The 51801-nt window shown below is 60.7% G+C and carries 55 protein-coding genes and 4 tRNA genes (1 of these 59 cut by a window edge); 40 read left to right on the plus strand and 19 right to left on the minus strand.

Annotated features, from left to right (window positions below):
- The 3 genes from deoA to deoD form a co-directional block, all read left to right on the plus strand.
- Nucleotides 1-1267 carry the 3' portion of a thymidine phosphorylase gene (deoA, locus tag PG900_RS15815; RefSeq protein WP_011707412.1) on the plus strand. 65 nt of this gene lie to the left of the window's left edge, so 1267 of the gene's 1332 nt are visible here — the last part of the coding sequence; the start codon falls outside the window, past its left edge; the stop codon is at nucleotides 1265-1267.
- Between the two features lie 14 nt (nucleotides 1268-1281).
- Nucleotides 1282-2490 (plus strand): phosphopentomutase, encoded by a 1209-nt coding sequence (locus tag PG900_RS15820; protein WP_270797940.1) that lies wholly within the window; start codon nucleotides 1282-1284, stop codon nucleotides 2488-2490.
- 77 nt (nucleotides 2491-2567) lie between these two features.
- Nucleotides 2568-3284 carry a purine-nucleoside phosphorylase gene (deoD, locus tag PG900_RS15825; protein WP_011707410.1) on the plus strand — a complete coding sequence of 239 codons (717 nt, stop codon included), beginning with the start codon at nucleotides 2568-2570 and terminating at the stop codon, nucleotides 3282-3284.
- Nucleotides 3285-3353: 69 nt separating this feature from the next.
- On the opposite strand, the gene PG900_RS15830 is transcribed toward deoD, so the two are convergent.
- Entirely contained in the window at nucleotides 3354-5600 is a 2247-nt protein-coding gene (locus PG900_RS15830; protein ID WP_270831786.1) for a sensor domain-containing diguanylate cyclase, read from the minus strand.
- Nucleotides 5601-5653: 53 nt separating this feature from the next.
- Nucleotides 5654-6262 carry an AhpA/YtjB family protein gene (locus tag PG900_RS15835; RefSeq protein ID WP_017411238.1) on the minus strand — a complete coding sequence of 203 codons (609 nt, stop codon included), beginning with the start codon at nucleotides 6260-6262 and terminating at the stop codon, nucleotides 5654-5656.
- Nucleotides 6263-6382: 120 nt separating this feature from the next.
- Between PG900_RS15835 and serB the strand changes: the two genes are divergently transcribed.
- Nucleotides 6383-7393 (plus strand): phosphoserine phosphatase SerB, encoded by a 1011-nt coding sequence (serB, locus tag PG900_RS15840; protein WP_270831787.1) that lies wholly within the window; start codon nucleotides 6383-6385, stop codon nucleotides 7391-7393.
- A gap of 49 nt (nucleotides 7394-7442) precedes the next feature.
- The gene (locus PG900_RS15845) at nucleotides 7443-8348 is read left to right on the plus strand and encodes an alpha/beta fold hydrolase (RefSeq protein ID WP_045525489.1); all 906 of its coding nucleotides are present in this window, start codon (nucleotides 7443-7445) and stop codon (nucleotides 8346-8348) included.
- A gap of 126 nt (nucleotides 8349-8474) precedes the next feature.
- On the opposite strand, the gene PG900_RS15850 is transcribed toward PG900_RS15845, so the two are convergent.
- A complete protein-coding gene (locus PG900_RS15850; RefSeq protein ID WP_226032376.1) occupies nucleotides 8475-10853 on the minus strand; it encodes a PilZ domain-containing protein in 2379 nt (792 codons plus the stop codon).
- A 100-nt stretch (nucleotides 10854-10953) separates the two neighbouring features.
- Between PG900_RS15850 and radA the strand changes: the two genes are divergently transcribed.
- Nucleotides 10954-12318: a DNA repair protein RadA gene (radA, locus tag PG900_RS15855; RefSeq protein ID WP_029302178.1), complete on the plus strand. Its 1365-nt coding sequence runs from the start codon at nucleotides 10954-10956 to the stop codon at nucleotides 12316-12318.
- Nucleotides 12319-12389: 71 nt separating this feature from the next.
- Here the strand turns inward: radA and PG900_RS15860 are convergent, their stop codons facing one another.
- Together PG900_RS15860 and PG900_RS15865 are read right to left on the minus strand one after the other, a co-directional pair.
- Complete coding sequence (locus tag PG900_RS15860) at nucleotides 12390-12770, minus strand: PilZ domain-containing protein (RefSeq protein WP_011707404.1); 381 nt, start codon at nucleotides 12768-12770, stop codon at nucleotides 12390-12392.
- Between the two features lie 101 nt (nucleotides 12771-12871).
- Entirely contained in the window at nucleotides 12872-13354 is a 483-nt protein-coding gene (locus PG900_RS15865) for an Rsd/AlgQ family anti-sigma factor (RefSeq protein WP_011707403.1), read from the minus strand.
- Nucleotides 13355-13451: 97 nt separating this feature from the next.
- On the opposite strand from PG900_RS15865, the gene PG900_RS15870 reads away from it, so the two are divergent.
- The 3 genes from PG900_RS15870 (at nucleotide 13452) to PG900_RS15880 (ending at nucleotide 14495) form a co-directional block, all read left to right on the plus strand.
- Complete coding sequence (locus PG900_RS15870; protein WP_130631666.1) at nucleotides 13452-13637, plus strand: hypothetical protein; 186 nt, start codon at nucleotides 13452-13454, stop codon at nucleotides 13635-13637.
- Nucleotides 13638-13695: 58 nt separating this feature from the next.
- A complete protein-coding gene (hupA, locus tag PG900_RS15875; RefSeq protein WP_005305063.1) occupies nucleotides 13696-13968 on the plus strand; it encodes a nucleoid-associated protein HU-alpha in 273 nt (90 codons plus the stop codon).
- Nucleotides 13969-14069: 101 nt separating this feature from the next.
- Entirely contained in the window at nucleotides 14070-14495 is a 426-nt protein-coding gene (locus tag PG900_RS15880; protein ID WP_010636148.1) for a hypothetical protein, read from the plus strand.
- A 76-nt stretch (nucleotides 14496-14571) separates the two neighbouring features.
- On the opposite strand, the gene PG900_RS15885 is transcribed toward PG900_RS15880, so the two are convergent.
- Together PG900_RS15885 and dusA are read right to left on the minus strand one after the other, a co-directional pair.
- A complete protein-coding gene (locus tag PG900_RS15885; protein WP_011707400.1) occupies nucleotides 14572-14721 on the minus strand; it encodes a hypothetical protein in 150 nt (49 codons plus the stop codon).
- A 2-nt stretch (nucleotides 14722-14723) separates the two neighbouring features.
- The gene (gene dusA / locus PG900_RS15890) at nucleotides 14724-15710 is read right to left on the minus strand and encodes a tRNA dihydrouridine(20/20a) synthase DusA (protein ID WP_043127265.1); all 987 of its coding nucleotides are present in this window, start codon (nucleotides 15708-15710) and stop codon (nucleotides 14724-14726) included.
- Between the two features lie 138 nt (nucleotides 15711-15848).
- Here dusA and zur point away from each other — a divergent pair, with 138 nt between their 5' ends.
- From zur to PG900_RS15905, 3 genes are read left to right on the plus strand one after another with little or no spacing between them, the layout of a single operon-like run.
- Nucleotides 15849-16307, plus strand: a complete 459-nt coding sequence (gene zur / locus PG900_RS15895; RefSeq protein WP_011707398.1) for a zinc uptake transcriptional repressor Zur — start codon at nucleotides 15849-15851, stop codon at nucleotides 16305-16307.
- Nucleotides 16297-16758: a chemotaxis protein CheX gene (locus PG900_RS15900; RefSeq protein ID WP_016351979.1), complete on the plus strand. Its 462-nt coding sequence runs from the start codon at nucleotides 16297-16299 to the stop codon at nucleotides 16756-16758. The genes zur and PG900_RS15900 overlap by 11 nt, the downstream gene beginning before the upstream one ends.
- A gap of 4 nt (nucleotides 16759-16762) precedes the next feature.
- Nucleotides 16763-16993, plus strand: a complete 231-nt coding sequence (locus PG900_RS15905; protein WP_029302182.1) for a hypothetical protein — start codon at nucleotides 16763-16765, stop codon at nucleotides 16991-16993.
- Nucleotides 16994-17063: 70 nt separating this feature from the next.
- On the opposite strand, the gene brnQ (PG900_RS15910) is transcribed toward PG900_RS15905, so the two are convergent.
- From brnQ (PG900_RS15910) to PG900_RS15920, 3 genes are all read right to left on the minus strand, one after another.
- Complete coding sequence (brnQ, locus tag PG900_RS15910; protein WP_270798046.1) at nucleotides 17064-18341, minus strand: branched-chain amino acid transport system II carrier protein; 1278 nt, start codon at nucleotides 18339-18341, stop codon at nucleotides 17064-17066.
- A gap of 393 nt (nucleotides 18342-18734) precedes the next feature.
- Nucleotides 18735-20042, minus strand: a complete 1308-nt coding sequence (gene brnQ / locus PG900_RS15915; RefSeq protein ID WP_011707394.1) for a branched-chain amino acid transport system II carrier protein — start codon at nucleotides 20040-20042, stop codon at nucleotides 18735-18737.
- 191 nt (nucleotides 20043-20233) lie between these two features.
- On the minus strand, nucleotides 20234-20944 hold the full coding sequence (locus PG900_RS15920) for a tRNA1(Val) (adenine(37)-N6)-methyltransferase (RefSeq protein ID WP_270831789.1): 711 nt from the start codon (nucleotides 20942-20944) through the stop codon (nucleotides 20234-20236).
- Between the two features lie 128 nt (nucleotides 20945-21072).
- Between PG900_RS15920 and srmB the strand changes: the two genes are divergently transcribed.
- Nucleotides 21073-22296 carry an ATP-dependent RNA helicase SrmB gene (gene srmB / locus PG900_RS15925; protein WP_016351974.1) on the plus strand — a complete coding sequence of 408 codons (1224 nt, stop codon included), beginning with the start codon at nucleotides 21073-21075 and terminating at the stop codon, nucleotides 22294-22296.
- A 176-nt stretch (nucleotides 22297-22472) separates the two neighbouring features.
- Here the strand turns inward: srmB and yaaA are convergent, their stop codons facing one another.
- From yaaA to tapT, 3 genes are read right to left on the minus strand one after another with little or no spacing between them, the layout of a single operon-like run.
- A complete protein-coding gene (gene yaaA, locus PG900_RS15930; RefSeq protein WP_270797951.1) occupies nucleotides 22473-23246 on the minus strand; it encodes a peroxide stress protein YaaA in 774 nt (257 codons plus the stop codon).
- 31 nt (nucleotides 23247-23277) lie between these two features.
- A complete protein-coding gene (gene tapU / locus PG900_RS15935) occupies nucleotides 23278-24387 on the minus strand; it encodes a type IVa pilus ATPase TapU (protein WP_270831791.1) in 1110 nt (369 codons plus the stop codon).
- Between the two features lie 28 nt (nucleotides 24388-24415).
- The gene (tapT, locus tag PG900_RS15940; RefSeq protein ID WP_011707389.1) at nucleotides 24416-25450 is read right to left on the minus strand and encodes a type IVa pilus ATPase TapT; all 1035 of its coding nucleotides are present in this window, start codon (nucleotides 25448-25450) and stop codon (nucleotides 24416-24418) included.
- A 39-nt stretch (nucleotides 25451-25489) separates the two neighbouring features.
- Between tapT and PG900_RS15945 the strand changes: the two genes are divergently transcribed.
- The 5 genes from PG900_RS15945 to PG900_RS15965 are packed head-to-tail and all read left to right on the plus strand — an operon-like array spanning nucleotide 25490 to nucleotide 28403.
- Nucleotides 25490-26191 carry a YggS family pyridoxal phosphate-dependent enzyme gene (locus PG900_RS15945; RefSeq protein ID WP_187268865.1) on the plus strand — a complete coding sequence of 234 codons (702 nt, stop codon included), beginning with the start codon at nucleotides 25490-25492 and terminating at the stop codon, nucleotides 26189-26191.
- 58 nt (nucleotides 26192-26249) lie between these two features.
- A complete protein-coding gene (gene proC, locus PG900_RS15950) occupies nucleotides 26250-27074 on the plus strand; it encodes a pyrroline-5-carboxylate reductase (protein ID WP_268032151.1) in 825 nt (274 codons plus the stop codon).
- A gap of 40 nt (nucleotides 27075-27114) precedes the next feature.
- Nucleotides 27115-27666, plus strand: a complete 552-nt coding sequence (locus tag PG900_RS15955; protein WP_017411214.1) for a YggT family protein — start codon at nucleotides 27115-27117, stop codon at nucleotides 27664-27666.
- On the plus strand, nucleotides 27666-27965 hold the full coding sequence (gene yggU, locus PG900_RS15960; protein ID WP_270831794.1) for a DUF167 family protein YggU: 300 nt from the start codon (nucleotides 27666-27668) through the stop codon (nucleotides 27963-27965). The genes PG900_RS15955 and yggU overlap by 1 nt, the downstream gene beginning before the upstream one ends.
- Nucleotides 27966-27983: 18 nt before the next feature.
- Complete coding sequence (locus PG900_RS15965) at nucleotides 27984-28403, plus strand: DUF4426 domain-containing protein (protein ID WP_194759815.1); 420 nt, start codon at nucleotides 27984-27986, stop codon at nucleotides 28401-28403.
- Nucleotides 28404-28459: 56 nt separating this feature from the next.
- On the opposite strand, the gene PG900_RS15970 is transcribed toward PG900_RS15965, so the two are convergent.
- Both PG900_RS15970 and PG900_RS15975 read right to left on the minus strand, forming a co-directional pair.
- On the minus strand, nucleotides 28460-28771 hold the full coding sequence (locus tag PG900_RS15970; RefSeq protein WP_024945836.1) for a hypothetical protein: 312 nt from the start codon (nucleotides 28769-28771) through the stop codon (nucleotides 28460-28462).
- A gap of 112 nt (nucleotides 28772-28883) precedes the next feature.
- A complete protein-coding gene (locus PG900_RS15975; RefSeq protein ID WP_270831795.1) occupies nucleotides 28884-30488 on the minus strand; it encodes a peptide ABC transporter substrate-binding protein in 1605 nt (534 codons plus the stop codon).
- A 172-nt stretch (nucleotides 30489-30660) separates the two neighbouring features.
- Here PG900_RS15975 and PG900_RS15980 point away from each other — a divergent pair, with 172 nt between their 5' ends.
- The gene (locus PG900_RS15980) at nucleotides 30661-31368 is read left to right on the plus strand and encodes a ParB-like protein (protein WP_011707381.1); all 708 of its coding nucleotides are present in this window, start codon (nucleotides 30661-30663) and stop codon (nucleotides 31366-31368) included.
- Between the two features lie 51 nt (nucleotides 31369-31419).
- Here PG900_RS15980 and PG900_RS15985 read toward each other — a convergent pair whose 3' ends face one another.
- Nucleotides 31420-32085, minus strand: a complete 666-nt coding sequence (locus PG900_RS15985; RefSeq protein ID WP_270831796.1) for a CatB-related O-acetyltransferase — start codon at nucleotides 32083-32085, stop codon at nucleotides 31420-31422.
- A 290-nt stretch (nucleotides 32086-32375) separates the two neighbouring features.
- Between PG900_RS15985 and PG900_RS15990 the strand changes: the two genes are divergently transcribed.
- On the plus strand, nucleotides 32376-32804 hold the full coding sequence (locus PG900_RS15990) for a DUF2753 domain-containing protein (protein WP_011707379.1): 429 nt from the start codon (nucleotides 32376-32378) through the stop codon (nucleotides 32802-32804).
- A 3-nt stretch (nucleotides 32805-32807) separates the two neighbouring features.
- Here the strand turns inward: PG900_RS15990 and PG900_RS15995 are convergent, their stop codons facing one another.
- Entirely contained in the window at nucleotides 32808-33557 is a 750-nt protein-coding gene (locus PG900_RS15995) for an enoyl-CoA hydratase-related protein (RefSeq protein ID WP_065475681.1), read from the minus strand.
- A gap of 89 nt (nucleotides 33558-33646) precedes the next feature.
- On the opposite strand from PG900_RS15995, the gene PG900_RS16000 reads away from it, so the two are divergent.
- The 3 genes from PG900_RS16000 (at nucleotide 33647) to PG900_RS16010 (ending at nucleotide 35554) form a co-directional block, all read left to right on the plus strand.
- Nucleotides 33647-34087, plus strand: coding sequence for a copper chaperone PCu(A)C (locus PG900_RS16000; protein ID WP_016351963.1), 441 nt, complete (start codon nucleotides 33647-33649; stop codon nucleotides 34085-34087).
- Between the two features lie 95 nt (nucleotides 34088-34182).
- Nucleotides 34183-34812, plus strand: a complete 630-nt coding sequence (locus PG900_RS16005; RefSeq protein WP_270797962.1) for a TIGR04219 family outer membrane beta-barrel protein — start codon at nucleotides 34183-34185, stop codon at nucleotides 34810-34812.
- Between the two features lie 64 nt (nucleotides 34813-34876).
- Nucleotides 34877-35554, plus strand: a complete 678-nt coding sequence (locus tag PG900_RS16010; RefSeq protein ID WP_253628120.1) for an SDR family oxidoreductase — start codon at nucleotides 34877-34879, stop codon at nucleotides 35552-35554.
- Nucleotides 35555-35639: 85 nt separating this feature from the next.
- Here PG900_RS16010 and PG900_RS16015 read toward each other — a convergent pair whose 3' ends face one another.
- Both PG900_RS16015 and PG900_RS16020 read right to left on the minus strand, forming a co-directional pair.
- The gene (locus tag PG900_RS16015; protein ID WP_016351962.1) at nucleotides 35640-37364 is read right to left on the minus strand and encodes a proline--tRNA ligase; all 1725 of its coding nucleotides are present in this window, start codon (nucleotides 37362-37364) and stop codon (nucleotides 35640-35642) included.
- A 135-nt stretch (nucleotides 37365-37499) separates the two neighbouring features.
- Nucleotides 37500-39509 carry a methyl-accepting chemotaxis protein gene (locus PG900_RS16020; protein WP_270831797.1) on the minus strand — a complete coding sequence of 670 codons (2010 nt, stop codon included), beginning with the start codon at nucleotides 39507-39509 and terminating at the stop codon, nucleotides 37500-37502.
- Between the two features lie 238 nt (nucleotides 39510-39747).
- Between PG900_RS16020 and ruvA the strand changes: the two genes are divergently transcribed.
- The 17 genes from ruvA (at nucleotide 39748) to PG900_RS16105 (ending at nucleotide 51800) form a co-directional block, all read left to right on the plus strand.
- A complete protein-coding gene (ruvA, locus tag PG900_RS16025) occupies nucleotides 39748-40362 on the plus strand; it encodes a Holliday junction branch migration protein RuvA (RefSeq protein ID WP_016351960.1) in 615 nt (204 codons plus the stop codon).
- Nucleotides 40363-40370: 8 nt separating this feature from the next.
- Nucleotides 40371-41381, plus strand: a complete 1011-nt coding sequence (ruvB, locus tag PG900_RS16030; protein WP_011707371.1) for a Holliday junction branch migration DNA helicase RuvB — start codon at nucleotides 40371-40373, stop codon at nucleotides 41379-41381.
- 937 nt (nucleotides 41382-42318) lie between these two features.
- Complete coding sequence (gene cydA / locus PG900_RS16035; protein ID WP_065475691.1) at nucleotides 42319-43875, plus strand: cytochrome ubiquinol oxidase subunit I; 1557 nt, start codon at nucleotides 42319-42321, stop codon at nucleotides 43873-43875.
- A 12-nt stretch (nucleotides 43876-43887) separates the two neighbouring features.
- On the plus strand, nucleotides 43888-45024 hold the full coding sequence (gene cydB / locus PG900_RS16040; RefSeq protein WP_270797967.1) for a cytochrome d ubiquinol oxidase subunit II: 1137 nt from the start codon (nucleotides 43888-43890) through the stop codon (nucleotides 45022-45024).
- 14 nt (nucleotides 45025-45038) lie between these two features.
- Nucleotides 45039-45155: a cytochrome bd-I oxidase subunit CydX gene (gene cydX / locus PG900_RS16045; protein WP_005304933.1), complete on the plus strand. Its 117-nt coding sequence runs from the start codon at nucleotides 45039-45041 to the stop codon at nucleotides 45153-45155.
- A complete protein-coding gene (locus tag PG900_RS16050; protein ID WP_039213707.1) occupies nucleotides 45142-45453 on the plus strand; it encodes a cyd operon YbgE family protein in 312 nt (103 codons plus the stop codon). Before cydX ends, PG900_RS16050 begins: the two co-directional genes overlap by 14 nt.
- A gap of 105 nt (nucleotides 45454-45558) precedes the next feature.
- Nucleotides 45559-45966 (plus strand): tol-pal system-associated acyl-CoA thioesterase, encoded by a 408-nt coding sequence (gene ybgC / locus PG900_RS16055; protein WP_011707367.1) that lies wholly within the window; start codon nucleotides 45559-45561, stop codon nucleotides 45964-45966.
- On the plus strand, nucleotides 45956-46645 hold the full coding sequence (gene tolQ / locus PG900_RS16060) for a protein TolQ (RefSeq protein WP_011707366.1): 690 nt from the start codon (nucleotides 45956-45958) through the stop codon (nucleotides 46643-46645). The genes ybgC and tolQ overlap by 11 nt, the downstream gene beginning before the upstream one ends.
- Nucleotides 46645-47091, plus strand: coding sequence for a protein TolR (gene tolR / locus PG900_RS16065; RefSeq protein ID WP_011707365.1), 447 nt, complete (start codon nucleotides 46645-46647; stop codon nucleotides 47089-47091). Before tolQ ends, tolR begins: the two co-directional genes overlap by 1 nt.
- A 5-nt stretch (nucleotides 47092-47096) precedes the next feature.
- Entirely contained in the window at nucleotides 47097-48260 is a 1164-nt protein-coding gene (gene tolA, locus PG900_RS16070; protein ID WP_011707364.1) for a cell envelope integrity protein TolA, read from the plus strand.
- A gap of 94 nt (nucleotides 48261-48354) precedes the next feature.
- Nucleotides 48355-49680: a Tol-Pal system beta propeller repeat protein TolB gene (gene tolB, locus PG900_RS16075; RefSeq protein WP_011707363.1), complete on the plus strand. Its 1326-nt coding sequence runs from the start codon at nucleotides 48355-48357 to the stop codon at nucleotides 49678-49680.
- 49 nt (nucleotides 49681-49729) lie between these two features.
- Nucleotides 49730-50254: a peptidoglycan-associated lipoprotein Pal gene (gene pal, locus PG900_RS16080; protein WP_005304908.1), complete on the plus strand. Its 525-nt coding sequence runs from the start codon at nucleotides 49730-49732 to the stop codon at nucleotides 50252-50254.
- 158 nt (nucleotides 50255-50412) lie between these two features.
- Nucleotides 50413-51222 carry a tol-pal system protein YbgF gene (gene ybgF, locus PG900_RS16085; RefSeq protein WP_201904063.1) on the plus strand — a complete coding sequence of 270 codons (810 nt, stop codon included), beginning with the start codon at nucleotides 50413-50415 and terminating at the stop codon, nucleotides 51220-51222.
- Nucleotides 51223-51396: 174 nt separating this feature from the next.
- A tRNA-Lys gene (locus PG900_RS16090) sits at nucleotides 51397-51472 on the plus strand.
- Between the two features lie 31 nt (nucleotides 51473-51503).
- A tRNA-Val gene (locus PG900_RS16095) sits at nucleotides 51504-51579 on the plus strand.
- A gap of 48 nt (nucleotides 51580-51627) precedes the next feature.
- Nucleotides 51628-51703 (plus strand) — tRNA-Lys (locus tag PG900_RS16100).
- A gap of 21 nt (nucleotides 51704-51724) precedes the next feature.
- Nucleotides 51725-51800, plus strand: a tRNA-Val gene (locus PG900_RS16105).
- Nucleotide 51801 lies beyond the last annotated feature (1 nt).

Below are 51801 nucleotides of genomic sequence, written 5' to 3' on the forward strand. Positions count from 1 at the left end.
TCAATTCTTCGTTCAGGGCATTACCAACAACACCATCGGCGAGGGCCAGATTGCGGCGCTGGCGATGGCGGTCTACTTCAAAGACATGACCATGGATGAGCGGGTTGCCCTGACCTGCGCCATGCGCGACTCCGGCATGGTACTGACCTGGGATCACCTCAATCTGGGTGGCCCGATCGTCGACAAGCACTCCACCGGCGGTGTGGGTGACGTCGTCTCCCTGATGCTCGGCCCGATGGTCGCCGCCTGCGGTGGTTTCGTGCCGATGATCTCCGGCCGTGGCCTGGGCCACACCGGCGGTACCCTCGACAAGCTGGATGCCATTCCCGGCTACCAGACCTCGGTCGACAACGATCGTTTCCTGAAAGTGGTGAAAGAGGCGGGTGTCGCCATCATCGGCCAGACCGGCGATCTCGCCCCGGCCGACAAGCGTATCTATGCGGTACGGGACATCACTGCCACCGTCGAATCCATCGCCATGATCACAGGCTCCATCCTCTCCAAGAAGCTCGCCTCCGGGCTGGAAGCGCTGGTGATGGACGTCAAGGTGGGCTCCGGTGCCTTCATGCCGACCTTCGAAGCTTCCGAAGAGCTGGCCAAGAGCATCGTTGCCGTGGCCAACGGTGCCGGCTGCCGCACGTCAGCACTCTTGACCGACATGAACCAGGTGCTGGCTTCCAGCGCCGGCAACGCGGTGGAAGTGCGCGAAGCGGTGCGCTACCTGACCGGTGAATACCGCAACCCGCGCATCCACGCCGTGACCATGGCACTGTGTGCCGAGATGCTGATCTCCGCCGGCCTGGCCAGCGATGACGGCGAGGCCCGCCGCAAGCTGCAGGCGGTGCTGGACAACGGCAAGGCGGCCGAGATCTTCGGTCGCATGGTGACCGGTCTCGGTGGCCCGAGCGACTTCATGGAGCGCTACGATCACCACCTGCCGAAGGCCGCCATCGTGCGCCCTGTCTATGCTGCCAACAGCGGTTTCGTGACTGCCATGGACACCCGTGAACTGGGCCTGGCCGTGGTCGCCATGGGCGGTGGCCGTCGCGCTGCCGGTGACAAACTTGATTATGCGGTCGGTCTGACCGACTTTATCCGCCTGGGTCAAAGCGTCGAGGCAGACAAGCCGCTCGCCCTGATCCACGCTCAAACTGAAGAGCAATTCGCTCAGGCTGCCAGCATGGTGCAGGCCGCCGTCAAGATCGGTGACACCCGACCAGAGGCGCTGCCCGAGGTCTACCGTCGCATCGGTCTGGCTGATTTGTAACAAGGGGAAGTCCCATGAAACGTACCTTTATTCTGATGATGGACTCTTTCGGTATTGGCGCTGCAGCCGACGCCGACAAGTTCGGAGATGTGGGCGCCAATACCCTTGGCCATATCGCCAAGGCCTGCGCCGCCGGTGAGATCAAAGGCCGTGGCGCCCTCAATCTGCCGAACCTCAGCAAGCTGGGTCTGGGTCACGCAGGCGAACTCGCCAGCGGCACCTTCCCGGCCGGTCTGAACAAGGACATCGACGTGGTCGGCGCCTACGGCTTTGCCCAGGAGCTCTCCTCCGGCAAGGACACCCCGTCCGGTCACTGGGAGATCGCCGGTGTGCCCGTGCTGTTCGAGTGGGGTTACTTCCATGACCACCACAACAGCTTCCCGCAGGAGCTGCTGGACGCCATCGTCGAGAAGGCCGGTCTGCCGGGGTATCTGGGCAACTGCCACGCCTCCGGCACCCAGGTGCTGGATGATCTGGGCGAAGAGCACATGCGCACCGGCAAGCCGATCCTCTACACCTCTGCTGACTCCGTGTTCCAGATCGCCTGCCACGAAGAGACCTACGGCCTCGAGAAGCTCTATGAGCTGTGCCACATCGTGCGCGAGCTGCTGGAGCCCTACAACATCGGCCGCGTCATCGCGCGTCCGTTCGTGGGCAGCGGCAAGGGCAACTTCAAGCGCACCGGCAACCGCCACGACTACTCCGTGCTGCCGCCGGCACCGACCGTGCTGGACTACATGAAGGAAGTGGGCGGTCAGGTGGTCTCCATCGGCAAGATCGCCGACATCTATGCCCAGCAGGGCATCACCAAGCAGGTGAAGGGGACCGGTCTGACCGAGCTGTGGGACCGTACTCTGGAAGAGGTGAAAGCGGCCGGTGACCAGACCATCGTCTTCACCAACTTCGTCGACTTCGACTCCTCCTACGGTCACCGTCGCGATGTGAAGGGCTATGCCGATGCGCTGGAGTATTTCGACTCCCGCCTGCCGGAGCTGTTCGAGTTGCTGGAAGATGGTGACGTGGTGGTGCTGACTGCCGACCACGGCTGCGATCCGACCTGGGGTGGTACCGATCACACCCGCGAGTACATCCCGGTGCTGTTTTACGGCAAGCCGGTCAAGGCCGGCTCTGTCGGTCGTCGCGAGACCTTCGCCGACATCGGCCAGAGCATCGCGGCGTACCACGGCCTGCCCAAACTGGCATACGGTACCAGCTTCCTGTAATTTACCCGCCCGCCGCCTCGGCGGCGGGCAACCAATAAAGACAATAAAACTCAACCTAGTGTGAAGGAATCAAGAGAATGGCAACTCCTCATATCAATGCGAAAGATGGCGCCTTTGCTGATACCGTGCTGATGCCGGGCGACCCCCTGCGCGCCAAGTACATCGCCGAGACTTTCCTGGAGAACGTCGAGCAGGTGTGCGACGTGCGCAACATGTTCGGTTTCACCGGCACCTACAAGGGTCGTCGCATCTCCATCATGGGTCACGGCATGGGCATCCCGTCCTGCTCCATCTATGCAAAAGAGCTGATCACCGATTACGGCGTGAAGACCCTGATCCGCGTCGGTTCCTGCGGTGCCGTGCGTGAAGACGTGAAACTGCGTGACGTGGTGATCGGCATGGGTGCCTGCACCGACTCCAAGGTGAACCGTCTGCGCTTCAAGGATCACGACTTCGCCGCCATCGCCGACTTCGATCTGGTTGCCAATGCCGTACAGGCCGCCAAGAACAAGGGCGTCGCCGTGCGCGTGGGCAACATCTTCTCCGCCGACCTGTTCTACACCCCGGACCCCTCCATGTTCGACGTCATGGAAAAGTACGGCATCCTGGGTGTCGAGATGGAAGCCGCCGGCATCTACGGTGTGGCTGCAGAGTATGGTGCCAAGGCACTGACCATCTGCACCGTCTCCGACCATATCCGTACCGGTGAGCAGACTACCTCCGAAGAGCGTCAGCTGACCTTCAACGACATGATCGAAATCGCGCTGGATTCCGTCCTGCTGGGCGACAACTAATCCCCCTCGCGCATGAATAATGACAACGGCGGCCTTCGGGTCGCCGTTTTGCATTTCAAGGATGGCAGCTCAGAGGTCGAGGGCGAAGCGTCCCTTGCCGGCCTGCTTGGCTTGGTACATGGCACTGTCGGCCCGGTGCAGCAGATCGTCGATGTGGCAATACTGGCCCGAGTGGCAGAGCGCACCGCCGATGCTGCCGGCGAGGGGCAACAGGTGGCCGGCCACGTCGGCCGGCACCGCCATTGCCACCAGCAGCCGCTCGCACAGGGCGGGCAGCTCCAGCTCCGGCTGGCGCAGGGCCGGCAGTATGATGGTGAACTCGTCGCCAGCCAGGCGTGCCACCATGTCGCCGGGGCGCACCTCGGCACTCAGCACGCTGGCGAAGCGCTGCAACAGAGCGTCGCCGACGTGATGGCCGAGTTGATCGTTGATCCGCTTGAAGCCGTCGAGATCGAGGAACAGCAGGCCCAGGGTCTCGGCATTCTGGCGCACCCGCTCCAGCTCCCGGGAGAGGCGCAGGGTGAAGGCGCGCCGATTGGGCAGGCCGGTGAGGGGGTCGTGGGCCGCTTCGTGCTCCAGCTGGTTCTGCAGCGCCTTGAACTCGGTGATGTCGCTGCCGAGGATGTAGACCCCCGGCTCATCGCCCCGGCTCGGGATCATGGTGATCCTGAGATCGCGCGGGCCGATGGGCAGCTCGAAACGGTTCTCGAAGCTCACCTGCTCGCCGGCGAGGGCCCGCTCCAGATGGGCGATGGCCCGGCCGTAGGCCGCGTCGCCTATCACCTCCCGCACGCTCATCTCCCGCATCAGCTCGGCATCGAGCCCGAAGTCGCGGCAGTAGGCCTGGTTGGCGAACAGGTAGCGCCCCTCGGGCGAGACCATGCTGATGGTGACCGGCAGGCCGTCAGTGATGGCCCGCAGCCTGGCCCGCCCGCGCTCAATCTCGGCCAGCACCTGGCGGCGAGCCGTGATGTCGTGCAAAAACAGGGCGATGCGCACCTTGCCGTCGAACTGGTAGCGCTCGGCAATCACCTCCACCGGGATGCGCCGGCCGTCGTGGGTACCGATCTCGCACTCCAGGCGGCGCGCAGCACTCTGGGGATGGGTCAGCTGGGCCAGCAGGGGGTGAGCGCTACCGAGCAGGGCGGGCAGGGTACGCCCCAGCATCTCTTCGGGGTGCCAGCCCAGCAGAGTGGTGGAGGCCGGGTTCCAGCCGGTGATGACCAGCGCCTCGTCGAGTTCGAGGAAGGCGTTGCTGGTATGTTCCAGCATGTGCTGCAGGCGGCGCTGCTCCTGCCACAGGCGCTGCTGCATGGCGCCGCGCTCCTGCATCTCGCGATGCAGCTGCTCCACCGTGCTCGACAGCTCGCGGGTGCGCTCACGGACTTGCTGCTCGAGCCCCTGCTGCAGCTGCAGCAGCTCGGCTTCGGCCTGCTTGCGCTCGGTGAGGTCGGCGAACACGGCGATCAGGTGCGGCGCCATGGTGCGGCTATGGCACAGGGTCACGCTGAGCTGGACCCAGCACTGGCTGCCGTCGGCCCGGATCATCCGCTTCTCCAGCCGGTAGTCCTGCCGTTGCCCCGCGAGCAGGGCGTTGAACAGGGGCAGCTCGCGTGGCAGATCCTCGGGATGGGTCATGGCGTGCCAGGTGCGGCTCAGCATCGCCTGTTCGCTGTAGCCCAGCAGCCGCTCCAGCCCCGGGTTGGCCCGCAGCCACTTGCCTTCGAGGGAGGAGAGGGCCATGCCCACCGACGACTGGTTGAAGGTGAGGGTGAACAGGTGATCCTTGTCCTCCAGCACCTGATTGAGGCTGCGTACCTGATGGCGCCGCTCCAGATCGTGCAGGGTGTTCTCCACCAGGCGGCCGAAGTCGTCGAGATCGCGACAGGCCTCCTGGTCGAGGTGGCGCGGTGCATGATCCACCAGACAGAGGGTACCGAGCACCACGCCATCCAGCGCCCGCAGCGGCCGCCCGGCATAGAAGACCACGTGCGGCTCCTCGGTCACCAGCGGGTTGTCGGCAAACCGCGGGTCGAGCCTGGCATCCGGCACCTGCATGATGTCGGGACGCAAAATGGCGTGGCCGCAAAAGGAGTGCTCCCGGCTGATCTCGCACAGGGCGACGCCGGTGCGGGCAAGAAACCACTGCCGGTTCACGTCGGTCAGCGAGACCATGGCGATGGGCAGCGAGAAATGGCGGGTAATGAGCCGGGTCAGGCGATCCAGCTGATCGATGGGCTCGCGGTCAAGCAGGCCGAGGATGCGGAGTCGTTCCAGTCGACTCTCTTCATCCAGCGGCAGAGAGGGGGCAATCATACAGCGCTCCTGCTGGTGGCATTGCCAGTTTCGGGTCGGGGGATCGCGCCGCCTTATTGCGGCTCGACCGGTTTGCTTTTCTTCTTGTGCTTGCGCACCCGCATGTAGTTGCGACGGATCCCGTAGGAGATCAGCAACCCGGCCAGCAGGGCGACCAGCAGCATCAGCCGCTGCTTCTCCTGTACCACCTTGAGCCGGGTATCCTTGTCCGCCAGCATCTGCTGCTCTTCCAGCGTAATGCGCAGATACCCCAGGGTCTGCTCCCCATCCAGGATCTCCTGCACGAACTGGATGCGCCCCTTGCCCTGCTCCGGTATCGACTTGTTGCTGTCACCGATGGGCAGCAGGCTGTCCAGCGGCACCGCATTGTCCGACTGGGCGAGGGGGATGCCGCGGGCATCGTAGAGGGTGACGTCGAGGATCTCGGGCTCGGCGGCCAGATCCTGGGCCAGCCGCTCCAGCTCGCTGTTCTTGTCCTCCTTGAGCCAGCGCTTCATGTCGCGGGCAGCGTAGGCCACCAGCGCCTGGGCCCGGTTGCGAGCCTCGCTGTGCAGCGAAGCCTGGCTCTCACCCTGCATGTGGATGAGTACCGCGAGTACCCAGAGCCCGAGCAGGACGCCGGCACCGAGACTGAGCACACGTTTGATGGGGAGATGACGCAAGCGTTGAGCCTTTTGCTGACAAGGGGTGGCGGGATCTTGGCGCTTGCCTGTACAAAAAGCAATACGCTACTCTGGGCCAGCATTGTTAACCCCATGATCACCAAGGAAGGCGTTATCCCTATGTTGTTGTCCCAATTGCCCGCAGAGATTTCAGAGTGGCCCGAGTGCCTGTCCGGCGCCCCTTGGTGGGAAGCGACGCCGCAGGCGTTGCTGCCTGCCGCCAGTGCGCTGGATGGCGGCTGGCTGGTGCTGTTCGGTCGCGCACTGGCCGGTCATCATCTCGGGCGGCTGGCCGGGCTGCTGGCGCAGCACGAGTTGCAGGCCAGACTCTATCCGCCCGCCATGCCGGCCGGGGTGCCTCTGCTGCTGCTGGGTACGGATCGCTTCTCACCCGCTCTGGTACAGGCGCTCAAGGGGGAGGAGTGGGACATCGATCTGTGTCATCTGTCGGCCCTGCCCAGTCTGGCGGAGCCCGGTTTGCTGGTGATGGACATGGACTCCACCGCCATCCGCATCGAGTGCATCGACGAGATTGCCCGGTTGGCTGGGGTCGGCGAGCAGGTGGCGGCGGTCACGGCGGCCGCCATGCAGGGCCAGCTGGAGTTTGCCGACAGCCTGCGTGCCAGGGTCGCCCTGCTGGAAGGGGCGCCGGTCTCCCTACTCGACCAGGTGGCGGCCGACATGCCCTGGATGCCGGGCCTGCCGTTGATGGTCGATACCCTCCAGCAGGCGGGTTGGAAGGTGGCGATCGCCTCCGGTGGCTTCACCCGTTTTGCCGGCCAGTTGCAGCGGGAGCTGGGGCTGGACGCCATCTTTGCCAACGAGCTGGCGGTGGAAGGGCGGCAGCTGACCGGCAAGGTGAGCGGGCGCATCGTCGATGCCGCCGTCAAGGCCGAGGTCTTGCAGCTGCTGGCGCAGGAGTACGGCATCGCGGCTGGCCAGACCGTGGCTGTCGGCGATGGCGCCAACGATCTCAAGATGATGGGGGTAGCCGGGCTTGGCATCGCCATCCACGCCAAGCCGCTGGTGCGGGCGCAGGCGGCGGCCACCCTCAATCACCACGATCTGGAAGGGGTGATCTGCCTGCTCAGTGCGCTGGCCTGCCGCCAGCAGCGCTGGGATCGCCGCTAGTCCCGGCGCCTCGGCAAGACCCTCACGTCACGGAGGACGTTGTCTCAAAATGGAACTGTTACAGCAATCCCTGTTTATGCCCTGCGGCGAACATCGGCTGCACGTGCGCCACATTCAGCCGCGGGTCGCGGTACATGGCGAGCCGATCCTGATGGTGCACGGCGCCATCGAGAACGGCCGCATCTTCTACACCGAATCGGGCAAGGGGCTGGCCTGCTTTCTGGCCCGCCACGGCTATCAGGTCTATGTGGCCGACCTGCGGGGTCGGGGGCTGAGCACGCCGGCCATCGCCGAGCAGGCCGAACATGGCCAGCATGAGCTCATCACCGAGGATCTGCCGGCCCTGCACCGCTGGATTGCCGCCCGCCATGACGGCTTCAAGCTGCACTGGATGGCCCATTCCTGGGGTGGGGTCATCATGGCGTCGACCCTGGTGCGCTTCCCCGAGTTGGCGGAGCAGGTGGCCAGCCTGGTGTTCTTTGGCACCAAGCGCGGCGTGTCGGTACAAAATCCGGAGCGCTGGCTCAAGGTGGATCTGATCTGGAACCGGCTGGCCCCTTGGCTGGCCAGGCGCAACGGCTTTCTGGCCGCGCGCAGCCTGAAGATCGGGGCGGATGACGAGCCGCTGCGTTACCTGCAGGAGACCATCCCCTGGGTCAAATGCGGCCCCTGGCAGGATCCCAGCGACGGGTTCGCCTATGACGAGGCGGCGGCCAGGGTCAACTGGCCGCCGCTCTGGATGATCTCGGCCAAGGCGGACAAGGTGCTGGGTCACCCGACCGACGTGCGTCGTTTCAGCGCCGAGATGGGCTCGGCTGCGCGCCATACCCGCCTCGGCCGGGACAACGGCAACCGGCTCGATTACGACCACATCAACATGTTGACCGCCCCGCAGGCGCAGGAAGATCACTTCCCGCAGATCCTGGAATGGCTGCTCAACCCGCAGGCGGCCTGACAAAGAGCGGTTGGCGGAGCGGGTTGCTATCCGGTGTACTGATGAATGAACCATGGCGGGCCAGAGGCCCGCCATGGTTTTATTGCTCGCCCGCCGGGTTGAGGGCCGTGGTTTGCAGGGGCCTGCTCAATTGACGGGCGCCGTGATGCCGAGCCGGAACAGGGTCGCCTGGCTGGTATCGGTCAGCTCACCCACCCCGACTACGCTCCACAGCTCCTCTTCCAGCTTCTTGGCCTTGTGAATGGCGAACTTGGCGATGTAGTCCAGCTCGTTGGCGATGAAGTTGGTGTCGGGGCGGCCGGTGCGGGAGATGCCCACCAGCACTGAGTAGAACTCCCCCTGGCGCAGCGCCTGTTCGATGAAGCTGCGCTTCTCCGCCACATTCTTGAAGCTGCTGGCGAGCCGGCTGGTGAAGATGGGCAGGCCGGCCGCCGTCTGCAGGCTGGCGATGTAGACCTCCTCCTCCTGGGGCTGATCCTCCCGCTCGATGGCCCGCAGCGGGTTCATGATGAGCTGTTTGAGCAATTCGCCCTGGAACAGTGGATAGAGGTTGTCCTGGTCACCCTGCTCGGCACAGGCTTTCAGCAACCGCGACAGGCTGCGCGCCTGCGGGGCATGACCGATGGAGGCCGGCCTGGGGGCGCCCTTCAGCTTGTTGATATAGACCGGGGTGCTGAAGACGTGGTGGGTGTAGATGTTGCGCAGCGCCCGCGCCATGCCGCGATAGCGGCGCTGCTCCTGGGCTGCTTTGAGCTTGTTCTGGTTGCTCTCGATCAGCAGCTTGAAGAACTGGCGGCCGGTGTGGCGCTCCGGATCGCCCTCGATGCACAGGTGCAGCACGGTGCGGGTCAGGTTGATGCTGACCAGCCGGTAGGGCAGACGCTGCAGATCCATGCTCTTGGAGAGCTCCTGCAGGCGCGGCAGGGCGATGGTGACGATGTCGTCCTTCACCCCCTCGAACGGCTCTTCCAGCTCGATCTGCATGCCGTGAGCCGAGATGTCGCGGGTCCAGCCGAGCCAGGCGCGACCATTGTGCTTGATGGCCACGGCCGTCTTGTGGATGTAGCGGGCCTCCTTGCGCAGCTGGACATAGTGCAGCGTCTCGATCTCGAAGGGAGCCGCACTGCTGTCGTGGCCGAAACGCTGCAGCTCGTTGGCATTGTGCTGGGCGCTGGCATCGTACTGAAACTCCTCCCGCTGACTGTCGAGACCGACATCCTGCAGCAGGCCGACATAGCTTATCTGCTTGAGCCGCTCCTGCAGCAGCATGTCTTGCAGCTGGGGGCTCTCCTTGCTCTGCTGGCTGGCCAGATCGGCCTCGTGCAGGTCACAGCGCTCCAGGCTGAATTTGTAGACCCGCCAGCTGGGGCGCCGGGCGCCGACCTGGAAGAAGAGCGACATCAGCCCGCTCTGCAACAGCTCTTCCCGGGTGGCGGAGAAGAAGTAGAGGTGACTGCGTACCGAGTGGGTGAAGCAGTAGATCAGGGTCTCTTTCAATTCCCCCGCCGCCGGCAGCAGGGCCTGCATGCGGGTGGCGGAGAACAGGCTGGCGAGCATGTCGCGGTTCTTGGCATCGCGCCAGTATTCGAGGATGTGCTGGTTGTTCTCGGTGCGCAGGGCGATCTCGAGGCTGGGGCTGTCGCCCGAACCGAAAAACAGCGGCATGCCGGTCATGCGCGGCAGATAGAACTGCTCATACCCCTTGATGATGGCGGCGGAGAGCAGGTAGTCGACGCTGACCCGATAGCGACTCTTGTTGCTCTCGATGAACTCGCTCAGGAACTGGTCGAAGCCGGGGTGTTCGCCGGTCTTGACCAGTCTGAGCCAGAATTTGCCCTCCTTGCTCTCTTCCCCGAGGATCTGGTAGCTGACCGAATGGTGCAGGACCGGATTGGCATGATCCCGCTCCAGCCCGGTGAAGAACACCTCGACCTGGGCACCGGTCTGGTAGTTGGGCAGATAGGGCACCGAGACCCGGATCCCGCCGAGGGACAGGTCGGAGCTTTTGGCAAACAGCTTGTCGCCATCGGCAAACTTGATGAGCACGGGGGAGCTGAAGTGCATCCGCTCCTGGCGTCGGCCATAGTAGCTGGCAAAGGCGATGGGATTGACGTCGTACTGGCGAAACGGGCTGGCAGGGGGCTGCAGCGGGCCATCGCTCTTGCCATGGTGGTACTTCTGCCAGTATTGCAGTGCCTCGTAGACTCCCAGGGTGTAATCGTCTTTGTAGAGATAGCACTGGGACTGGAACAGACCGATGGCCTCGGCCGGCATGAAGTGGGTGATCCCTTCGGATTCATGGACCAGACACTCGTCACCCAGTTCGTCCCGCATGTCGATCACGCGACGGCAGGGGGTGCATCTGCGCTTGATCTCCATCTTGATCAGAAAACGGCTGTTGCTGTTTTCGTCCTGGGTCAGGCGATTGAAGATGTCATCGAAATCCTTTTCTCTGAGCAGGGGGATGAGCTGTTCAATAAGGTGCTGTTGTTGTTCTGAATCCATGTGTTCCTGCCACGGAAAGTCACTTTTCCGATTCTGGGTTTGATCTGTCGGTCGCAAACAAGTATATCAAGCAGGAATTCATCCTGTCCCCGAGTTATCCATGGCCAAAAACAAAACTGCCTATGTTTGTACCGAATGTGGCGCCGACTTCACACGCTGGCAAGGTCAGTGCAGTGAGTGCAAGGAGTGGAACACCATCAGCGAGGTGCGCCTCGGCTCGGTGACCCCGGGCAAGAGTGCTCGTTATACCGGTTATGCCGGCGCCGTTGGCAGCCAGGTGCAGACGCTGGCGGAGATCGCCACCACCGAGATCCCCCGTTTCTCTTCCGGTTTCAAGGAGCTGGACCGGGTCCTGGGTGGCGGGGTGGTGCCGGGCTCGGCGATCCTGATCGGTGGCAACCCGGGGGCGGGCAAGTCGACCCTGCTGCTGCAGACCATGTGCGGTCTGGCGGAGCGGATGAAGACCCTCTATGTCACCGGAGAGGAGTCGCTGCAGCAGGTGGCGATGCGCGCCTCGCGCCTCGGCCTGCCGACCGACAAGCTGCGCATGCTGTCTGAGACCTCGGTCGAGCAGATCTGCCTGATTGCCCAGCAGGAGCAGCCACAGATCATGGTCATCGACTCCATTCAGGTGATGCATGTGGCGGATGTGCAGTCGGCGCCGGGCTCCGTGTCTCAGGTGCGGGAAGCCGCCGCCCTGCTGACCCGCTATGCCAAACAGAATCACGTCGCCATCTTCATGGTGGGTCACGTGACCAAGGATGGCACCCTGGCCGGCCCCAAGGTACTGGAGCACTGCATCGACTGCTCCGTGCTGCTCGATGGTGGCCACGACTCCCGCTTCCGGACCCTGCGCTCCCACAAGAACCGTTTCGGGGCGGTCAACGAGCTCGGTGTATTTGCCATGACCGGGCAGGGGATGCGGGAGGTGAGCAACCCCTCTGCCATCTTCCTCAGCCGCGGTGAAGAGCAGGCGCCGGGGTCGGTGGTGATGGTGATCTGGGAGGGGACGCGGCCCCTGCTGGTGGAACTGCAGGCGCTGGTGGATTACTCCCAACTCTCCAACCCGCGCCGGGTGGCGGTGGGGATGGATCACAACCGTCTCGCCATGTTGCTGGCGGTGCTGCATCGCCACGGCGGCCTGCAGATGGCGGATCAGGATGTCTTCATCAACGTGGTCGGCGGGGTCAAGGTCGAAGAGACCAGTGCGGATCTGGCCCTGCTGCTCTCCATGGTCTCCAGTTTCCGGGATCAATCCCTGCCCAAGGATCTGGTGGTGTTCGGGGAAGTGGGGCTGTCTGGCGAGATCCGGCCCGTGCCCTCCGGCCAGGAGCGGTTGCAGGAGGCCGCCAAGCATGGCTTCCGCCGGGCCATAGTGCCGCACGCCAACGCGCCCAAGCATCCCATCGAAGGCATGGAGGTGGTGCCGGTCAAGAAACTGGCCGATGCCCTGGAGGCCTTGTAATCGGCATGGTGGCCGCAGGCAGGCAATAAAAAGGAGCGCAACGGCGCTCCTTTTTACATCGGGTATGCCGCTCAGGGGTGAGGGTGTTCGAGGTGCTCGCTCAACAACTGTTCCAGCTCCCGGTGCAGCAAGTCTTCATCGCCGACGTTGAGCTCGATCATCCGCTTGAGGTGGGTGGCGCTGTCGATGTCGATATGATGGCAGTAGAATCCCAGCTTCTTGCTGGCTTCATGGGTCAGCATGACCTGCATCTTGATCTCGATGTCGCTGCCGCTCAGTACGAAGCTGAGTGAATACTCTTTGTTGTCGTGGCTTTCCCAGTCATCGGGCCGGATCAACAGGGCACCCTGCAGGGAGATATCCACCAGCTGGGTCCGCCATTTCTTATCTCCCTGGACGAGGTCGGCCATGGTCAAGTAGAGGATCCGTGAAAAACGGCGACGCTCGGACATTCTCATCTCCTGTCAGCAATAGGAATTGGAGCTAAAGGTCATGACATAGAGTGTAATGCACCTTGCACATCAGGATCTTGAACTGGCTCCGAAATTGGATATCAAACCTGCTGGGCGCTGAGTGACTCCACGACCTGCAGTGCCTTGATCAGCCGATCTTCCTGTTTGAAACGATCTTCCAGCACGGGGCCCAGCTGGTTCAGATCCTCATCCAGCAACAGCAGCTGAGCCTCATCGGCATTGCTGTATTTGTCGTTGAACTCCAGCGCGAACTCGGTGCAGGCCCGGATGTGGGGATAGATGCGTTTCGCCAGTTCCAGCTTGTCGCCGCTGGCCTGTTCGAAGGCGGTCACCACGTGGTTGTAGATCTCGAAGTGTCCGGCGCTGACGTAGTCGACCAGGCGTTCACAGAAGCCTTGCAGTTCCACATGGCCGGGCAGCGAACGCTGTTTGGTGCGGGCGGGGGTCAGTCCGGCAAGCCGCATGTATTCGACCAGCAATGCCTGCCTGGCATCCAGCCAGTCGTCGATAGCTCTGTGCTTTCCTGCCAATGCGCGTTTGGTTTGTTCCAGTTCAGTTAACATAGTCCCTCCGTGGGGCATAGGCATGGAGTGCTATAGTGACGGGCCTCCGGCCTTTTTATTGACTGACGACACCCTCCTATAACTAGGGAAAATCCAGTTGACCGTCAATAGGGGCATGGGGATATTGTTACACCGGGTGGCGTTTTGGTTACAAGGCACCATCATTTGCTCTCCTCTTCCCGTCAATTACGATCACGAAGGGGCGAGATATGTGACTATTTCCGCAGATCTTGATGAAAACCCCAGCATTCAAGCCAATCCGGCTGATAAAGCCTTTGCCTGAGTGTTTTTTTTTGAATAGAGTGGCCCGGTGCTAAATGCCCGATCATAAAGGAAATGTTATGAACAAAGCTCAACTTGTCGATGCAATTGCAGCCAAAGCAGATCTGAGCAAAGCTCAGGCCAAAGTCGCTCTGGAAGAGATCATCAATGGTATTACCCAGAGCCTGAAAGAAGGTGATGCTGTGCAGTTGGTGGGTTTTGGCACCTTCAAGGTGAACCATCGTGCTGGCCGTACCGGTCGCAATCCGCAAACTGGTAAAGAGATCCAGATTGCAGCCGCGAATGTGCCGTCCTTTGTGGCAGGCAAGGCGCTCAAAGACGCCGTCAAGTAATCCCCAAAAACCCGGCGCCAGCCGGGTTTTTTATTGCCATCGTCAGCGGAAATTGTTTCAGATACACTCAAGATATGGCGTGCGCCGTAGTGAGGTGGATGATGGAACAGAAAAATGCCATTCGGCAGGTTGCCGTACCTTGGGCTCCGTCCCGCCAACTCCCCCCGGGCCTGGTTGTGGCCGAACTTCATCAGGATATCTGGAGCGACTCCCTCACGATCATGCTGGGCAGGGCTCGCAGCATCGATCTGCCGCCGCAGATCCTCTGTCGGGTCTATTTCCGGCACATCTTTGCGGTGCGGGTGATGGAGGATTGCGATCTGGCGGAGGGCAAGGATAGCCATGCCATCGAGGAGCAGATCCAGCTCATCACCCCGTCCCGGTTTGCCAGCTGGTTCCATCAGGAGTCGGATGGTCTGCATCTGGACGAGGATCTGCAGCACTACCGCATCTCGACCTGGGATTATTGCGCCGATGTGTTGACGTCCAGAGCGCCCGAGCTGCAGTTCGTGGACAAAGGCGATTAGCGAGGCTGAAGAGACAATAAAAAAACCGGCAACACTGGGTGTTGCCGGTTTTTTTATTGGTCGATGCGGGGTGAACTCAGCCGAGCAGCTGATCCCGATGCAGCCCCAGCACGATGAGCAAGCCAAGGAAGTAGAAGGCGCTGAGTTTGATGCCCAGGATGGCGAGCAGGCCGGCGCAGAGCCGGACGATGGCCTTGTGCAGCCAGGAGCCGGTGAAACGGTACATGGTTACTCCGCCGCCTCCGTGGTGGCGAATTCCGGCACCTTGGCCATGGCATCCAGCACTACCTGGATATCCGCTCCCGGCTTGCAGGCGTTTTCACTCAGATGGCGGCGCCAGGCGCGAGCCCCCTGCATGTTCTGGAACAGCCCCAGCATGTGGCGGGTCATGTGGGAGAGATAGTTGCCCTTGGCCAGCTCCTGCTCGATATAGGGCAGCATCATCCGCACCACCTCGTGGCGGCTCGGCACGGCGTGGTTCTGGCCGAACACCAGGTTATCCACCTGCGCCAGAATGTAGGGGTTCTGATAGGCTTCGCGCCCCATCATGACGCCATCCAGGTGTTGCAGATGTTCGAGGGTCTGCTCCATGGAGGTAACGCCGCCGTTGATGGCGATGGTGAGATCCGGGTAATCCTGTTTGACCCGATAGACACGGGGATAATCGAGCGGCGGGATCTCGCGGTTTTCCTTGGGGCTCAGGCCGCTCAGCCACGCCTTGCGGGCATGGACGATGAAGGTGTCGCAACCGGCATCGCGTACCTGTTCGATAAAGGCCTGCAGAAATTCGTAGGAGTCCTGATCGTCGATGCCGATACGGGTTTTCACCGTCACCGGAATATCGACCACATCGCGCATGGCCTTGACGCAGTCAGCCACCAGTGCGGGTTCACCCATCAGGCAGGCACCAAAGCGGCCGTTTTGCACCCGATCGGAGGGACAGCCGACGTTGATGTTCACCTCGTCATAGCCGCGCTCCTCGGCCAGCTTGGCGCAGCGCGCCAGATCGGCCGGATTGCTGCCTCCCAGCTGCAGGGAGATGGGGTGCTCCTGCTCGCTGTAACCCAGATAATCCCCCTTGCCGTGGATGATGGCGCCGGTGGTCACCATCTCGGTATAAAGCAAGGTCTGGCGAGTCATCAGACGATGGAAATAACGGCAATGCCGATCGGTCCAGTCCAGCATGGGGGCGATGGAAAAACGCTGCGCCTGCATAAAAATCATCCGGGTTGGCTAAACAAAGGGGGCGGATTTTACCACAACGTGAGGCAGCCCCAGAAAATGAATTTTGTCACCGCGTCAAAGGGGGCCCTGTGATAGTATCCGGCTAATAAAAAGGGTAATTGCGTGATCATGAATCAAGACCAACTTTTACAACGAGCCGAACGACTCTGCGAACAACGCGGGATCCGCTTCACCCCTACCCGACGTCAGGTATTCAGGCTGCTGGCTGCCCACGGCAATGCCATCAGCGCCTATGATCTGTTGGCCCAGTTGCAGCAGACCGAGGCCCATGCCAAGCCGCCGACCGTTTATCGGGCATTGGATTTTCTGCTCGAACAGGGCTTTGCCCACAAGGTGGAGTCGCTCAACGCCTTCATTTTCTGCTGTCACTTCGATCATGCCCACCCGATGCAACTGCTCATCTGCGATCGGTGTGGCGAGGTGGTCGAGTTGCATGACTCGGCGATCGATGGCGCGTTTTCCGAGCAAGCCCACTTGCATGGCTTTACTATTACCAATAAGACAATAGAGGCACATGGCCAATGTGCTCGCTGTACGCCCACCGTAGGAAGTCAACATGAAGGCTGATTTTGTAAACCCGTTCCTGCTCTCCCTGCTCAATGTGCTCTCCACCATGGCACAGCTCGAGCTCAAGCCGGGCAAACCCAAACGCAAGATGGACGAGCTGGCGCGCGGCGATGTCTCTGGTCTCATCGGCATGGTCGGTCCGCAGACCCGTGGCTCGCTCTCCATCAGCTTCGAGAAGGGGTTGGCGCTGGAGATCATGCGCCGGATGCTGGGCGAGGCACCGGCTACCATCAATGAAGAAGTGACCGACATGGTGGGCGAGATCACCAACATGGTGACCGGCGGTGCCAAGCGCATGCTGGGGGAGAAGGGGTATGAGTTTGACATGGCGACCCCCATCATCGTCTCCGGCCCCAATCACACCATCACCCATCGTGCCGACGGCACCAAGATCATGATGCCGTTCGAATCAGATTATGGTCGTGCCACCATCGAGATCTGTTTCGAGTAACCCTATGTGGAAAGCGCTGAAATGGTTCTTCATCGGGTGGGCCCTGCTGCTCATCCTGTCTGATCTCCAGATCACCACCTCGCTCTACAAGTACGAAGACAACCGGGTGGTGGTGAACTTTCCGCGCTGGCAGGCAGACCAGCCCTGGGGCACCTTTGAGTGGCATGCCGGGCGGGTGGAGACCCATTGGTATGGTCTGGCAGGCAGACCCAAGCCGGTAGATCCGCTGCTGTAGCAGCCAGGGTGACAGATGCAATGCAAGAGGCCAGCTGATGCTGGCCTCTTGTCGTTGGTCGCCCGGTTGATCAGGCCGCTTCGGCGGCCAGATCTTCGCGGGGGCGCAGCAGCATGCCGAAGCCGCAGGTCAGCAGGGTGGGCAGCAACCAGGCCAGCCCCTTGTCGAACAGCGGCAGGAAGGCGAACGCATCCATCTGCACGCCGGCCGCTCCCAGCCCGTCCAGGCAGCCGAACAGAAACGCCACCAACAGCACGGCGCGAAACGCCAGCCGTGGCCGGCCAAAATAACCCTGTACAAAGGTCACCAGCACCAGTGCGATGGCGACCGGGTAGATGGCGACCAGCACCGGGATGGAGAGGCTGATGAGCTGGCTCAGCCCGACGTTGGCCACCAGGATGGAGACTCCTCCCATCAGCAGTACCCACTTGCGGTATGTCCAGCCGGCCAGACCGTGGAAGTAGTCGGCGCTGGCGCAGAGCAGGCCGACCGCGCTGGTGAAGCAGGCCAGGGTGATGATGGCGGCCAGGATCAACTGACCGTAGTGGCCGAACAGGCTCAACACATAGGCGTTGACGATGGCGCCGCCATTGTCGACGTTGGTGACCACGCCCGCCGCGCTGTTGCCCAGATAGAACAGGGAGATGTAGACCGCCGAGAGGCCAACCGCCGAGATGAGGCCCGCGATGGTCAGGTACTTGAACTGGCTCGGGTAGTCCTCGATGCCCCTGCGTTGCAGCAGACCGATGATGAGGGCACCGAACATCAGCGAGCCGAGGGTATCCATGGTGTTGTACCCCTCCAGCATCCCCTTGATGAGCGGCGTATCCGTGTAGTCGCCGCTGGCCTCAGGTAGGGTGCCTTGCGGGTCAACCAAGACCCCGACCGCCAGGATCAGCAACATTACCATCAAGACAGGCGTCATGTATTTTCCCACCGCATCGAGCAGCCTGCCCCGATCCAGCGATACCAGGATCACCAGCGCGAAGAAGAGCAGGCTGTAGAGCAGCAGCCCGTGTTGGCCAGCTTCGCCGAGCCAGGGCTTGAGCCCCATTTCATAAGCCACCAGCCCGGTGCGGGGGGTGGCAAAGGCCGGCCCCATGATGATGTAGATGGCGATGGCCAGCGCCGTGGCCGCCCAGGTCGGCAGATAGCGGGTCATCGCCGTCCAGCCGCTGCTGCCTTGTCCGGCGCTGCCTCTGGCAACGGCGACCAGCGTCAGCAGAGGGAGACCCACCGCCGTCAGCAGAAAGCCGACCATGGCTGGCATTAGATGCTCACCGGCCATAAAGCCGGCGAGCGGCGGAAAAATGATGTTGCCTGCCCCGAGATAGAAAGCAAACGTCATAAAACCCAGTCCGAATACGTCGGACAACTTCAGTGATTTCGTCAAACCTGACCTCATCTGCCTTATCAGCTTGTTCTTGTTGATTGCACCCACTGCCTGGCAGATAACCGGATAACAATGCTTCCCTCTCCTCCACGATGAGCACATCGATAAAGGAGCACTCTTCTGAGCATAAAGAAGAGAAATTTGATCTCAATCACACATTAATATCTTGAAACAATTTAATTGGCCAGAATAAATCACCGATTAGCCAGCGGTTGGCAGCAGTGAAAGAGCTCGGTATGGCGGCAGGGGGCTGGCCGCAGGAAAGGGGTAACGGGTGGTAAAAGGCTGTTGGCAGACAAACAAAAGAGCCTGCGCAAGGCAGGCTCTTTGAGATGGGCGGGAGTGAAATCAGGCGGCTTCGGCAGCCAGTTTCTCGCCGGAGCGTACCGCCATGCCGAGGCCACAGGCCAACAGCGTCGGCAGCAGCCAGGCCAGGCCCTTGTCGAACAGCGGCAGGAAGGCAAATGCATCCATCTTCATGCCGGCGGCGCCCAGACCGTCCAGGCAGCCAAACAGGAAGGCGACCATCAGTACGGCGCGGAACACCAGGCGCGGACGACCGAAGTAACCCTTCAGGAAGGTGACCAGCACCAGAGCCACGGCAACCGGGTAGATGGCGACCAGCACCGGGATAGAGAGGCTGATGAGCTGGCTCAGGCCCACGTTGGCGACCACGGCGCAGATGACCCCCAGCAACACCACCAGCTTCTTGTAGCTCATGCCGGTGAGGTTGTGGAAGAAGTCGGAGCAGGCGGAGATCAGGCCCACGGCGGTGGTGAAACAGGCCAGGGTGATGATGGCGGCCAGGATGAACTGACCCGGCTGACCAAACAGGCTCAACACGTAGGCGTTGACGATGGCGCCGCCGTTGCTGATGTCGGTGGCGACACCGGCTGCGGTGTTGCCCAGCTGGAACAGGGAGACGTACACCACGGACAGACCGATGGCAGAGATGATGCCGGCAATGGCCAGGTACTTGAACTGGCTCTGGTAGTCATGAATGCCTTTCTGGCGCAGCAGGTCGACGATCAGGGCACCGAACATCAGGGACGCCAGGGTGTCCATGGTGTTGTAGCCTTCCAGGATCCCTTTCACGAAGGGGCCGTTCTGATAGTCACCGGAAGAGGCCGGCATGTCACCTTGCGGGGCGACGAACACGCCGATGGCCAGGGTCAACAGCAACAGCATCAGCACCGGGGTCAGGTATTTGCCGATGGCATCCATCAGCTTGCCCTGATTCATGGAGACCAGGATGGCCACGCCGAAGAACAGCACCGTGTAGGCAGCCAGACCGGCCTGGCCCATGTCACCGATGAAAGGCTTGAGGCCCATTTCATAGGCCACCAGCCCGGTACGGGGGGCGGCGAAGGCCGGACCGATGATAATGTAGATGGCGACGGCCAGTGCGGTGGCGACGCCGGCCGGCAGCAGCTTGGTCATGCCGGCCCAGCCGTTGCCTGCCTTGGCGACAGCGATGATGGTGATGAGGGGCAGACCGACGGCAGTGACCAGGAAACCCAGCATGGCGAGAGAGAGGTGCTCACCTGCCATGTAACCAGCCAGCGGCGGGAAGATGATGTTGCCGGCGCCCAGATAGAAGGCGAAGGTCATGAAGCCCAATCCGAGCACGTCGGACAATGTGAGTGATTTCGTCAAGTTCAACCTCGTCTGTCTTGTAAACTATTGCTTGTTATAGTTTTTTATTGGTCAGTGACCGATATTGTTCAGGGGTAAAAAAAAGGAGCCCCGCTTGTTTTTTCATCGCAACCAGTGGTTTGAGCTGGTCTTGAGCGGGCGCTCGTTTAGGAGTCAGCATAATGGCGTGAAAAAATAGTTCAAGACGAAATTTACATCTTCAAATAGAAGGGGCTGGTCAGTTGGATGTATCTGTCGGAATAGGTTCCATCAGCAGAATGGATCACAATTTCACCCTGCTCACACTTGTTTAATCCTCTACCAAGTCGCAATAAAACACGATTTGCCTCTTTTCCGGCTCTGGTGATAACAGCTGTATAACAAACGGCGTGCAGATCATAATCCGCCGAGATGCATAAAATTTCATCGGCCATGGCCGTTGGCACGACCAGCGCAACCTCGCCGTTGGGGGCCAATAGTCGGTCACAGGCGGTCAGCAGATCCCGGCTGTCGAGGCCGCCGGTATGACGTGCCAGTGCCCTGGCCGGATCGCGAAATGACTGGCCCGCCACGAAGTAGGGTGGGTTGGAGACGATGAGATCGTAAGGGGCGGCCTGATAGGTTTGAATGGCACTCTCGATGACGGTGACCCGCCCATGCCAGGGGGAGGCTGCCGCATTCTCGCGAGCCTGCCGGGCTGCATTGCTATCCAGCTCTACCGCATCGATGCGGCAGTCGGCAGGGCTGCGCTGGGCCAGCATCAGGGCGATGAGGCCGCTGCCGCTGCCAATGTCGAGCACCCGGCGGACATTGGTGACAGGTGCCCAGGCGCCGAGCAGGATGCCATCGGTGCCGACTTTCATGGCGCAGCGATCGTGATCGACGCGAAATTGCTTGAAGGTAAAACCGCTGTTTCGTCCCATCCGACTCCCGTCCTGTGCCAGCGCCGCAGAAAATGGTCGGCGATTATAGCGACTAAGCCACAGTCGCCATAGGAGCCGACGACATAATCGCCTATAATCTGCCGTTTCCTTAATGACCGAGTATTGCCATGAGCCAGTCCTTTGATGATTTCGACCTGAATCCAGCCCTCAACCGGGCCTTGGCCGAGATGGGTTTCACCCGCCCCACCACCATTCAGCAGATGGTGCTGGAGCCAGCCCTGGACGGCCGCGATATTCTGGCATCCGCCCCGACCGGTACCGGTAAGACCGCCGCCTTCCTGCTGCCAGCCCTGCAGCATCTGCTGGACTTCCCGCGCCGCAAGCCGGGCCCGTGCCGCATGCTGGTGCTGACCCCGACCCGCGAGCTGGCGCTGCAGGTCACCGCCCACGCCAAGGCGCTGGCGGCTCACACCAACCTCAGCATCGAGACCATCATCGGCGGCGTCAGCCATGAAGAGCAACTGCCGGCCCTGACCAAAACCACCGACATCGTGGTGGCCACCCCGGGCCGTCTGCTCGAGTACATCGAGAAAGAGGAGTTCGAGAGCCACGACATCGAGGTGCTGGTGCTGGACGAAGCGGACCGCATGCTGGACATGGGCTTCATCAAGGATGTGAACCGCATCGTGGAAGAGGCGCGCTACCGCAAGCACACCATGCTGTTCTCCGCCACCCTGGAAGGGGCCGGTCTTGAGAAGTTCGCCAACGATATCCTGAAGGAGCCGGTGGAGCTGCACGCCGAGCCGCCCCGCAGCGAACGTCGCCCCATCACCCAGTGGGTGCACCTGGCCGACGATGCCGCTCACAAGCTGGCCCTGCTGGTGCATATCCTCAAAGATCCCGAGACCCAGAAAGCCATCATCTTCGTCAAGACCCGTGAGCGGCTGGCGGAGCTGTCCGGTCAGCTGCAGGCGGCTGGCGTCTCCTGCGCCTGGATCCGCGGCGAGATGGAGCAGAGCAAGCGCATCGAGTCGATCCGCAAGTTCCATGAAGGGGAAGTGCCCTTCCTCATCGCCACCGACGTGGCCGCCCGCGGCATCGACCTGCCCAACGTCAGCCATGTCATCAACTACGACATGCCTTACGGTGCCGATGTCTACGTCCACCGGATCGGCCGCACCGGCCGTGCCGGCAACCGTGGTTGCGCCATCAGCCTGGTGGAAGCCCACGACATGGCGATGGTCGCCAAGATCGAGCGCTACACCGAAGAGCGTCTCAAGCGTCGGGTGATCGACGAACTGCGCCCCAAGCACAAGGAAGCGCGTGTACCGGTGAAGAAGAAAAAGCCGAAGGACGACAAGAAGAAGTCGGCCAAGAAGAAAAAGAAGTAAGCCTGCCCGCCACAACGGCCATCCCCGGATGGCCGTTGTGCTATCTGCTGCCCACTCGGCGGGGGCCAGAAAAGAAAAAAGCCGACGTATAAACGTCGGCCAATAAAAAGTGCTTACAACAGAGGATTCACCTATTCAGACTTGGGGATCCTGAATTTGGTTCCCTCGGGTTGTAATTAATTTTCAGCGCGTTTGAACATCAGGGTATTGGCATCGGACTCTTCCGGTACGAAGTAGTAGCCATCGGCGTTGAACCCGGTCAGCTGCTCCACCTTGGTGAGCCGGTGCTTGATGATGTGGCGGGCCATCATGCCGCGCGCCTTCTTGGCGTAGAAGCTGATGATCTTGAACTGGCCGTTCTTCTCGTCCTTGAACACCGGCGTGATGATGCGCCCCTGCAGGGCCTTGGGACGTACCGACTTGAAGTACTCGTCGGAAGCCAGGTTGATCAACACCTCGTCTCCCTGAGCAGCCAGTGCCTTGTTCAGCTGGGCGGTGATGATGTCGCCCCAGAACTGGTAGAGATCCTTGCCACGCGCATTGTCGAGGCGAATCCCCATCTCCAGCCGGTAGGGCATCATCAGATCGAGCGGGCGCAGTACCCCGTAGAGGCCGGAGAGCATGCGCAGGTGTGCCTGGGCGAAGTCGAGATCAGCCTCGCTGAAATCCTCCACCGCCAGCCCCGTGTAGACATCCCCCTTGAAGGCCAGCAGCGCCTGGCGGGCGTTGGCCGGGCTGAAGTCGGGTTGCCAGTCGGCAAAGCGGGCGGCGTTGAGGCCGGCCAGCTTGTCGCTGATCTTCATCAGGCTGGCGATCTGGTCCGGGCTCAGCTGGCGGGCCCGGCCGATCAGCTCGGCGGAGTGGTCCAGCAGCTCGGGTTGGGTGAAACGGGAAGTCACCAGCGGCGACTCGTAGTCCAGCGTCTTGGCCGGGGAAACCACAATCAGCATAACGATCCTTTATAGCGGTGACGCACGCCCCTCATTCATCCAGGGTGACGTTGTCGAGAGTGCCTGCACCCAGCTGCTCGCGCCCCGACAGCTTGATCAGCAGTCGCAGGTCGTTGGCCGAGTCGGCATGGGCAAGGGCCTCACTGTAGCCAATTTGGCCGGCACAGAACAGGGCGAACAGCGCCTGATCGAAGGTCTGCATGCCGAGCTCGGTGGACTTGGTCATCACCTCCTTGAGCCGGTGCACCTCCCCCTTGCGGACGATATCGGTGATGAGCGGAGTGTTGAGCAGCACCTCGAAGGCCGCACAGCGACGGCGCCCATCCAGGCTGGGCAGCAGTTGCTGGGCCACGATGGCACGCAGGTTGAAGGAGAGATCGAACAGGAACTGGCGGTGTTTCTCCTGAGGGACCAGGTGCAGGATGCGGTCCAGCGCCTGGTTGGCATTGTTGGCGTGCAGAGTGGCGAGGCAGAGATGACCTGTCTCGGCAAACTGCAGGGCAAACTCCATGGTCTCCTGGCTGCGGATTTCGCCGATCAGGATCACGTCTGGCGCCTGGCGCAGCGAACTCTTCAGCGCCACGTCGAACGACGCTGTGTCTATGCCCACCTCGCGCTGAGTGATCAGGCTGCGGCCGTGCTGATGCACGAACTCCACCGGATCTTCCACCGTCAGGATGTGGCCGTCCACATGTTGGTTGCGATAACCGATCATGGCCGCCTGGGTGGTGGATTTGCCGGCGCCGGTGGCACCGACGAACAGCACCAGCCCGCGCTTGGCCAGGGCGATCTCCTGCAGGATGGGGGGCAGCGCCAGCTCGTCAAAGGTGGGAATGCGGGTCTCGATACGGCGCAGCACCATGCCCGGCAGCTCCTGCTGCCAGAAGGCACTGACCCGAAAGCGGCCAAGCTCCTCGCGGTGAATGGCGTAGTTGGCCTCCTTGGTGCGCAGGTAGCGCTCGAAGTGCTCCGGGCTCAGGGTCTCCTTGACCAGCGCCAGCGCCCTTGCCTTGTCGAGGGGGGCTTCTGTCAGCGACTGCAAGTGGCCGTTGACCTTGAGGGTCGGTGGCGTGCCGACCGTGATGAACAGATCCGAGCCTTTGCGGGCGACCAGCTCGGTCAGCAGGGCATCCAGATTCATAACGACTCCTTCCCTAGATTCGTCGTGGTTAGATGGTGTTGGGATCGACCGCCTTGGCCTTGGCATCGAGCGCCGCCACAACCCCGCGGCTCACCAGCTGCTTGAGGCTCTGATCCATGGTCTGCATGCCGTGGGTCATCCCGGTCTGGATCACCGAGTAGAGCTGGGCAATCTTGTCTTCCCGGATGAGGTTACGCACGGCGGGAATACCCATCATGATCTCGTGGGCCGCCACCCGGCCGCCACCGATGCGCTTGAGCAGGGTCTGGGAGATGACCGCCCGCAGCGACTCGGAGAGCATGGAGCGCACCATGTCTTTTTCCGCACCCGGGAAGACGTCGATGATCCGGTCGATGGTCTTGGCCGCCGACGAGGTGTGCAGGGTGCCGAACACCAGGTGGCCGGTCTCGGCCGCGGTCATGGCCAGACGAATGGTTTCCAGGTCACGCATCTCGCCCACCAGGATGATGTCCGGGTCTTCCCGCAGCGCCGAGCGCAGGGCGTTGCTGAAGCTCTTGGTATCGCGGTGTACTTCCCGCTGGTTCACCAGACAGCGCTTGTTCTCGTGCACGAATTCTATGGGATCCTCGATGGTGAGGATGTGGTGATGAAAGTTCTCGTTGATGTAGTTGACCATGGCCGCCAGGGTGGTGGATTTGCCCGAGCCGGTCGGGCCGGTCACCAGTACCAGACCGCGGGGGTATTCGGCAATCTTGCGAAAGATCTCCGGGGCGTCCAGATCTTCGAGGCTCAGCACCGTGCTGGGGATGGTCCGAAATACCGCGCCGGAGCCGCGTGCCTGCTGGAAGGCGTTGACCCGGAAGCGGGCGAGGTTTGGCACCTCGAACGAGAAGTCCACCTCGAAGTTCTCTTCCAGTTCCTTGCGCTGGTGGTCGTTCATGATGTCGTAGATGAGGGCGTGCACTTCCCGGTGTTCCAGGGCGGGCAAATTGATCTTGCGAACCTCGCCATCAACCCTGATCATCGGGGGAACCCCGGCCGAGAGGTGTAGATCCGAGGCTTTATGTTTTACACTGAAAGCCAATAACTCTGTGATATCCATAGATTTGTCATTCTCCCATCACAAGATCACTAACGAAACATGAACCAGATTGCCGAGCACCTGCTTCAGGTCAAGGAACGTATTGTACAAGCCGCCAGTCGAGCGGGCCGAAGCAGCGATCACATCCAGCTGCTGGCGGTCAGCAAGACCAAACCGCTGGAGGCCGTTTGCGAGGCCTATGCCGCCGGTCAGCGCCGCTTTGGTGAATCCTACGCCCAGGAAGCGGCGACCAAGATAGATACCCTGCGTGAGCAAGGGGTCTGTGCAGACATAGAGTGGCACTTTATCGGCCCGCTGCAATCGAACAAGTCCAAGCTGGTGGCCGAGCGTTTCGACTGGGTGCAGAGCGTGGACAGAGAGAAGCTGATCGAACGCCTGAACAACCAGCGCCCGAGCGGGCTCGCACCGCTAAATGTCTGTCTGCAAATCAATATTAGCGGAGAGAGCAGCAAATCCGGAACGTCGGAGCAAGAGATTTTCCGCCTGGCTGAACTGGTCTCCCGCTGCGAACGGCTGCGGCTGCGCGGCCTGATGGCGATTCCGGAGCACACCAGCGACGAGGCGGTGCTGGCCGCCCAGATGGTGCGCATGCAGGCTCTGTTCACCGAGCTTGCGCAACAATACCCGGGCGTCGACACCCTCTCGATGGGGATGACCGAGGATCTCGAACTGGCGATCGGCCACGGCAGCACCATGGTGCGAGTCGGTACCGCCATCTTCGGTGCCCGCGACTATTCATGAGCAAGGCCCGGGATGCGATGCATCGGGCAGTGCTTTTTTCAGGTAACAGGAGCGTTTGATGCAGCATAGAATCCTCGCCTTTATCGGGGCGGGCAACATGAGCCGCAGTATCATTGCCGGTCTGGTTCAGGCGGGCTATCCGGCCGACCGGATCATCGCCGCCAACCCCAGTCGGCCCAAGCTGGATGCGCTGGCCAACGACTATGGCATCCGCATCACCCAGGACAACGCGGAGGCGGCCCGGGCGGCGGAGGTGATCGTGCTGGCGGTCAAGCCGCAGCTGATGGCCGCCATGCTGAGCGCGCTGGTGGCACAGCTGGGCACGCTGGAGGGCAAGCTGCTCATCTCCATCGCCGCCGGCATCAAGGTGGCGCGGCTGGCCGAGATGGCGGGCGGCCACGGCCGGATCATCCGCACCATGCCGAACACCCCCTCTCTGCTGGGGCTGGGGATGACCGGGCTGTACGCCCCGCCCGGCATCGAGCAGGCTGACCGGGAGCTGGCCGAGCAGATGATGCAGGCGGTGGGAAAAACCCTGTGGGTGGAGCAGGAGTCCGGCATCAACGGCGTCATCGCCGCGGCCGGCAGTGCGCCCGCTTATTTCTTCCTGTTCATGCAGGCCATCGCCGAAGAGGCCGAGGCCATGGGCTTCTCCCCCGAGCAGGCCCGCCTGCTGGTGCAGCAGACCGCTCTTGGTGCGGCGGCCATGGTCGAGCAAAATCCCGAGCTGTCGTTGCAGACCCTGCGCGAGCAGGTGACCAGCAAGGGCGGCACTACCGCCGAGGCGATCAAGACTTTCCAGCAGCAGGGACTGATGCCGCTGACGGCACACGCCATGCAGGCGGCCGTTGCCCGGGCCGGCGAAATGGAAACCCTGTTCTGAACCCGATTTCTCTTACTCTCTGTCTCAACCTGGAGCCCAGATGAACACTGCTTACTTTCTGATTAACACGATTTTTGACCTCTATCTCATGGTGGTGCTGTTGCGCGTCTGGCTGCAGTGGGCCCGCGCAGACTTCTACAACCCCATGAGCCAGATGGTGGTCAAGCTGACCAATCCGCTGGTGGTGCCGCTGCGCCGGATCATTCCCGGGTTTGGTGGGCTGGACATGGCCTCTGTGCTGCTGGCCATCATCATCGCCTTCGCCAAGCTGGCACTGCTCAAGAGCATGAACGTGCTGCTGGCCGACTGGCTCACCCTCAGCCTGTTTGCCGGGCTCACCGTGCTGAAGAAGGCCGGCTCCATGATCTTCTGGGTGCTGCTAATCCGCGCCATCCTGAGCTGGGTCAGCCAGGGTCGCAACCCCATCGAGTACGTGATGCACCAGCTGACCGAGCCCTTCCTGGCCCCCATCCGCCGCATTCTGCCGGCACTGGGCGGGCTGGATCTCTCCGTGCTGGTCGCCTTTATCGGGCTGCAGGCCATAAACTATCTGTTGGGCGATCTGTTCGGCCAGCTGTGGTGGATGATTTGATGGCAGCCGTCCTGCGGGAAGGGGATGAGCTGATAATGCATCTGATGATCCAGCCCAAGGCGAGTCGGGATCAGATCGTCGGATTGCACGGAGAAGAGTTGAAAGTGGCCATCACGGCGCCGCCGGTGGATGGCCAGGCCAACAGCCACTTGATCAAGTATCTGGCCAAGCAGTTCAAGGTGGCCAAGGGGCAGGTTCGCATCGTGCGGGGGGAGCTGGGGCGGCACAAGACGGTCGCCATCGAGGCGCCCAAGCAGATCCCCGCCGAGGTCAGTGCCCTGCTGGACAATCAGGGTTAACACGAGAAGGATGACACCATGAAAACAGCCTGGATAAGCTGCCTGCTGGCACTGCTGCTGACCTTGCCCCTGCGGGCTGAACAGATGAAGGAACTGGGCCCCTGGCAGGTGCACTACAGTGCCTTCAACTCCAGCTTCCTCACCCCCGAGGTGGCCAAGGCCTATGGTCTGGAGCGCAGCCGCTACAACGGCATCGTCAACATCGCGGTGCAGAACAAGCAGGGGGTCGCCCAGGCGGTGGGGATCAGCGGCGAGGCCAAGAACCTCACCGGCACCATCCGCAACCTGAGCTTCCAGGAGGTTAAGGAGGGGGATGCCATCTACTATCTGGCGGTGCTGCCCTATCGTAACGAAGATACCTACCAGTTCACCCTGAAGATCATGGGGGAGGGGCAGCAGCAGATGCTGACCTTCCAGCAGACCTTCTACGTCGACTGATGCCGACGCCGGTGATGCCCTGTAAAAAAGCCCCGAACGCAGGTTCGGGGCTTTTTTTATGACGGCGAGTCGGTTGGTGGGGTGAAGTCGTGGATCTCCCCGATCCTCGGGGTGAAGCGGGGATCCTGATCCCGGTTGTGCTCCACCCACTCCATGGCCTGACAGAAGCTCTCCCGCTTCGAGAATTCGCTGCGCACCTGATCGATGGCCCGCTCCGCGCTGCGCCGCTCCATCTTGCTGGCCTTGCGGTCGCTGAACTGCTTGTGCTGGGCCAGCATCCACTCGGTGAAGGCCTGGCGGCACTGGGCCTCGCTGGCCGCCTGGACGGGCAGGGCCGCCAGCAGGGCGATCATCAATAAATAGCGCATAACAACATCGGTGACTGAGGGGCATGGTTGTCTGAAAGGGCGGCATTCTATGCCGAAAACTTGAGCATGAACAGGGGAAGAGAGGGAGCCGGCATGGCCGGCCCCCACAGGGTCAGTGTTTGACGAGGTAGAGCTGACGGCTGTAGGCCACGTCTTCCGGATTGTTGATGGGATAACCCTTGAGCCAGGGCTTGATCAGCCGGGCGTTGGTGTACTGATAGATGGGGGCGATGGGCACCTCGTCCTGCAGTATGGTTTCGGCCTCATCGAACAGGCGGGCCCGTTCACGGGGATCCTGGCTGTTGGCAGCCTTGGCCAGCAGGGCATCGTAGCCGGCGTTGGCGAAGCGGGCCATGTTGCCGCTGTGGTGGGAGCCCCACAGGCCGAGGAAGGCGGACGGGTCGTTGTAGTCGGCCACCCAGGAAGAGCGGATCACCTCGAACTCCCCGCTCTGGCGGCTGTCGAGATAGGTTTTCCACTCCTGATTGGTGAGCTCGACCCGGGCCCCCAGCTTCTGTTTCCACAGGTTGGCGATGGCCAGCGCCATCTTCTTGTGTACCTCGGCCGTGTTGTAGAGCAGGGTCAGCTTGAGCGGGTTGGTCGGGCCGTAGCCGGCCTCCTTGAGCAGGGCTCTGGCCTTGTCGTCCAGCACCTGCTGACTGCTGCTGGAGAGCAGGTTGGCCTTGGGCTCGAAGCCGGCAACCACGTCCGGGGTGAAGTGATAGGCCGGTTTTTCTCCGGTGCCCAGGATCTTGCTGGCGATGAGGCCCCGATCGATGGTGTAGGAGAGCGCCTTGCGCACCCGCACGTCGTTGAGGGGAGCACGCTGGGTATTGAAGGCGTAGTAGTAGGTGCCGAGCTGATCCGGGGTATAGACCTCGCCCGGGATCTGCTGCATCAGCTTGTGATACTGCTCCTTGGGGAAGGATTCGGTAATGTGCAGGTCGCCGGCCAGGTAGCGGTTGGTGGCCGCGCTCTCCTGGTTGATGGGTACGAAGGTGACCTTGGTCAGCACGGTATGGGCGCGATCCCAGTAGTAGGGGTTGGGGGTCAGCTCCAGCTTCTCGTTCACTACCCGGTGACTCAGCACGAAGGCACCGTTGCCGACCAGCTTGCCGGGCTGGGTCCACTGGTTGCCGTATTGCTCCATGCTGGCGCGATGCAGCGGCGACAGGCTGGGGTGGGTCAGCAGGCTCAGGAAGTAGGGCACCGGCTGGGAGAGGGTCACTTGCAGGGTATGCTCATCGAGGGCCTTCACCCCGAGCTCTGCGGGGGGCAGCTTGCCGGCCACTATCTCATCCACCTTGTCGAAGCGGGCCAGCTGGGCGAACCAGGCAAAGGTGGCGGCCTCTTTGGGATCGACCAGTTTGCGCCAGCCGTAGACGAAGTCGGCGGCCTGCACGGGATCGCCGTTGGACCAGCGGGCGTCCGGTCGCAGATGGAAGGTGAAGCGCTGGTTGCCCTGGTTGTCCCAACTGGCGGCCACCCCGGGCTGTACCTTGCCGTCCGGTCCCTGGGTCAGCAGCCCCTCGTAGAGATCCCGCAGTACCTGCAACTCGGGCAGGCCGACCAGCTTGAGCGGGCTCAGGCTCGCCGGTTCGTCTTTCAGATGACGCACAACGGCCTGTTCGGTGGCGAGCTGGGTGCCGGGTGGAACATCGGCAGCCTGGACACAGGCACAGCCCAGCAGGGCCAGCAGGGGACTCCATCCTTTCATGGTTGATCCTTCAAATAGTGTGAAGCGGGGTGAAAACTCGGCGAGAAGTGATCGCCGACAGACGGGAAATCATGATATCCCGTTTGCTGGTCAGACCGCCAGTATGAGTCCCTTGGATGAGGGGACTCCCCGGCATCTTATTTGACCCGCCATTCGGGCAGAGGAGTGAACAATGAGAACATGGATCCTGTTGGCCCTGGCCATCAGTCAGGGGGCCTGGGCCTTGGCGCCGTGTGAGCGCGAGAGCCAGGTTGGCAGCTGGTGCGAGGTGAACATAGATCAGCTGCATCCGACCCAGGGCGGCGTGGGCCAGATCCAGGTCGACAACACTCAGGCCGAGCTGGCGGGCAAGAGCGCAAAGCAGCTCGACAAGTTGATGAAAAAGAAAGAGATCCCCATCGTCATTGCGCCCGATGGCGGTTACTGGCTGGTGGACAGGCACCATCTGACCAAGGCGCTGTGGCAGTCTGGCGTGAAGCAGGTGCGGGTCAAGGTGATCGCCAGGTTGCAGGACAAGGAGAACTTCTGGAGCCAGATGCAGTGCAACCACTGGGCCTGGCTCAAGGATGAAAAGGGCGGCGCACTGACGCCGCAGCAACTGCCGGCCCACATCGGCGAACTGCCGGATTACCCCTACCGGACGGTGGCCGGCCTGCTGCAGGATGCGGGCTATTTCGACAAGCGGGAGCAGGTCTACTTCGTCGAGTTTGCCTGGGCCAGCTGGCTCGGCCAGCAGATGGACTGGCTGCCGGTCGACAGCGCCAATCTGGCGGATCGCCTCTATCAGGCCAAGCGGCTGGCGTGCAGCAGCAAGGCGGCGGATTTACCCGGCTATCCCGGCAAGCAGTGCCGGGTCAATCAGTCGCGCAGCGGCAACTGAGCGGATAGTCGCTGCCAAAGCAACTACGGGGGGCCTATGCCCCCCGCTTCGTCATGAGGGTTGCCGGGCCTGCTGCCAGTGCGCGGCGGCCTGTTCCAGCAGGGCCACTTCGCCTTGCTGGATCAGCGGCAGCAAGGCCTGCACCTGGGCATCCGGCCACTCCCACCAGGCCAGCGCCTGCAAGCGGGCGATCTCCTCCTCAGCAAAGCGCATCCTGATAACTCGGGCCGGCGTACCGGCCACCATGGCATAGGGCGGCACATCCTGATTGACCAGGGCGCGCGCCGCTATGATGGCGCCGTCGCCGAGGGTAACCCCCGGCATGATCATGGCGTCCATGCCGATCCAGACGTCGTTGCCGATGCGGGTGTCGCCGGCAGGGCGATAGCTGCGCTGGAGGGCATCGAGATCGGCAAACGGATAGGTGCTGATGAAGTCGGCATTGTGGGTGTGGTTGCCGCCCATCAGGATCTTCACCCCGGCGGCTATTTGCACATAGTCGCCGATATGAAGCTGATCGATGTGCCAGAGCGGCTCCCAGCCGGTCTCCGGGCTGCGGCTGAAACGGTCGCCGTGCAGATAGCGCACGGCGGCCTCTTCAAACGGGCCGTCCCAGGCGCCGGAGTAGTAGCTGTGGCGCCCCTTCAGGTGGATGTTGGGGTTGCTTACCGTCAGGTGCAAGTACTCGACCTGCGACCAGTGTTGGCAGGGTTTCATGGTTGTCTCCTCGTTCAAATGGATAGGGTGGATGACGCGAGGAGCGCAGCTAATAGATCCAGACCAGCAGGCGGGGCACGCACAGGGTCGAGCAGCCCAGATCCTGGGGCAAACGGGGTCGCAGCATGGAGTGTGCGGGTCCTGAAGGGTGGATCGGCATGGTAAGTCATATGGGGATGGGGGCCAAGCCAAGCATCGTTATCTGGTCAAAACCTGCACGAAATATCTGGTTGATATTCATTCTCAACTGGGCATGATAAAAGTCCCACCCATCAACCTGGGAGATCGGCATGACCCATCAAATCTGGCAGCGTTACATGCTGGAGGCTGAAAACGCACTGGGCGCGGGCGCGCTCGGCACCGCCATCTGCCTCTATCAGCAGGCCCTCGCCGAGGTATACGAACTGAGTGACGGTGAGCTGGACGAGTTGGCCAGCATGCGGGTGGCGACCTGCCACCGGCTGGCCGATTTCTGGCGCGCCATGGAGGAGCCGGCCTACGAGCTGCGCTACCTCAAGCTGGCCTCCGAGCTGGTGACTGCGTTGGTGCCCCAGTGCCCGAACCAGGAGTGCGAATCCCTCATCAGCGAACTGGGTTGCTGTCGGGCGGCGTTGCTCTCTTTCCTCAAGCGCCACCCCAATCCCGACATCGCCCGCTTGATCCAGCTGCAGGATCAGGTGCAGGGCTGCGAGCTGATCGGCCGCTTTCGCCTCAACTGAGGATCATTTACGGCCTTTGAGGCGCTGGGCGATCCGCGTTTGTGCCTCTTCCCCCTGCAGGGCGAGGGAGAAGGCGCGCGCCTCCAGATCGATGACGAAGTGCACCGCCTGCCTGAGTTCCTGCTTGAGCAGCGCCTTGCTCTTTTGCAGCGCCTTTGGCGCCTTGGCCGCCAGCTTCAAACCCTGCTCCCGGGCAAAGGGGAGCAGGGCTTCGGCCGCCAGCACCCGGTTGGCGAGCCCCAGCCGCAGTGCCTCGTCGGCATCGATGGCTTCGGCCAGCAGCAACAGCTCCGCCGCCTTCAAGTGACCCACGCTGCGCGGCAGCAACAGGCTGGAGGCAAACTCCGGCACCAGCCCCAGCTCGACAAAGGGCAGTTGCAGGCGGGCATTGTCGGCCAGATAGACCAGATCGCAGTGCAGCAGCAGGGTGGTGCCGATCCCCACCGCCGCACCGCCGACCGCGGCGATCACCGGCTTCGGGAAGTCGGCCAGGGTGTGGAGGAACTGCAAGATGGGATCGTCCGCCTCCAGGGCCTCTTTCCCCACGAAGTCGGCCAGATCATTGCCGGCGGTAAAGCAGTCGCTCTGCCCCTGGATGAGCAGGGCATGGATGGCGTCATCTTCCGTCGCTTGTCGCAAGGCGTCGGTGAGCGCACGATACATGGCGGTATTGAGGGCATTGCGCTTGTCGGGACGATTGAGGGTCAGGGTGAGCAAGCCATCCTGCTGCTCGACAATGATAATGGGGTCCATGTCTAAATCCTTGTTATTGCTGGCTGTCAAAAGCTTACCGCTGCGGTAATCTTTGCGGCGTTTAACAACATCATAAAAGGATTTCAACCATGTTTAAACGTGCGTTCTATTCCCTGCTGGCCCTGGGGCTGGCTGCTCCCGCCCTGGCCAAGGTCGAGGCTGTCGACGGCTATGTGCGCCTGTTGCCGCCGGGCTCGCCCAACACCGCCGCCTTTCTGGTGCTGAAGAATGATGCGGATCAGCCGGTCAAGCTGGTGGCTGCCGCCTCGCCCGAGGTGGGCCGCGCCGAGCTGCACACCCATCTGCACGAGAACGGCGTGATGAAGATGCGCCAGGTCGAGAGCATAGAGGTGCCGGCCAAGGGGGAAGTGGCGCTCAAACCCGGCAGTTTTCACATCATGCTGTTCGAGGTGCGCGAGCTCTCCCAGGGCACCCCTTTCCCGCTGACATTGACCATGGATGATGGCCAGAAGCTGGAGTTGAACCTGCCGGTGAAGCCGATTGAACCCATGGCAGGCATGCAGCACTGACATTAATGGACGCTTGTTCAGTTTTTTACACTGTGTATTCCCGTCGCACTGGGTAAAATGATGGCCTTTCCAGTCCATAGATAGAGAGTGACGTGATGAAGAAGACCTTGATTGCCGGTTGCGTACTGGCCCTGTTCAGCCAGGCTGCTATGGCTGCCGATGACTGGCGTTTCGCTGCCGGTACCGATGTATGGAATGCTCAGGGCAGCGGCCAGATCAACGGTGTCGGGGCCAATGGCAGCTACGACGAGAACTACAACTGGAGCGGCTACCTGCAACTGGAGCACGGCATCATCCTGCTGCCCAACGCCAAGTTCGAGATCTCCGATTTCGGTACCAGCGGCGGCGCCCTCAACAACGATCTGATGGCGTATGACTTGAGCCTCTACTATCGCCTGTTCAACAACGACCTGTTCCAGATCGATCTGGGTCTGACTGGTCGTCGCTACGATGGTGATTTCAACACCCAGCACTACTCCTATGACAAGGACGTGCTGATGGCCTACACCGGCGCCGAAGTGCGCATCCCGGGTACCGGCTTTGCCGCCTTCGGCGATGCCCGCGTGCAGGATGCCGACAACTACGACTACCGTCTGGGTGGTTCCTACAAGTTCGCGACCGTACCGCTCAAGGTGCGTGCCGGCTGGCGTGATGCGAGCATGGACTTCGACCGTGTTGACCAGCGGGTCGACGGCTGGTTCATCGGCGGCGAATTCATCTTCTAATTCCGGCAACGGCTGATGACGATGCCCCCATCATCCCGATGGCGGCATCCGACGAGGAAAGAGCATGGGTCATATCATAGTGACAGGGGCGGGGTCCGGTCTGGGCCGGGCGCTCACCATAGGTCTGGTTGAACGCGGTCATCAGGTCTCCATGATGGGGCGTCGTTATCAGAGGCTGCAGGAGCAGGAGGCGTTGCTTGGCAAGGCGGTGATCGGCATTGCTGCCGATCTGGCGCACCACGAAGAAGTGGACGTGGCGTTCGCCGCTGCGGTGGAGTGGGGCGGCCTGCCCGAGCTGGTGCTGCACTGCGCCGGCGTGGGCGAGTTCGGCCCGGTCGGCGTCTATACCGCCGAGCAGATCCGCCGGGTGGTGGAGAGCAACCTCATCTCCACCATTCTGGTGGCCCAGCAGACGGTGCGCCTCATCGGCGACAAGGGCGGTGTGCTGGCCAACGTGCTCTCCTCCGCCGCCCAGGTGGGCAAGGCCAACGAGAGCCTCTACTGCGCCTCCAAATGGGGCATGCGCGGTTTTCTGGAGTCGTTGCGGGCCGAGCTGAAAGGCTCGCCGCTGCGGCTGGTGAACCTCTATCCGAGCGGGATCCGCAGCGAATTCTGGGACAACTCGGATCACGTGGACAGCAGCGGCTTCATGACCCCGGAAGACGCCGCCGCCTACATGCTGGATGCGCTGGAAGCCAGAAGCAGCTGCCATGTGACCGATCTCTTCATCGGTCGCAACTAGCTGCGGCCAGCCTCGCCTCTGCCCTGCGGCAGAAAACAAAAAGCGCGCCTAATGGCGCGCTTTTTTATGGGGGCAAGGGGCGGAATTAACGGCCCAGCTTGGCCTTGAGCAGGGCAACGATCTCGCTGATCGCCACTTCCTGCTTCTCGCCAGTGCGGCGGCACTTGTACTCCACCACACCGTTGTCCAGACCGCGATCGCCGATGACGATTGCGTGCGGCACACCCAGCAGCTCCATGTCGGCGAACATCACGCCCGGGCGCTCTTTACGGTCGTCGAACAGCACATCCACCCCGGCGGCCTTCAGCTCGGTGTAGAACTGCTGAGCCTGCTCGGCCACGCGCTCGGACTTGTGCATGTTCATCGGCACGATGGCCACTTCGAACGGGGCGATGGCTTCCGGCCAGATGATGCCGTACTGGTCGTTGTTCTGCTCGATGGCGGCAGCCACCAGGCGGGAAACCCCGATACCGTAGCAACCCATCTCCATGGTGACGGACTTGCCGCCCTCGTTCAGCACGCTCGCCTTCATGGCTTCGGAGTACTTGGTACCCAGCTGGAAGATGTGGCCCACTTCGATGCCGCGCTTGAGCAGCAGCTTGCCCTGGCCGCACGGGCTTGGGTCGCCTTCTACCACGTTGCGCAGGTCGGCAACTTCGTAAGTGGTGATGTCGCGATCCCAGTTGGCACCGGTCAGGTGGAAGCCGGTCTCGTTGGCGCCGCAGACGAAGTCCGCCAGATGGGCGGCGCTGCGATCGGCGATGATGCGACCGGCAAAGCCGACCGGGCCGATGGAGCCTGCGTCGCAACCGGCGGCAGTCTTGATCTGCTCGTCGTTGGCGAAGGTCAGCGGGTTGGCAACACCCGGCAGTTTCTCGGCCTTGATTTCGTTCAGCTCGTGATCGCCACGCAGGACCAGTGCGATGACGGCCTGGTTGCCGTGTTCGTCCTCTTCGCCCAGCACCAGCAGGGTCTTGGCGATGGCGCTCGGCGCCACGTTCAGGAAGGCGGCCACATCAATGATGGTGTGGACGGCCGGGGTAGCAACCTTGGTCAGGGCCGCGGTGGCGGCAGGGCGCTCGCCAGCCGGTGCCAGCGCTTCGGCCATCTCGATGTTGGCGGCGTAATCTGATGTATCGGAGAAGGCGATCAAGTCTTCACCGCTCTCGGCCAGCACCTGGAATTCGTGGGAGCCAGTACCACCGATGGAGCCGGTATCGGCCTGCACCGGACGGAAGTTCAGCCCCATGCGGGTGAAGGCGGCGCAGTAGGCGGCGTGCATCCGCTCGTAGGTTTCGATCAGCGAAGCCTTGTCGATGTGGAAGGAGTAGGCGTCCTTCATCAGGAATTCGCGACCGCGCATCACGCCGAAGCGGGGACGCACTTCATCGCGGAACTTGGTCTGGATCTGGTAGAGGTTGAGCGGCAGCTGCTTGTAGCTGTTCACTTCGTAACGCACCAGCGAGGTGATCACCTCTTCGTGGGTCGGACCCAGCACGAAGGGACGGTTGTGACGGTCGGTCAGACGGCACAGCTCGGGACCGTAGTCATCCCAGCGGCCGGATTCCTGCCACAGCTCGGCGGGTTGCACCACCGGCATGGAGACTTCGATGGCACCAGCATTGTTCATCTCTTCGCGAACAATGTTCTCGATTTTTTTCAGAACCCGCAGACCGGACGGCAGCCAGGCATACATGCCGGAGGCCAGTTTGCGGATCATGCCGGCGCGCAGCATCAGCTGATGGCTGACGATCTCGGCATCGGACGGGGTTTCCTTGAGAGTGGAAAGCAGATATTGGCTGGTACGCATCGCGGTAGACCTTAGCTAAGACGGGCGGCTGGGCCCTGGATAATTTCAAGAGCGGAATTTTAACAGGCCGGACCCTGCGGCCCAAGGGCTAAATTCGTACGACGGGAGAAAGCGGGGGCATCGCCCCCGCTTGGGTCAGACCCGAAATTGCGACAGCAGGCGCTGTTGCAGCAGGCTGGCCTGATGCAGGGAGGAGGCGAGCTGCAGGCACTCCTGCGCCTCCTGCTCGCCGGTCTGGGCCTGCAGGCTGATGCCGGAGACCTTGTCCGAGGTGTGGCTCAGGGTATGGGAGAGCTGACCGGTGGCATCGGCCACCTGTTGCACCATGTCCGCCAGATGGTCGATGGCCTCTTCCACCTTGAACAGGATCTGCCTGGTGTTGTCAGAGTCCTCCATACCGGATTCCACCGTCTTCAGATTGCGCTGCATCATCAGATAGGCTTTCTCGGTCTGTTGCTGGATGCTGTTGATCACCTCGGTTATTTCGGCGCTGGAGGAGGCGGTGCGATTGGCCAGGGTGCGCACCTCGTCGGCCACCACGGCAAAGCCGCGGCCCATTTCGCCGGCCCGGGCCGCCTCGATGGCGGCGTTGAGCGCCAGCAGGTTGGTCTGCTCCGAAATGCTGCTGATGGTGGAGATGATCTGGCCAATCTGGCTGGCCTGCTCCTTGAGGGCATTGATGGCGTTGGCGCACTCGCCCACTTCCACCACTACCCGCTGCATGCCGTTGCTGGCGGAGGTCACGTATTGGCTGCTCTCGGCGGTGAGCTGGCGTACCTCGTTGGCGTTTTGTGCCGCCAGGCTGCAGTTGTCCGAGATGGAGGTGGCGACCTGGACCATCTGCTCGCTGTCGTGGTGCAGTGCCTGGGCGTGTTCGGCGGTCTGGCGGCTGCTCTGGCTGATGGCTTCGACCCGGTTGACCGAGGTGTGGACGTGGTCGCTGATGTGCTGGTTGTTGTCCATGGTGGAGCTGATCATCTTCTGCAGTTTCTCGATGAAGCGATCCACGCTGCCGGCCAGCGAGCCAATCTCGTCGTCGCGCTTGAGATTGATGCGGGCATTGAGGTCGCCTTCTCCTGCCGCGATATCCTGCATGCGCTGATTGACCTGCAGCAGGGGTTTGACGATGGTGCGCACCAGCCAGAAGCCGCACAGGGTCACGAGCAGCAGGCTCAACAGCAGGCCCCCCAGCAGCAGGTTCTTGGTGTGGCTGATGATGCTGTTGAGCTGGTTCACCTGATCCTCGACCGTGGCGTCCCCCTTGGCTTCGACCTCGACCAGTTGCTGCTTGAGCTGGTCGGCACTGCGTTCATAGTTGACCAGTTGACCCTGATACTCGCCCAGTGCCGCCATCCACTGCACCATCAGCCGCTGTACCTCGGTTTGCAAGGTGCGGTACTGGGTTGCCAGCGACTGGCCGGCAAATTCCCCTTCGCCGGGCACATCAAACATGCCGCTGCCCAGCATGGCGTCGACCGCTTCCTGGTAGAAGCGGGTCGCCTCCTTCATCTCGGCCTGGATGGCGGGAGTCGGCCCCTCGCTCTGCATCTTCTCCAGTGCATAGAGCTGGCGCAGGAAGCCGATGTTGGCCTCCATGCCGCCATCGGCAGCATGCCAGCGGGTTGCCAGACCGCCATTCCAGCTGATGGCCTGATCCGGCGACTGGGTCAGGCTCTCGACCGCGCCGTCCCCCACCACCTCAAGCTGGGTCGAGAGGCGGGACATGCGCTCCGAGCTGGCGCGCAGCGCCTGATCGACGCTGGTAAAGGCCCGGTAGAGTGCCAGCAACTGCTCCTGTTGCTGCTGATAGGCCAGATGCTGCTGATCCATCGCGCTGATGGCGGTGGCGTCGATCAACCGGCCTTCCCCCACCCGGCGCATGGCATCGGCGGTGGCCGCTCTGGCGCGCTGCAGCTCCGGCTCGTCGAGCGGCATGCCTCTGAGCATCTTCTGGATGTAGAGCGACTGGTTGCCGAGCTCGATGGACCCTTCCATGGCGCCATCGGCAGTCTGCCAGGCGGCGCCCAATACATAGGAGAGCAGATCCGCCAGCCGCTGGCTGCCATACCAGCCGACGATGCCCATCCCCAGCGTGCAGCTGAGCAGAATGGTCAGCCCGAGATTCGATGTGGTGACAATTTTCATGATGCAGGACCTTCCTTGGCTCCGAACAAACCCAATTCAGTGTTTTATCAATGGCGGGAATCCGCCATTCCCGATGAAAAATAAAGTTGTTGCCATACCCGGATCCAAGCATGGCTGGCAACGGGCGAACGTGCCGAGAATCCGCCCCGATCCTCACCGCCCTATGCTGGATACTTATCCAGTTATTCTTTATGCTATGAGCCAATTTACAGATAGCTGGTTTGGTGAGGAGATTGCCGTGATTGGTCGCTTGAGAGGCGTAGTCATTGAGAAACAACCCCCCGAGGTACTGCTGGAGGTCGGGGGCGTGGGCTATGAGGTACAGATGCCCATGAGCTGCTTCTATGATCTGCCCGAGATCGGCAAGGAGGCGACCATCCACACCCACTTCGTGGTGCGGGAAGATGCCCAGCTGCTCTATGGCTTCAACCACAAGCAGGAGCGGGCGCTGTTTCGCGAGCTGATCAAGACCAACGGGGTCGGTCCCAAGCTGGCGCTGGCCATCCTCTCCGGCATGACTGCCACCCAGTTCGTGCTGAGCGTCGAGCGCGAAGAGATAAGCTCCCTGGTCAAGTTGCCGGGAGTGGGCAAGAAGACCGCCGAGCGGTTGGTGGTGGAGATGAAGGACCGGCTCAAGGGCTGGGTCAGCCACGATCTCTTCTCGCCGGCCGAGATCACCCTGCCTGCCAGAGAGAGTGCCCTGCGGGCGCCGGATTCGAGCGAAGAGGCAGCCAGCGCGCTGGTGGCGCTCGGCTACAAGCCGCAGCAGGCCAGTCAGATCGTCAGCAAGGTCGCTGTCGACGGCATGTCGGTGGAAGATATCATCCGTGAAGCACTGCGCAGCCTGGTGTGAGGTAGACAATGATTGAAGCGGATCGTCTCATCTCCGCCTCCGGCGGGCGGGAAGAGGAAGTCATCGATCGGGCCATCCGGCCCAAGCTGCTGGCCGATTACACCGGTCAGGATCCCGTCTGCGAGCAGATGGAGATCTTCATCGCGGCGGCGCGCCAGCGCGGCGAGGCGCTCGATCACCTGTTGATCTTCGGCCCGCCGGGGCTTGGCAAGACCACGCTGGCCAACATCGTGGCCAACGAGATGGGGGTCAACATCAAGACCACCTCCGGCCCGGTGCTGGAGAAGGCCGGCGATCTGGCGGCGCTGCTCACCAACCTCGAACCGAACGACGTGCTGTTCATCGACGAGATCCACCGCCTCAGTCCGGTGGTGGAGGAGGTGCTCTATCCGGCGATGGAAGATTACCAGCTCGACATCATGATCGGGGAGGGGCCCGCCGCCCGTTCCATCAAGCTCGATCTGCCCCCCTTCACCCTGATCGGTGCCACGACCCGGGCTGGCTCCCTCACCAGTCCGCTGCGGGATCGTTTTGGCATAGTGCAACGGCTCGAGTTCTACAACGTCAAGGATCTGACCGACATCGTCGCGCGCAGCGCCCGTTGCCTCGGGCTCGACATGACGGAAGACGGTGCACTGGAGGTGGCGCGTCGTTCGCGCGGTACGCCGCGAATTGCTAACCGTTTGTTGCGCCGGGTGCGCGATTTTGCCCAGGTGAAATCTGACGGCCGCATTGATGGACCCATAGCGGCCCGAGCCATGGACATGCTGGACGTGGATAATGAAGGCTTCGACTTCATGGACCGCAAGTTATTGTTGGCTGTGATAGACAAGTTTCTGGGCGGGCCGGTGGGGCTCGACAACCTGGCGGCTGCCATCGGGGAGGAGAAGGACACTATCGAGGATGTACTCGAGCCTTATCTGATCCAGCAGGGCTATCTGCAACGTACACCCAGAGGGCGGATCGCGACACCAAGAGCTTATGCGCATTTTGGCCTGCAACGGCCAGATGAAGGGTGAAAATAGCTGATTGAACAAAAAACCGCCGCTAGAGGCGGTTTTTTGTTATCCGGGCAAAAAAAAAGCCCACTGCGGATGCGGTGGGCAAAGACAATTCAGGATGGATGTTCACAGACAGTGAGTGCGTCTGGAGACAGACCGGTAAAAAAACAGAGGAGCCGTCGCGAGGCCTCAGAGTCGGTTCATTTGATAGAGCTGCACGAACGAAAGCTTGTAGTAACGGATGGTTTTAGCAACAAACTTTTTCATCTTTGATTCCAATAAACAGGTTCGAAATGTTCATCGAATACGTACCGGGAACCCAGATTGACCGGCCTGTATCCAAGGGTATGCCCTCACTGCGAGGCGCATTGTAGGAGCTCTATCGGACTCGGACAAACAAGAAAAATTACCTATCTCAGATTAGATTAACTAATCATTTTGCCGGCTTGTGGAATTAGCATGAACATGCGCTTTTAGTGGTTTTTAATTAGTTTGATTCGGACCCGGCACAGCCACAGGAAACATTATGAAAACGACCTTGTCAGTTGTTTTTTAACAGAACCATTACTAATTGGTGATAAATATAAATTTGATTTAAATCAATGATTTGCGATCTTTGTTTTTTTGTGACACAGCTCTCTAAAATAAATCTCATCGGTCGTGAAAATGCCTTTAAAAGGCATGTATTCATGATGGTTTTACATTGATTTCAATCAAATAAAGGTGATATAAAACGCAGGTCATTATGGGCGGGAATAAAGCAAGCTGGATTGTTTTGTAATTGTTAAACATTAGCTTTTTTTGTTCCCTATTATTGCCTTGTTGTTAATGTGGTGGCAGTCGAATCCGGTCGTCAGTGCAAAACTGGAACATGACCGATAATTCGGGGACTTCCAACGGAAGCTTTGTCCTTAAAACTTAAAATAGCCGTGCCAATAATCGGTGAGGAAACATCATGATTGCTGAGCATGTGGTAGACCTATCGCGGTTCCAATTCGCTGCGACGGCCCTTTATCACTTCCTGTTTGTGCCCCTGACGCTCGGAATGGCCTTCATTCTGGCGATCATGGAGTCTGTCTATGTGATGACCAACAACCCTGTCTACCGGGACATGACCAAGTTCTGGGGCAAGTTGTTTGGTATCAACTTTGCCCTTGGGGTCACCACAGGGCTGACCATGGAGTTTCAGTTCGGTACCAACTGGGCTTACTACTCCCACTACGTCGGCGATATCTTCGGGGCCCCGCTGGCCATCGAAGGCTTGATGGCCTTCTTCCTGGAATCTACCTTCGTCGGTATGTTCTTCTTCGGTTGGGATCGCCTCTCCAAGCGTCAGCACCTGGCTGCGACCTGGCTGATGGCACTCGGGACCAACCTCTCCGCCCTCTGGATCCTGGTGGCCAACGGCTGGATGCAGAACCCGGTCGGTGCCGAATTCAACTTCGAATCCATGCGGATGGAGATGGTGAGTTTCGCTGATCTGGTGTTCAACCCGGTTGCCCAGGTCAAGTTCGTGCATACCGTCGCGGCCGGCTACACCACGGGCGCCATGTTCGTGCTGGGTATCTCTTCCTATTACCTGCTGAAGAATCGTGATGTTGCCTTTGCTCGTCGCTCCTTCGCCATTGCAGCCGCTTTCGGCATGGCTTCCATCCTCTCCGTGCTGATCCTCGGTGACGAGTCCGGTTACGAGACCGGTGAAGTGCAGAAGGTGAAACTGGCGGCCATCGAGGCCGAGTGGAACACCGAGCCGGCACCTGCCTCCTTTACCCTGTTCGGCATTCCGAATCAGGAAGAGATGCGCACCGACTACGCCATCAAGATCCCCTATGCGCTCGGCATCATCGCTACCCGTTCCCTGGATGGTCAGGTCACCGGCCTCAAGGATCTGAAGAGCGAGCATGAGCTGCGCGTGCGCAACGGCATGACCGCCTACGACCTGTTGACCAAGCTGCAATCCGGCGACAAGTCCGACGATACCCGTGCCCGCTTCGATGAAGTGAAGCAGGATCTGGGCTACGGTCTGCTGCTCAAGCGCTACACCAACAACGTCACCGATGCCACCGACGAACAGATCAAGGCTGCCGTGGATGACTCCATCCCGCAGGTTGCACCGCTGTTCTTTGCCTTCCGCATCATGGTTGCCTGCGGCATGCTGATGCTGCTGCTGATCGGTCTGGCCTTCTATGACAGCACCCGTCACAAGATCGGCGAGCGCAAGTGGCTGCTCAAGGCGCTGCTGTACGGTATCCCCTTGCCCTGGATCGCCATCGAGTGCGGCTGGTTCGTCGCTGAGTATGGCCGTCAGCCCTGGACCATCGCCGAAGTGCTGCCGACCTCCGTCTCTGCATCCAATGTGCCGGCGTCCGAGATCTGGTTCTCCCTGATCGGGATCTGCCTGTTCTATACCGTACTGCTGATCATCGAGATGTACCTGATGTTCAAGTACGCGCGTCTGGGCCCAAGCAGCCTGAAGACGGGCAAGTACCACTTCGAACAGAGCAAGGCATAAGGAGAGTAACCCATGTTTGATTACGAAATGTTGCGTCTGGTCTGGTGGGTGCTGGTCGGTGTCTTGCTGATCGGTTTCGCCATCACCGACGGCTTCGATATGGGGGTGGGCGCACTGCTCCCCTTCGTCGGCAAGAAGGATGTCGAGCGTCGGGTGATGCTCAACACCATGGGCCCGCACTGGGAAGGCAACCAGGTATGGCTGGTGACTGCCGGTGGTGCCCTGTTTGCCGCCTGGCCCATGGTCTATGCCGCCGCCTTCTCCGGCTTCTACATCGCCATGATCCTGACGCTGATGGCCCTGTTCTTCCGCCCGGTCGGCTTCAAGTACCGCTCCCTGCGTGAAGACGCCAAGTGGCGCAGCAACTGGGACTGGGCGCTGTTCGTCGGCAGTGCGGTGCCGCCCATCGTGTTTGGGGTGGCATTCGGCAACCTGCTGCAGGGCGTACCGTTCGACTTCAACCAGTTCATGATGCTGACCTATCACGGCAACTTCTTCGGTCTGCTCAATCCGTTCGGCCTGCTGGCCGGCCTGGTGAGCCTGTTCATGCTGGTCACTCAGGGTGCGACCTGGCTGATGATGAAGACCGACGGTGAAGTGCTGGCCCGCTCCCGCACTGCTGCCATGATCTGCTCGCTGCTGACGCTGGTACTGTTCGGTCTGGCCGGTTTCTGGGTCAGCGGCATGGAAGGCTATGTGGTGGTCAAGGCGGCCGCGACTGATGCCGTTTCCAATCCGATGAACAAGGAAGTGGTGCGTCAGGCCGGAGCCTGGATGAACAACTACAGCCTCTATCCCTGGATGGTTGCCGCACCTATGCTGGGTCTGGCCATGAGCCTGCTGACCGCGCTGTTCGCCAAACTGAACAAGGGCTGGCTGGCGTTCACTACCTCCTCCCTGGCGGTTGCCGGCGTGATCCTGACTGCGGGCTTCTCCATGTTCCCGTTCGTGATGCCTTCCAGTCTTGAGCCGTCACTGAGCCTGACCATGTGGGATGCCACTGCCTCCTTCAACACCCTCAAGGTGATGACGGTGGCGGCTGCCATCTTCGTACCGATTGTGCTGGGTTATACCCTGTGGACCTACATCAAGATGTTCGGCCGGGTGACCAGCAAGCACATCGAAGACAACCAACAATCGCTCTACTAAGAAGGTGCCCTGATATGTGGTATTTCACCTGGATCCTGGGTCTGTTGCTGGCTTGCGCATTCGGCATCATCAATGCGCTCTGGCTGGAGCACACCGAGAACATGGATCGCCAGATCGATGAGAACAAGTGATCGACTCGCCCGGTTGGCCGCTCCATTGGAGCGCCAACCCTGGCAGGGGTTGATGCTGTTGGCGGCGGCCCTTCTGGCCGTCGCCATTTTACAGGCTCCCAACCTGGTGGCCGCCAATACCAGTGAACACGGGCTCTGGCTCGCGCCCTGGCTGATGTGGGCGGTCTGTTGCGGCGTCATGCACGGGCTGGGATTTCATCCCCGCAGCCTCATCGGTCGTGTGCTGTTTTGCCCCTGGCTCGCCTGGCCCAGTTTGTTATATGGGCTCTGGTTGACCCAAGGCTATTTCCTTTCATAAAAAATGGGGGGAGGCAGGATTTCCCTGCTTCCCCCTGCTTCTTTCCTATTCAGCCCTGCGCTATGATAGCCCCCCATCTGACTGTCGAATGGATCACAGATTGTTATGGGGGAAGTCTCTGAGTTTCCGGTACGGGTCTACTACGAAGACACCGATGCCGGGGGCATCGTCTACAACGCCAATTATCTCAAGTTTATGGAACGTGCTCGCACCGAGTTCCTGCGCTGCGGCGGCATCGAACAGGATGTCATGCTGCGCGACGGGTTCGCGTTTGTGGTGAGTCGAACAGAGATCGATTTCCGCTCGGCGGCCCGATTTAATGAGCTTTTGACTGTATTAACGCAAGTGACTGAAGTGAAACGCGCCTCCATGCGTTTTTCACAACGGATACTGGCGGCTGATGGACGACTGATCACCCAGGCCATGGTACAGATAGCCTGTGTCAGTCATCCGCATATGAAACCTGTTGCAATACCTGAAAATGTGAAGGGAGTGCTGTTAAGTGCACGCTGAAATTTCGTTTATTGGCCTGTTTTGGCAAGCCAGCCTGCTGGTAAAACTGGTCATGATGACCCTGATGGGTATGTCGGTAGTCTCCTGGGCGCTGATCATCCAGCGTTCCAAGGCCATCAAGGCAGCCAATCTCGCATCGGAGCAATTTGAAGACAGATTCTGGTCCGGGGTCGATCTGAACCGTCTCTACCAGGAGTCCTCCTCCCGTCGCGACGACATCGAAGGCATGGAAGACATCTTCTACTCCGGCTTCAAGGAGTACGCCCGTCTGCTCAAGGCCGGTGCCCGTGGTCAGGATGCGGTGATGGACGGTACTTACCGTGCCATGCGGGTCTCCCTTTCCCGTGCCGTGGACGAACTGGAATCCAACCTGCCGGTGCTGGCGACCATCGGCTCCATCAGCCCCTACATCGGTCTGTTTGGTACCGTCTGGGGGATCATGAACGCCTTTATCGCCCTGGGTCAGGTGCAGCAGGCCACCCTGCAGATGGTGGCACCCGGTATCGCGGAAGCGCTGATCGCCACCGCCATGGGTCTGTTTGCCGCCATCCCGGCCGTTATCTTCTACAACCGCTTCTCCAACAAGGTCGAGCGGCTGGAAAACGCCTACGCCAACTTCATGGACGAGTTCACCACCATTCTGAACCGTCAAATTGCTCAGCAGCAGGGTGATCAGTAATGCAAACCTATCAGCGGATCCGGCGCAAGAAGGTGGCCGAGATCAACGTGGTTCCCTATATCGACGTCATGCTGGTGCTGCTTATCATCTTCATGGCGGTGACGCCCGTGATCACGCAAGGGGTCAAGGTTGACCTGCCGCAGGCGGAATCCGAGCAGTTGCCGGAAGATGCCAAGCCGCCCTTCATCGTCAGCGTCAACACCGAAGGTGAGTACGTAATCAAGGCCGGCGAGGCCGATGACGAGCCGGTGCCTGCCGGTACTCCCGAGGCGATGCAGCAATACATCACCGAGAAGGCCATGGGCTACCTGGCCATCAACCAGAACGCCCCCGTGGTGGTCGCCGGCGACAAGTCGGTGCGCTATGAAGAGGTGATCCTGCTGATGGTGGCCCTCAAGAAAGCGGGTGTGCCTCAGGTCGGCCTGATGACGGATCCGGTGAACTGACGGAGATGGATGTGAAGCGTGGTATTTCCGGTTATCTCATCGCGTCGCTTCTGCTGCACCTGATCATCGGCATCATCCTGTTTGTCGGGCTCGACTTCAGCAAGCCGAAGCGACCCGAGTCGAAGGGGCAGATCGTCAATGCCGTCATGCTCGACGAGAATTTCCTCAACGAGCAGGCCAAGCAGATCCAGCAGCAGAAGTCTCAGCCCAAGCCGCAGAAGGTAGAGAAAGAGAAGGATAAGGAAGACACGGACATCGCCAAGCGCGAGCTGGCCCAGCAGCAGGAGCGGCTGCGTATCGCCGAGACCAAGCGCAAGGAGGCCGAAGAGGCCACCCGCAAGGCCGAGGCTGAAAAGCAGAAGAAGGTAGCCGAGCAGAAGCAGGCGGAAGAGAAGGCCCAGAAGGCCGAGGAAGCCCGCAAGCTGGAAGAGCAGAAAGCCAAGAAGGTGGAAGCCGAGCGCAAGGCCGCGGAAGAAGAGAGCAAGGCGCTGGCGCTGAAGAAGAAAAAGGAACAAGAGAAGAAAGAGGCCGAAGAGAAGCAGGCCAAGGCGGACGCAGCCAAGAAGGCGGAAGCCGAGAAGAAGGCCAAGCAGGAGGCTGAGAAGAAAGCCAAGGCCGAAGCGGACAAGAAAGCCAAGGCGGAGGCCGAGAAAAAGGCCAAGGCCGAAGCCGACAAGAAAGCCAAGGAGGCCAAAGAAGAGGCCGCCAAGAAGGCAAAAGCTGACGCAGAGAAGAAAGCCAAGGCGGAGGCCGACAAGCAGGCCAAGATCGCGGCAGAGCGCAAGCGCAAGGCGGCCGAGGAGGCCAAGCTGCAAAAAGAGATGGAAGACATGATGCAGCAGCAGCTGGCGGCTGAGGCAAATGCTCGCAGTCAGGCTGCATCTGCTGCAGCGCAGGGCGAGGTCGACAAATACGCGGCACTCATCAAGGCGACTGTTGAGCGATATATGATTTTGGATCCCACCATGCGGGGCAAAACATGTACTATCGGCGTACGTCTTGCGAGCACTGGCTTTGTCATTTCGGTAGATAACGGCCAGGGTGACCCGGCGGTATGTCGTTCCGGCAAGGCGGCCGTATTGAAGGCCAACCAACTGCCGGTGCCGAAGGATCCTGCGGCGTTCGAGATGTTGAAGGAGTTCAACCTCAAGTTGGAACCGAGCATCTAAGGCCTGGGTAAGGTAAATCGTGTAGCGTGGTTGGCAGCATCTTGCCGAGAAAGGAAGTTAATCTCTCATTTTTTTGGAACCGAGTATTTAAGCCATGATAAGAAAAGTGTTTTTTGCTTTGGTTGGCTGTTTGTTGCTGGGCCAGAGCGCCCAGGCGGCCTTGGACATCGTCATCACTGGCGGTATCGACAGTGCCCGACCCATTGCGGTCGCCCCCTTCAAGTGGGAAGGCAATGGCCAGCTGCCGCAGGACATCGCGGAAGTGGTCTCCAACGACCTGATGCGCAGCGGCAAGTTCAAGCCGCTGGCTCGTGGCCAGATGCCGCAGACGCCGAGCACCAGCGGCGAAATCAACTTCGCACCCTGGGCTTCACAAGGGGTCGAGGCCGTGGTGGTCGGTTCCATTGCCGCTGTCGGTGACGGTACCTACAAGATCAACTTCGAGTTGGTCGACGTGCTGAAGGGCCAGCTGGCCAAGGCGCAAGGTGGCGAGAGCAACGGCTATATCCTGGACAGCCGCATGGCGACCATCCCGGGTGCCCAGATGCGTCAGTTCGCTCACCGCATCTCCGACATCGTCTATGAGCGTCTGACCGGCGAGCGTGGGGCCTTCCTGACTCGTCTGGCCTATGTATCCGTCCAGCAGGGCACCCAGTTCCCGTATCAGCTGCGCATCGCCGACTACGACGGCTACAACGAGAAGACCCTGCTGCGCTCCCGCGAGCCGCTGATGTCCCCGGCCTGGTCGCCGGATGGCAGCAAGCTGGCCTACGTGAGTTTCGAGAACCAGAAGTCCGAGATCTACGTGCAGGATATCTACACCCAGCAGCGCAGCCTGATCACCAGTTTCCGCGGGATCAACGGCGCGCCTGAGTGGTCTCCGGATGGTCGTCGTCTGGCTATCGTTCTCTCCAAGGATGGTTCACCGAACCTCTATGTGGTTGATGTCGCTAGCAAGCAGCTGACCCGCGTCACAACCAGCCGGGTGATCGACACCGAACCCTCCTGGATGCCGGACGGGCAAAATTTGTTGTTCACCTCTGAACGTGGTGGCAAACCCCAGATTTATAGCGTAAATTTGGCGACTGGTATGACTCGCCGGATGACTTGGGAAGGTGAATCCAACCAGGGCGCATCCATCACTCCTGATGGCAAAATCATGGTGATGGTGACTCGTGTTCAGGGGCAGTACCGTATTGCCCGTCAGGACATGGAAAACAATGCCCTGCTGGTCCTTACCCAGAGTGCGCTGGATGAGTCGCCAAGTGTGGCTCCCAATGGCAGCATGATCATTTATGCCACCATCTATCAGGGTCGTAAGAGTCTCGCGTTGGTGTCGACTGATGGTCGCTTCAAGGCTGTGCTTCCGACCAGTAGCGGTGAAATTCGTGCACCAGCTTGGTCGCCCTTCTTGAATTGATAAAAATCCAATTGTTTTTTGTTTTGTTATAAAGGTTTAAGGAAATAGCATGCAACTCAATAAACTGCTCAAGGGTTTGGCCATCGCACTGCCACTGTTCACCCTGGCCGCTTGTAGCTCTTCTTCTGATTCTGACGCCGCTGGCGCTGAGTCAGGTATGACCGACGGCATGGGCGGTGTACAAACCGGCGGCGCCAACGGCATGTTGTCCCCGGAAGAGCAGATGCGTCAGAAGTTCGAAGCGCTGCAACGTGACAACGTGATCTACTTCCCGTTCGACGGTTACGATATCCAGGGTCAGTACGCTGATCTGCTGGATGCCCACGCCAGCTACCTGCGCGAGCGCCCGAGCGTTAAAGTCCTGATCGAAGGTCACGCCGACGAGCGCGGTACTCCGGAGTACAACATCGCCCTGGGCGAGCGTCGTGCCAAGGCCGTTGCCAAGTATCTGCAAACCCTGGGTGTGCAGGCCGAGCAGCTCTCCATCGTCAGCTATGGCGAAGAGAAGCCGCTGGACATGTCCCACACCGAGGATGCCTTTGCCAAAAACCGCCGTGCGGTTCTGGTTTACTAAGGTTTAAACCGAACAAAGTTCGTTTATATGCAAGCGGCCATTTCGATGGCCGTTTTATTTGCACTAAACGCCAAGGTTTGATCCGAATGAAATCTGTATAAGCGAGCGACGATGGCGCTGGCCGTTTTATTTGCCCTAAACGCTAAGGTTTGATCCGAATGAAATCTGTGTACAAGCAAGCTGTTGTTGCGCTGGCCGTATTGGTTGCTCTGAATGCGCAGGCGGCGGCTCCCGTCAGCGATCTGAGCGGTGACTCGGGTGGCGGTGTTGTCCTTAGCGGCAACAACGGCGCCATCGTGCCCACCGGCAGCCTGGAAGACAGGGTTGCCCTGCTGGAGCGCACCCTCAATGCCCGTCTGCGCCTGCAAGCCGAATTGCAGCAGCAGGTCGACTCCCTGCAGGGGGAGGTATCCGAGCTGCGCGGTCAGCTGGAACAGCAGACTTACCAGATGGAACAGTCGCAAGAGCGTCAGCGTCAGCTCTATCAGGAGCTCGACAAGGTGGCCAACAGCCAGCCTGCTGCTACGCCAGCCGCCCCGGCAGCCGCCGCTGCGAGCGCGGCACCGGCAGCTGCGGCCAACTACTCGACCAACCTGAATGAGAACCAGGCCTACGATGCGGCCGTGAACATGGTGCTCAAGGAGAAGAACTACGACAAGGCCATCCCCGCCTTCGAAGGGTTCATCAAACAGTATCCAAGCTCGAGCTATGTCCCCAATGCCCATTACTGGCTGGGTCAGCTGTTGTTCAACAAGGGTGACCGGACCGGCGCTGCTGCCCAGTTCACCACGGTGGCAACCAAGTTCAGCAAGTCGCCCAAGCGAGCCGATGCGCTGTTGAAGCTGGGCATGCTGGCACAGCTTGACGGCAAGAAGGCGGAAGCGAAGAACTTCTATGAGCAGGTGATCAAGGGTTACCCGAACACCTCGCCGGCCCAACTGGCCAAGCAGAGTTTGAGCAAGCTGTAACATTGCTGCATGTCACTGTTTTCGTAACAGTCTTGTAAATACAGCCCCGCTTTGTATGCGCAATGAACAAACAGATTGAATTTAAGATTTTTCTATTGCGCCAGGATGATAAATCCGTAATATAGGCCGCCGTCAGAGCCGGTGCAGTATTGCAGTCGGTCCTGGTCGTGGTGAGGGTCGTTAGCTCAGTCGGTAGAGCAGTTGACTTTTAATCAATTGGTCGCTGGTTCGAATCCAGCACGACCCACCATTCTCTCCACCAGGTGGAGACAGCATTCCCAGGTCGCTTAGCTCAGCTGGGAGAGCACCTCCCTTACAAGGAGGGGGTCACTGGTTCGATCCCAGTAGCGACCACCAGTTTTAAACTGTTTGCCAAGGCAAGCAGTGTGCCAGGCAAGTCGGTGTGGGTCGTTAGCTCAGTCGGTAGAGCAGTTGACTCTTAATCAATTGGTCGTAGGTTCGATCCCTACACGACCCACCAATCTGGCCACAAGAATTCCCAGGTCGTTTAGCTCAGCTGGGAGAGCACCTCCCTTACAAGGAGGGGGTCACTGGTTCGATCCCAGTAACGACCACCAA

Origin of the sequence: Aeromonas sp. QDB03 (genome assembly GCF_027707985.1) — a bacterium.
Taxonomy (GTDB): Bacteria; Pseudomonadota; Gammaproteobacteria; order Enterobacterales; family Aeromonadaceae; genus Aeromonas; species Aeromonas hydrophila.

Bases quoted from the DNA above. Each gene is read 5' to 3' on its own strand.
- PG900_RS15820 (WP_270797940.1), top strand. From the start codon at position 1,282: ATGAAACGTACCTTTATTCTGATGATGGACTCTTTCGGTATTGGCGCT.
- deoD (WP_011707410.1), top strand. From the start codon at position 2,568: ATGGCAACTCCTCATATCAATGCGAAAGATGGCGCCTTTGCTGATACC.
- PG900_RS15830 (WP_270831786.1), bottom strand. From the start codon at position 5,600: ATGATTGCCCCCTCTCTGCCGCTGGATGAAGAGAGTCGACTGGAACGA.
- serB (WP_270831787.1), top strand. From the start codon at position 6,383: ATGTTGTTGTCCCAATTGCCCGCAGAGATTTCAGAGTGGCCCGAGTGC.
- PG900_RS15845 (WP_045525489.1), top strand. From the start codon at position 7,443: ATGGAACTGTTACAGCAATCCCTGTTTATGCCCTGCGGCGAACATCGG.
- PG900_RS15850 (WP_226032376.1), bottom strand. From the start codon at position 10,853: ATGGATTCAGAACAACAACAGCACCTTATTGAACAGCTCATCCCCCTG.
- radA (WP_029302178.1), top strand. From the start codon at position 10,954: ATGGCCAAAAACAAAACTGCCTATGTTTGTACCGAATGTGGCGCCGAC.
- PG900_RS15860 (WP_011707404.1), bottom strand. From the start codon at position 12,770: ATGTCCGAGCGTCGCCGTTTTTCACGGATCCTCTACTTGACCATGGCC.
- PG900_RS15865 (WP_011707403.1), bottom strand. From the start codon at position 13,354: ATGTTAACTGAACTGGAACAAACCAAACGCGCATTGGCAGGAAAGCAC.
- hupA (WP_005305063.1), top strand. From the start codon at position 13,696: ATGAACAAAGCTCAACTTGTCGATGCAATTGCAGCCAAAGCAGATCTG.
- PG900_RS15880 (WP_010636148.1), top strand. From the start codon at position 14,070: ATGGAACAGAAAAATGCCATTCGGCAGGTTGCCGTACCTTGGGCTCCG.
- PG900_RS15885 (WP_011707400.1), bottom strand. From the start codon at position 14,721: ATGTACCGTTTCACCGGCTCCTGGCTGCACAAGGCCATCGTCCGGCTC.
- dusA (WP_043127265.1), bottom strand. From the start codon at position 15,710: ATGCAGGCGCAGCGTTTTTCCATCGCCCCCATGCTGGACTGGACCGAT.
- zur (WP_011707398.1), top strand. From the start codon at position 15,849: ATGAATCAAGACCAACTTTTACAACGAGCCGAACGACTCTGCGAACAA.
- PG900_RS15900 (WP_016351979.1), top strand. From the start codon at position 16,297: ATGAAGGCTGATTTTGTAAACCCGTTCCTGCTCTCCCTGCTCAATGTG.
- PG900_RS15905 (WP_029302182.1), top strand. From the start codon at position 16,763: ATGTGGAAAGCGCTGAAATGGTTCTTCATCGGGTGGGCCCTGCTGCTC.
- brnQ (WP_270798046.1), bottom strand. From the start codon at position 18,341: ATGACGTTTGCTTTCTATCTCGGGGCAGGCAACATCATTTTTCCGCCG.
- PG900_RS15920 (WP_270831789.1), bottom strand. From the start codon at position 20,944: ATGGGACGAAACAGCGGTTTTACCTTCAAGCAATTTCGCGTCGATCAC.
- srmB (WP_016351974.1), top strand. From the start codon at position 21,073: ATGAGCCAGTCCTTTGATGATTTCGACCTGAATCCAGCCCTCAACCGG.
- yaaA (WP_270797951.1), bottom strand. From the start codon at position 23,246: ATGCTGATTGTGGTTTCCCCGGCCAAGACGCTGGACTACGAGTCGCCG.
- tapU (WP_270831791.1), bottom strand. From the start codon at position 24,387: ATGAATCTGGATGCCCTGCTGACCGAGCTGGTCGCCCGCAAAGGCTCG.
- tapT (WP_011707389.1), bottom strand. From the start codon at position 25,450: ATGGATATCACAGAGTTATTGGCTTTCAGTGTAAAACATAAAGCCTCG.
- PG900_RS15945 (WP_187268865.1), top strand. From the start codon at position 25,490: ATGAACCAGATTGCCGAGCACCTGCTTCAGGTCAAGGAACGTATTGTA.
- proC (WP_268032151.1), top strand. From the start codon at position 26,250: ATGCAGCATAGAATCCTCGCCTTTATCGGGGCGGGCAACATGAGCCGC.
- PG900_RS15955 (WP_017411214.1), top strand. From the start codon at position 27,115: ATGAACACTGCTTACTTTCTGATTAACACGATTTTTGACCTCTATCTC.
- yggU (WP_270831794.1), top strand. From the start codon at position 27,666: ATGGCAGCCGTCCTGCGGGAAGGGGATGAGCTGATAATGCATCTGATG.
- PG900_RS15965 (WP_194759815.1), top strand. From the start codon at position 27,984: ATGAAAACAGCCTGGATAAGCTGCCTGCTGGCACTGCTGCTGACCTTG.
- PG900_RS15970 (WP_024945836.1), bottom strand. From the start codon at position 28,771: ATGCGCTATTTATTGATGATCGCCCTGCTGGCGGCCCTGCCCGTCCAG.
- PG900_RS15975 (WP_270831795.1), bottom strand. From the start codon at position 30,488: ATGAAAGGATGGAGTCCCCTGCTGGCCCTGCTGGGCTGTGCCTGTGTC.
- PG900_RS15980 (WP_011707381.1), top strand. From the start codon at position 30,661: ATGAGAACATGGATCCTGTTGGCCCTGGCCATCAGTCAGGGGGCCTGG.
- PG900_RS15985 (WP_270831796.1), bottom strand. From the start codon at position 32,085: ATGAAACCCTGCCAACACTGGTCGCAGGTCGAGTACTTGCACCTGACG.
- PG900_RS15990 (WP_011707379.1), top strand. From the start codon at position 32,376: ATGACCCATCAAATCTGGCAGCGTTACATGCTGGAGGCTGAAAACGCA.
- PG900_RS15995 (WP_065475681.1), bottom strand. From the start codon at position 33,557: ATGGACCCCATTATCATTGTCGAGCAGCAGGATGGCTTGCTCACCCTG.
- PG900_RS16000 (WP_016351963.1), top strand. From the start codon at position 33,647: ATGTTTAAACGTGCGTTCTATTCCCTGCTGGCCCTGGGGCTGGCTGCT.
- PG900_RS16005 (WP_270797962.1), top strand. From the start codon at position 34,183: ATGAAGAAGACCTTGATTGCCGGTTGCGTACTGGCCCTGTTCAGCCAG.
- PG900_RS16010 (WP_253628120.1), top strand. From the start codon at position 34,877: ATGGGTCATATCATAGTGACAGGGGCGGGGTCCGGTCTGGGCCGGGCG.
- PG900_RS16015 (WP_016351962.1), bottom strand. From the start codon at position 37,364: ATGCGTACCAGCCAATATCTGCTTTCCACTCTCAAGGAAACCCCGTCC.
- PG900_RS16020 (WP_270831797.1), bottom strand. From the start codon at position 39,509: ATGAAAATTGTCACCACATCGAATCTCGGGCTGACCATTCTGCTCAGC.
- ruvB (WP_011707371.1), top strand. From the start codon at position 40,371: ATGATTGAAGCGGATCGTCTCATCTCCGCCTCCGGCGGGCGGGAAGAG.
- cydA (WP_065475691.1), top strand. From the start codon at position 42,319: ATGATTGCTGAGCATGTGGTAGACCTATCGCGGTTCCAATTCGCTGCG.
- cydB (WP_270797967.1), top strand. From the start codon at position 43,888: ATGTTTGATTACGAAATGTTGCGTCTGGTCTGGTGGGTGCTGGTCGGT.
- cydX (WP_005304933.1), top strand. From the start codon at position 45,039: ATGTGGTATTTCACCTGGATCCTGGGTCTGTTGCTGGCTTGCGCATTC.
- PG900_RS16050 (WP_039213707.1), top strand. From the start codon at position 45,142: ATGAGAACAAGTGATCGACTCGCCCGGTTGGCCGCTCCATTGGAGCGC.
- ybgC (WP_011707367.1), top strand. From the start codon at position 45,559: ATGGGGGAAGTCTCTGAGTTTCCGGTACGGGTCTACTACGAAGACACC.
- tolR (WP_011707365.1), top strand. From the start codon at position 46,645: ATGCAAACCTATCAGCGGATCCGGCGCAAGAAGGTGGCCGAGATCAAC.
- tolA (WP_011707364.1), top strand. From the start codon at position 47,097: ATGGATGTGAAGCGTGGTATTTCCGGTTATCTCATCGCGTCGCTTCTG.
- tolB (WP_011707363.1), top strand. From the start codon at position 48,355: ATGATAAGAAAAGTGTTTTTTGCTTTGGTTGGCTGTTTGTTGCTGGGC.
- pal (WP_005304908.1), top strand. From the start codon at position 49,730: ATGCAACTCAATAAACTGCTCAAGGGTTTGGCCATCGCACTGCCACTG.
- ybgF (WP_201904063.1), top strand. From the start codon at position 50,413: ATGAAATCTGTGTACAAGCAAGCTGTTGTTGCGCTGGCCGTATTGGTT.